General features: G+C 67.7%; 55 protein-coding genes (2 of these 55 only partly in view). 24 read left to right on the forward strand and 31 right to left on the reverse strand.

Features of this window, described 5'->3' with window-relative positions:
* From WJ12_RS00220 to WJ12_RS00270, 11 genes are all read right to left on the reverse strand, one after another.
* Nucleotides 1-784: the 5' portion of an ABC transporter ATP-binding protein gene (locus WJ12_RS00220; RefSeq protein ID WP_059559513.1), read on the reverse strand. The gene continues 14 nt to the left of window position 1, outside the view; 784 of the gene's 798 nt are visible here — the first part of the coding sequence; it begins with the start codon at nt 782-784; its stop codon lies beyond the left edge, outside the window.
* Nucleotides 785-895: 111 nt separating this feature from the next.
* Nucleotides 896-1900, reverse strand: a complete 1005-nt coding sequence (locus WJ12_RS00225; protein WP_034188260.1) for an ABC transporter substrate-binding protein — start codon at nt 1898-1900, stop codon at nt 896-898.
* 142 nt (nt 1901-2042) lie between these two features.
* On the reverse strand, nt 2043-2825 hold the full coding sequence (gene fliR / locus WJ12_RS00230) for a flagellar biosynthetic protein FliR (protein WP_034188217.1): 783 nt from the start codon (nt 2823-2825) through the stop codon (nt 2043-2045).
* Between the two features lie 23 nt (nt 2826-2848).
* Nucleotides 2849-3121 carry a flagellar biosynthesis protein FliQ gene (gene fliQ / locus WJ12_RS00235; protein WP_034188216.1) on the reverse strand — a complete coding sequence of 91 codons (273 nt, stop codon included), beginning with the start codon at nt 3119-3121 and terminating at the stop codon, nt 2849-2851.
* 19 nt (nt 3122-3140) lie between these two features.
* Entirely contained in the window at nt 3141-3902 is a 762-nt protein-coding gene (fliP, locus tag WJ12_RS00240) for a flagellar type III secretion system pore protein FliP (protein ID WP_034188215.1), read from the reverse strand.
* A 36-nt stretch (nt 3903-3938) separates the two neighbouring features.
* Nucleotides 3939-4511 (reverse strand): flagellar biosynthetic protein FliO, encoded by a 573-nt coding sequence (fliO, locus tag WJ12_RS00245; protein WP_034188214.1) that lies wholly within the window; start codon nt 4509-4511, stop codon nt 3939-3941.
* Nucleotides 4508-4999 (reverse strand): flagellar motor switch protein FliN, encoded by a 492-nt coding sequence (gene fliN / locus WJ12_RS00250; protein ID WP_034188213.1) that lies wholly within the window; start codon nt 4997-4999, stop codon nt 4508-4510. The genes fliO and fliN overlap by 4 nt, the downstream gene beginning before the upstream one ends.
* Entirely contained in the window at nt 4992-5990 is a 999-nt protein-coding gene (gene fliM, locus WJ12_RS00255) for a flagellar motor switch protein FliM (RefSeq protein ID WP_034188212.1), read from the reverse strand. Before fliM ends, fliN begins: the two co-directional genes overlap by 8 nt.
* Before the next feature lie 22 nt (nt 5991-6012).
* Nucleotides 6013-6549 carry a flagellar basal body-associated protein FliL gene (gene fliL, locus WJ12_RS00260; RefSeq protein WP_059559510.1) on the reverse strand — a complete coding sequence of 179 codons (537 nt, stop codon included), beginning with the start codon at nt 6547-6549 and terminating at the stop codon, nt 6013-6015.
* 151 nt (nt 6550-6700) lie between these two features.
* Nucleotides 6701-7423, reverse strand: coding sequence for an LrgB family protein (locus WJ12_RS00265; protein WP_034188210.1), 723 nt, complete (start codon nt 7421-7423; stop codon nt 6701-6703).
* Between the two features lie 13 nt (nt 7424-7436).
* On the reverse strand, nt 7437-7913 hold the full coding sequence (locus WJ12_RS00270) for a CidA/LrgA family protein (RefSeq protein WP_034188259.1): 477 nt from the start codon (nt 7911-7913) through the stop codon (nt 7437-7439).
* A 141-nt stretch (nt 7914-8054) separates the two neighbouring features.
* Between WJ12_RS00270 and WJ12_RS00275 the strand changes: the two genes are divergently transcribed.
* On the forward strand, nt 8055-8981 hold the full coding sequence (locus WJ12_RS00275) for a LysR family transcriptional regulator (protein ID WP_034188209.1): 927 nt from the start codon (nt 8055-8057) through the stop codon (nt 8979-8981).
* 144 nt (nt 8982-9125) lie between these two features.
* Here the strand turns inward: WJ12_RS00275 and WJ12_RS00280 are convergent, their stop codons facing one another.
* Together WJ12_RS00280 and WJ12_RS00285 are read right to left on the reverse strand one after the other, a co-directional pair.
* Nucleotides 9126-10688: a DHA2 family efflux MFS transporter permease subunit gene (locus WJ12_RS00280; RefSeq protein ID WP_034188208.1), complete on the reverse strand. Its 1563-nt coding sequence runs from the start codon at nt 10686-10688 to the stop codon at nt 9126-9128.
* A 177-nt stretch (nt 10689-10865) separates the two neighbouring features.
* The gene (locus WJ12_RS00285; RefSeq protein WP_034188207.1) at nt 10866-11351 is read right to left on the reverse strand and encodes a MarR family winged helix-turn-helix transcriptional regulator; all 486 of its coding nucleotides are present in this window, start codon (nt 11349-11351) and stop codon (nt 10866-10868) included.
* 174 nt (nt 11352-11525) lie between these two features.
* Between WJ12_RS00285 and WJ12_RS00290 the strand changes: the two genes are divergently transcribed.
* Nucleotides 11526-11810: a multidrug ABC transporter ATPase gene (locus WJ12_RS00290; protein WP_080287836.1), complete on the forward strand. Its 285-nt coding sequence runs from the start codon at nt 11526-11528 to the stop codon at nt 11808-11810.
* Between the two features lie 269 nt (nt 11811-12079).
* Nucleotides 12080-13621 carry an efflux transporter outer membrane subunit gene (locus WJ12_RS00295; protein ID WP_049030953.1) on the forward strand — a complete coding sequence of 514 codons (1542 nt, stop codon included), beginning with the start codon at nt 12080-12082 and terminating at the stop codon, nt 13619-13621.
* Nucleotides 13622-13642: 21 nt separating this feature from the next.
* Here WJ12_RS00295 and WJ12_RS00300 read toward each other — a convergent pair whose 3' ends face one another.
* The 8 genes from WJ12_RS00300 to gspG are packed head-to-tail and all read right to left on the reverse strand — an operon-like array spanning nt 13643 to nt 19629.
* Nucleotides 13643-14431, reverse strand: a complete 789-nt coding sequence (locus WJ12_RS00300) for a type II secretion system protein N (RefSeq protein WP_034188204.1) — start codon at nt 14429-14431, stop codon at nt 13643-13645.
* Between the two features lie 35 nt (nt 14432-14466).
* Nucleotides 14467-14973: a type II secretion system protein GspM gene (gene gspM / locus WJ12_RS00305; RefSeq protein ID WP_034188258.1), complete on the reverse strand. Its 507-nt coding sequence runs from the start codon at nt 14971-14973 to the stop codon at nt 14467-14469.
* Nucleotides 14970-16328, reverse strand: a complete 1359-nt coding sequence (gspL, locus tag WJ12_RS00310) for a type II secretion system protein GspL (RefSeq protein ID WP_059559507.1) — start codon at nt 16326-16328, stop codon at nt 14970-14972. Before gspL ends, gspM begins: the two co-directional genes overlap by 4 nt.
* A 26-nt stretch (nt 16329-16354) precedes the next feature.
* Complete coding sequence (gspK, locus tag WJ12_RS00315) at nt 16355-17494, reverse strand: type II secretion system minor pseudopilin GspK (protein WP_034188257.1); 1140 nt, start codon at nt 17492-17494, stop codon at nt 16355-16357.
* 2 nt (nt 17495-17496) lie between these two features.
* Nucleotides 17497-18156, reverse strand: a complete 660-nt coding sequence (locus tag WJ12_RS00320) for a PulJ/GspJ family protein (RefSeq protein WP_034188202.1) — start codon at nt 18154-18156, stop codon at nt 17497-17499.
* A 7-nt stretch (nt 18157-18163) separates the two neighbouring features.
* A complete protein-coding gene (gene gspI, locus WJ12_RS00325) occupies nt 18164-18571 on the reverse strand; it encodes a type II secretion system minor pseudopilin GspI (protein WP_049029107.1) in 408 nt (135 codons plus the stop codon).
* The gene (locus WJ12_RS00330) at nt 18568-19137 is read right to left on the reverse strand and encodes a GspH/FimT family pseudopilin (protein WP_059559500.1); all 570 of its coding nucleotides are present in this window, start codon (nt 19135-19137) and stop codon (nt 18568-18570) included. The genes gspI and WJ12_RS00330 overlap by 4 nt, the downstream gene beginning before the upstream one ends.
* 39 nt (nt 19138-19176) lie before the next feature.
* Nucleotides 19177-19629 carry a type II secretion system major pseudopilin GspG gene (gene gspG / locus WJ12_RS00335; protein ID WP_034188200.1) on the reverse strand — a complete coding sequence of 151 codons (453 nt, stop codon included), beginning with the start codon at nt 19627-19629 and terminating at the stop codon, nt 19177-19179.
* Between the two features lie 174 nt (nt 19630-19803).
* On the opposite strand from gspG, the gene WJ12_RS00340 reads away from it, so the two are divergent.
* Complete coding sequence (locus WJ12_RS00340) at nt 19804-20214, forward strand: type II secretion system protein N (RefSeq protein WP_034188199.1); 411 nt, start codon at nt 19804-19806, stop codon at nt 20212-20214.
* 31 nt (nt 20215-20245) lie between these two features.
* On the opposite strand, the gene gspF is transcribed toward WJ12_RS00340, so the two are convergent.
* The 3 genes from gspF to gspD are packed head-to-tail and all read right to left on the reverse strand — an operon-like array spanning nt 20246 to nt 25303.
* A complete protein-coding gene (gene gspF / locus WJ12_RS00345; RefSeq protein ID WP_034188198.1) occupies nt 20246-21463 on the reverse strand; it encodes a type II secretion system inner membrane protein GspF in 1218 nt (405 codons plus the stop codon).
* A 4-nt stretch (nt 21464-21467) separates the two neighbouring features.
* Complete coding sequence (gene gspE, locus WJ12_RS00350; RefSeq protein WP_034188197.1) at nt 21468-22967, reverse strand: type II secretion system ATPase GspE; 1500 nt, start codon at nt 22965-22967, stop codon at nt 21468-21470.
* A complete protein-coding gene (gspD, locus tag WJ12_RS00355; RefSeq protein WP_034188196.1) occupies nt 22964-25303 on the reverse strand; it encodes a type II secretion system secretin GspD in 2340 nt (779 codons plus the stop codon). Before gspD ends, gspE begins: the two co-directional genes overlap by 4 nt.
* Nucleotides 25304-25669: 366 nt before the next feature.
* Between gspD and WJ12_RS00360 the strand changes: the two genes are divergently transcribed.
* Together WJ12_RS00360 and WJ12_RS00365 are read left to right on the forward strand one after the other, a co-directional pair.
* The gene (locus tag WJ12_RS00360; RefSeq protein WP_034188195.1) at nt 25670-26122 is read left to right on the forward strand and encodes a lytic transglycosylase domain-containing protein; all 453 of its coding nucleotides are present in this window, start codon (nt 25670-25672) and stop codon (nt 26120-26122) included.
* 159 nt (nt 26123-26281) lie between these two features.
* Nucleotides 26282-27595: a GTP-binding protein gene (locus WJ12_RS00365; RefSeq protein WP_034188255.1), complete on the forward strand. Its 1314-nt coding sequence runs from the start codon at nt 26282-26284 to the stop codon at nt 27593-27595.
* Nucleotides 27596-27724: 129 nt separating this feature from the next.
* On the opposite strand, the gene WJ12_RS00370 is transcribed toward WJ12_RS00365, so the two are convergent.
* Nucleotides 27725-28003: an HU family DNA-binding protein gene (locus tag WJ12_RS00370; protein ID WP_006401505.1), complete on the reverse strand. Its 279-nt coding sequence runs from the start codon at nt 28001-28003 to the stop codon at nt 27725-27727.
* A gap of 388 nt (nt 28004-28391) precedes the next feature.
* Between WJ12_RS00370 and mnmC the strand changes: the two genes are divergently transcribed.
* The 7 genes from mnmC (at nt 28392) to WJ12_RS00405 (ending at nt 37254) form a co-directional block, all read left to right on the forward strand.
* Nucleotides 28392-30317, forward strand: a complete 1926-nt coding sequence (gene mnmC / locus WJ12_RS00375; RefSeq protein ID WP_059559497.1) for a bifunctional tRNA (5-methylaminomethyl-2-thiouridine)(34)-methyltransferase MnmC2/FAD-dependent 5-carboxymethylaminomethyl-2-thiouridine(34) oxidoreductase MnmC1 — start codon at nt 28392-28394, stop codon at nt 30315-30317.
* 671 nt (nt 30318-30988) lie between these two features.
* Nucleotides 30989-32203, forward strand: a complete 1215-nt coding sequence (locus WJ12_RS00380) for a cation:proton antiporter (protein ID WP_059559494.1) — start codon at nt 30989-30991, stop codon at nt 32201-32203.
* A 14-nt stretch (nt 32204-32217) separates the two neighbouring features.
* A complete protein-coding gene (locus WJ12_RS00385) occupies nt 32218-33333 on the forward strand; it encodes a YbdK family carboxylate-amine ligase (protein WP_034188192.1) in 1116 nt (371 codons plus the stop codon).
* Nucleotides 33334-33840: 507 nt separating this feature from the next.
* A complete protein-coding gene (locus tag WJ12_RS00390) occupies nt 33841-34479 on the forward strand; it encodes a MarR family winged helix-turn-helix transcriptional regulator (RefSeq protein WP_034188191.1) in 639 nt (212 codons plus the stop codon).
* A gap of 28 nt (nt 34480-34507) precedes the next feature.
* The gene (locus WJ12_RS00395) at nt 34508-35218 is read left to right on the forward strand and encodes a glutamine amidotransferase (protein ID WP_059559551.1); all 711 of its coding nucleotides are present in this window, start codon (nt 34508-34510) and stop codon (nt 35216-35218) included.
* A 213-nt stretch (nt 35219-35431) separates the two neighbouring features.
* Nucleotides 35432-36544 (forward strand): NADH:flavin oxidoreductase/NADH oxidase, encoded by a 1113-nt coding sequence (locus WJ12_RS00400; protein ID WP_034188190.1) that lies wholly within the window; start codon nt 35432-35434, stop codon nt 36542-36544.
* A 179-nt stretch (nt 36545-36723) separates the two neighbouring features.
* Nucleotides 36724-37254, forward strand: a complete 531-nt coding sequence (locus tag WJ12_RS00405; RefSeq protein ID WP_034188189.1) for an SET domain-containing protein — start codon at nt 36724-36726, stop codon at nt 37252-37254.
* 74 nt (nt 37255-37328) lie between these two features.
* Here WJ12_RS00405 and WJ12_RS00410 read toward each other — a convergent pair whose 3' ends face one another.
* Both WJ12_RS00410 and WJ12_RS00415 read right to left on the reverse strand, forming a co-directional pair.
* Entirely contained in the window at nt 37329-38813 is a 1485-nt protein-coding gene (locus WJ12_RS00410) for a sensor histidine kinase (protein ID WP_034188188.1), read from the reverse strand.
* Nucleotides 38814-38933: 120 nt separating this feature from the next.
* Nucleotides 38934-39626: a response regulator gene (locus tag WJ12_RS00415; protein ID WP_006401494.1), complete on the reverse strand. Its 693-nt coding sequence runs from the start codon at nt 39624-39626 to the stop codon at nt 38934-38936.
* Nucleotides 39627-39749: 123 nt separating this feature from the next.
* Between WJ12_RS00415 and WJ12_RS00420 the strand changes: the two genes are divergently transcribed.
* Nucleotides 39750-39980 (forward strand): DUF3717 domain-containing protein, encoded by a 231-nt coding sequence (locus WJ12_RS00420; protein ID WP_006401493.1) that lies wholly within the window; start codon nt 39750-39752, stop codon nt 39978-39980.
* 92 nt (nt 39981-40072) lie between these two features.
* On the opposite strand, the gene WJ12_RS00425 is transcribed toward WJ12_RS00420, so the two are convergent.
* The gene (locus WJ12_RS00425; RefSeq protein ID WP_034188253.1) at nt 40073-40381 is read right to left on the reverse strand and encodes a 4a-hydroxytetrahydrobiopterin dehydratase; all 309 of its coding nucleotides are present in this window, start codon (nt 40379-40381) and stop codon (nt 40073-40075) included.
* A 122-nt stretch (nt 40382-40503) separates the two neighbouring features.
* On the reverse strand, nt 40504-41430 hold the full coding sequence (gene phhA / locus WJ12_RS00430) for a phenylalanine 4-monooxygenase (RefSeq protein ID WP_082744737.1): 927 nt from the start codon (nt 41428-41430) through the stop codon (nt 40504-40506).
* A gap of 106 nt (nt 41431-41536) precedes the next feature.
* On the opposite strand from phhA, the gene WJ12_RS00435 reads away from it, so the two are divergent.
* A complete protein-coding gene (locus WJ12_RS00435; protein ID WP_034188251.1) occupies nt 41537-42022 on the forward strand; it encodes an Lrp/AsnC family transcriptional regulator in 486 nt (161 codons plus the stop codon).
* 80 nt (nt 42023-42102) lie between these two features.
* Here the strand turns inward: WJ12_RS00435 and WJ12_RS00440 are convergent, their stop codons facing one another.
* Both WJ12_RS00440 and WJ12_RS00445 read right to left on the reverse strand, forming a co-directional pair.
* The gene (locus tag WJ12_RS00440; protein ID WP_034188187.1) at nt 42103-42636 is read right to left on the reverse strand and encodes a class IV adenylate cyclase; all 534 of its coding nucleotides are present in this window, start codon (nt 42634-42636) and stop codon (nt 42103-42105) included.
* Between the two features lie 131 nt (nt 42637-42767).
* Nucleotides 42768-43667: a LysR family transcriptional regulator gene (locus tag WJ12_RS00445; protein ID WP_059559492.1), complete on the reverse strand. Its 900-nt coding sequence runs from the start codon at nt 43665-43667 to the stop codon at nt 42768-42770.
* Between the two features lie 186 nt (nt 43668-43853).
* Here WJ12_RS00445 and WJ12_RS00450 point away from each other — a divergent pair, with 186 nt between their 5' ends.
* The 9 genes from WJ12_RS00450 to WJ12_RS00490 form a co-directional block, all read left to right on the forward strand.
* Nucleotides 43854-45539, forward strand: a complete 1686-nt coding sequence (locus WJ12_RS00450) for a GMC family oxidoreductase (protein ID WP_059559489.1) — start codon at nt 43854-43856, stop codon at nt 45537-45539.
* Between the two features lie 438 nt (nt 45540-45977).
* Nucleotides 45978-46757, forward strand: a complete 780-nt coding sequence (locus WJ12_RS00455) for an ABC transporter ATP-binding protein (RefSeq protein WP_006477266.1) — start codon at nt 45978-45980, stop codon at nt 46755-46757.
* Nucleotides 46754-47509 carry an ABC transporter ATP-binding protein gene (locus WJ12_RS00460; RefSeq protein WP_049034865.1) on the forward strand — a complete coding sequence of 252 codons (756 nt, stop codon included), beginning with the start codon at nt 46754-46756 and terminating at the stop codon, nt 47507-47509. The genes WJ12_RS00455 and WJ12_RS00460 overlap by 4 nt, the downstream gene beginning before the upstream one ends.
* Nucleotides 47510-47586: 77 nt before the next feature.
* The gene (locus tag WJ12_RS00465; RefSeq protein ID WP_034188183.1) at nt 47587-48786 is read left to right on the forward strand and encodes an ABC transporter substrate-binding protein; all 1200 of its coding nucleotides are present in this window, start codon (nt 47587-47589) and stop codon (nt 48784-48786) included.
* 128 nt (nt 48787-48914) lie between these two features.
* Nucleotides 48915-49799, forward strand: a complete 885-nt coding sequence (locus WJ12_RS00470) for a branched-chain amino acid ABC transporter permease (RefSeq protein WP_034188182.1) — start codon at nt 48915-48917, stop codon at nt 49797-49799.
* Complete coding sequence (locus WJ12_RS00475) at nt 49799-50776, forward strand: branched-chain amino acid ABC transporter permease (RefSeq protein ID WP_059559546.1); 978 nt, start codon at nt 49799-49801, stop codon at nt 50774-50776. Before WJ12_RS00470 ends, WJ12_RS00475 begins: the two co-directional genes overlap by 1 nt.
* A 1074-nt stretch (nt 50777-51850) precedes the next feature.
* Nucleotides 51851-53008 (forward strand): ABC transporter substrate-binding protein, encoded by a 1158-nt coding sequence (locus WJ12_RS00480; protein WP_049034863.1) that lies wholly within the window; start codon nt 51851-51853, stop codon nt 53006-53008.
* Nucleotides 53009-53209: 201 nt separating this feature from the next.
* Entirely contained in the window at nt 53210-54265 is a 1056-nt protein-coding gene (locus WJ12_RS00485; protein ID WP_034188179.1) for a branched-chain amino acid ABC transporter permease, read from the forward strand.
* Between the two features lie 4 nt (nt 54266-54269).
* Nucleotides 54270-55651 carry the 5' portion of a branched-chain amino acid ABC transporter ATP-binding protein/permease gene (locus tag WJ12_RS00490; RefSeq protein WP_049032698.1) on the forward strand. It continues 403 nt past the right edge of the window, so 1382 of the gene's 1785 nt are visible here — the first part of the coding sequence; the start codon lies at nt 54270-54272; the stop codon falls past the right edge of the window.

Consider the following 55651-nt stretch of genomic DNA (forward strand, 5'->3'; position numbering starts at 1 on the left):
CTTCTTCGCGCAGGTCGTGCCAGATGTCCTTGGAAATTTCGATGAAGCGCGTGTCGTAGCGGATCTCCGACGTGACGCGCGGGCGCGGCAGGTCGATCTCGTACACGCGCTTGAGCGTCGCGGGGCGCGCGGTCAGCACGAACACGCGGTCGGCGAGCGCGATCGCCTCTTCGAGATCGTGCGTGACGAACACGACCGAGCCCTTGTTCGCGGACCAGAGCTGCAGCAGCTCGTCCTGCATCAGCGTGCGCGTCTGCATGTCGAGCGCGGAGAACGGCTCGTCCATCAGCAGGATTTCCGGCTGGTTGATGAAGGTCTGCGCGAGCGCGACGCGCTTCCTCATCCCGCCGGACAACTGGTGCGGGTAGTGCTTCGTGAACTTGTCGAGGCCGACCTTGCGGATCCATTCCTCGGCCTGCGCATACGCGACGTCCTTCGAGCGGCCGCGAAACAGCGGGCCCGCCGCGACGTTGTCGATCACGTTGCGCCACGGGAACACCGCGTCGGCCTGGAACACGAAGCCGATGCGCGGGTCGATCCCGTCGACCGGACGGCCCATCACGCGCACTTCGCCCGTCACGGGCTTGAGCAGCCCGGTGATCAGGTTCAGCGTCGTGGACTTGCCGCAGCCGGTCGGCCCGACGATCGCGATGAACTCGCCGCGCGCGACGCTCATGCTGAAGTCGCGCAGCGCGACGGTGGCCTTGCCTTCCGGCGAAATGAAGCGGCACGACACGTTGCGAAACTCGATCGCCGGTGTGCTCGGGGAGACTGCCTGGTTCATCGCATTCGTCCTGCGGGTGAAGAGGGCGTCGCAGCGTGGCGACGCCGGGCCGGCCAGCCGACCGGAACGGGGAGCGCACGGCGGCGGGATCGCCGCCGCCGGCGCCGCGCGTTACTTCGCGTTCACGAAATCGTTCGTGAAGGTGCGCGCGAGGTCGATGTGCTTGCCCTTCACCGACGGGTTGAACGCGGACAGCACCTTCAGCACGGTCGCCGGGCCGTCGGCCGGCATCCTGCCGTCGGCCGTATACATCGGCAGCGACGCCTTCAGCGCGGACACGTACAGCGCCTTGTCCTTCTGGTAGTCGGCCGGCATCTTCGCGGCGATGTCCTCGGCGCTGTGCGTGTGGATGAACTGCATCGTCTTCGCGAACGCGTGCGCGAGCTTGGTCGCTTCCGCCTTGTGCGCATCGGCCCACGCGGACTGCACGTACAGGCTCGCGGCCGGATAGGTGCCGCCGAGCGCGGCGCGCGTGCCTTCCAGCGTGCGCAGGTCGACCAGCACCTTCGCGTCGCCCATCTTCTCGAGCGCGGACACCGTCGGCTCGGTCGTCATGCCGGCATCGATGCGGCCCTGCTTGATCGCGGCGATGAAGCTCGCGTCGGCGCCGACCGGCAGCATCGTGTACTGCGTCGACGGCACGCCGTGCTGCAGTGCAAGGTATTGCGTGAGGAAGCTCGTCGACGAGCCGAGGCCCGTCACGCCGAGCGTCTTGCCCTTCGCGTCGGCCATCGACTTGAACGTCGGCGCGGCCTTGGTCGACACCATCTCGACTTCGCCCGGCACCTGGCCGAACACGGCGATCGCCTTCACGTCCTTGCCCTTGCTCTGCAGGTCGATCGTGTGGTCGTAGAAGCCGACGACGCCCTGTACGGCGCCCGCCAGCAGCTCGTTCTCGGCGTCGACGCCGGCCGGCTGCGACAGCAGCTCGACATCGAGCCCTTCGGCCTTGAAGTAGCCGAGCTCCTGCGTGAGCCGCGCGGGCAGGTAGATCAGCTTCGCGATCCCGCCGACCATGATCGTGATCTTGCCGCCGTCGTCGGCGAAAGCGGGGTGAGCGGCAAGCGCGCAGCTCAGGCTGGCTGCCACGGCGAGGGTGCGCAGGATGGGTCGCATCGGGTCGTCTCCGTTCGTTGTATTCGTCTGGCGCGATGCGTGCTGCATCGTCACGACGAGTATAGGGACGCGAAACCTTCCGCTACCTTTCGCGGGCCGGCGATTCCTTTAGGGGTTTTCCAGCAACGGGGGCCGGATGCGGCTAGCGCCAGCCGGTCAGCGTCCGCCCCATCGCATCGAGCCCCATGTCGAACAGGTGCGACACGAACGGCACGAGGTTCGGGATCATCAGTTGCACGAGCAACAGCCCGACGAGCATCGTGACGGGGAAGCCGACCTGGAATACGCCGATCTGCGGCGCCGCGCGGTTCAGGATGCCGAGCGCGAGGTTCGCGATCAGCAGCGCGGTGACGACCGGCAGCGCGAGCAGCAGCCCCATCTCGAACACGGTCGCGCCGAACGCGGCGAGCGTGCGCCAGCCGGGCGCGTGCAGCAGGTCGGCCGACACCGGCAGCGACTGGAACGATGCGGCGAGCGCCGCGAACACCTGCAGGTGGCCGTCCACCGCGAGGAACGCGAGCATCGCGATCGCGTTCAGGAAGCGGCCCAGCACCGGTGTCGCCCCGTTCGAATGCGGATCGAAGAAAGTCGCGAAACCGAGCCCCATCGACAGCCCGATGAAGTCGCCGGCCGCCTCGACGGCCGCGAACACGAGCTGCATCGTGAAGCCCATCGCGATGCCGATCAGGAACTGCGTGACGACGATCCAGATGCCCTGCGCGGAGAACACGGTGACGTCCGGCATCGCGCCGAGCGTCGGCGCGACGACCAGCGCCATGAACGCGGCAATGCCGATCTTCACGCGCACGGGCACCGACGCGTGGCCGACGACGGGCGCCGTCGCGACGAGCGCGAGCATCCGCACGAACGGCCACAGGAAGGCGGTGAGCCAGCCGTTGAGCTGCGCGTAGGTAACCGAGAACATGGCCGCCGGGCGGTGCGCGCGGCTCAGCCGGCGCCGAGCGTCGCGACGTGCAGCAGCGTCTGGCGCAGGTAGTCGAGCATCGTCGTCAGCATCCACGGGCCGGCGATCACGAGCGTCGCGGCGACCGCGAGCAGCTTCGGGATGAACGACAGCGTCGATTCGTTGATCTGCGTCGCGGCCTGGAACAGGCTCACGACGAGGCCGACCACGAGCGCGACCAGCAGCAGCGGGGCCGCGAGCAGCAGGCCGATCATCATCGCCTGGTGCGCGAGGGTCATCACTTGTTCGGGCGTCATCGCGCGAATCCTCCGCCGCTTAGGTGAAGCTCTGCGCGAGCGAGCCGATCAGCAACTGCCAGCCGTCGACCAGCACGAACAGCATCAGCTTGAACGGCAGCGACACGGTGGACGGCGACACCATCATCATCCCCATCGACATCAGCACGCTCGCGACGACCATGTCGATGATCAGGAACGGGATGAAGACCGTGAAGCCGATCTGGAAGCCGGTCTTCAGTTCGCTCGTGACGAACGCGGGCACCAGCAGCGACAGCGGCACGTCCTCGGGGCCCTGCATCGGCGCGGCCTTCGAGATCTTCGCGAACAGCGCGAGGTCGGTCTCGCGGGTCTGCTTCAGCATGAAGGTCTTGAACGGCGCGACGCCGCGCTGCACGGCCTGCTCCATCGGCATCGAGCCGTCGGAGAACGGCTTGTAGCCGTCGTTGTACGCACGGTCGAGCACCGGCGACATCACGAAGAAGGTGAGGAACATCGCGAGGCCGACGAGCACCTGGTTCGGCGGCGTCGTCGCGGTGCCGAGCGCCTGGCGCAGCAGCGACAGCACGATGATGATGCGCGTGAAGCTCGTCATCATCAGCAGCATCGCCGGCAGGAACGACAGCATCGTGAGCAGCAGCATCGTCTGCACGCTCAGCGAATAGGTGGTGCCGCCGTGCGGGCCCGGGCTCGCGTTGAACGCGGGCAGGCCGTTCGCCTGCGCGCAGGCGAGCGCCGGGGCGAGGCAGAGGATCAGCACGGGCGCGACGCGCGCCGCGCGACGCAGGAATGCGTGTTTCATCGGAATGCGGAGACGGAAAGAGGGCGCGGCGCCATGTCAGCGGTCCTTGCCGCGACCGAGGCGCTTCACGGCTTCGCCCGCGAGCGCGTCGCGGAACCGCGAGCCGAACGTGCCGGGCAGGCCGCCGTCGGACGGGTTGCCGCCGGCGGGCGCGTCGGCCGAAGCCGGCGCCGTTGCAGTGGCCGAAGCCGAGCCGGCCGGCAGCGAATGCAGCAGGCGCACGTTGCCCGGCGCGACGCCGAGCACGAGCCAGGTGTCGCCGATCTCGACGATCGTCGCGTTTTCCTTCGCGCCGACCGCGACGCTCGACACGACTTTCAGTGGGCCGCCGCGCCGCGCGGGCTGGAAGCCGAAGCGGCGCGCGAGCCATGCGCATGCGAACACGAGGCCGATCACGACCGCGAGCCCGACGAGCGTCTGCAGCACCGCGCCGATGCCGAGCGACGGCGCGGCCGAGCCGACCATCACGCTCGATGCGATCGAGCCGGCATGGTTCACCGCGTTCATGTCGGCGGCCCCGGCCGGCGTGCACGCGAGCGATGCGGCGACGGCAGGCGCCGCCGCTGCAATCGCGTTGCGCACGCGGCGGCCGGGCTTCACGACGGTCATCGATTCAGCTTCCGGATGCGTTCGGCCGGCGTGATGATGTCGGTCAGGCGGATGCCGAACTTGTCGTTGACGACCACGACCTCGCCCTGCGCGATCAGGCAGCCGTTCACGAGCACGTCCATCGGCTCGCCGGCGAGGCCGTCGAGCTCGACGACGGAACCCTGCGCGAGCTGCAGCAGGTTGCGGATCGCGATCTTCGTGCGGCCGAGCTCCACGGTCATCTTGACCGGGATGTCGAGGATCATCTCGATGTCGTTGTGCGTCGAGCTCGCGGCGGCCTTCGACAGCGGCTGGAACACGCCGGCGCCCGTCGCGCCCGCCTGCACCGGCTGCTGGTTCTGCTCGGCGAGTGCGGCCGCCCAGTCGTCCAGGCCGGGATCTTCCTCCGCCGCGGCCGGGGCCGCCTGCGCGTCGCCGGCCGAAGCCGCGAGGGCCGCGTCGGCCATCGCCTGGATGTCGTCGTCGGGCGTCTGGTTCAGCTCACTCATATCCACCTTCCTTCATCGTATCGCCCGCGCTGATCATCTTCTGCACGCGCAATGCGTATTGACCATTGAAAATTCCGTAGCCGCATTCCATCACCGGCACGCCGTCGACCTTCGCGGTGATCGTGTCCTCGATCTCCAGCGGCAGCACGTCGCCCGCGCGCAGGTTCAGGATCTTCTCGAAGGTCGACGAGATCTCGGCGAGATTCGCGGTCAGCTCGACCTCGGCGGCCTGCACCTGCTGCGACAGCACGCGCACCCAGCGGCGGTCGACTTCGAGCGCCTCGCCCTGGATCGGCGACGCGAGCACGTCGCGGATCGGCTCGACCATCGAATACGGCATGCAGATGTGCAGCGTGCCGCCCGTCGGCCCGAACTCGATCGAGAACTGCGTGACGATCACGATCTCGTTCGGCGTCGCGACGTTCGCGAACTGCGTGTGCATTTCCGAGCGCACGAATTCGAACTGCAGCGGCCGCACGCTCTTCCATGCGGTCGTGTAGTGCTCGAACACGAGGTTCAGCAGCTTGCCGATGATCCGCTGCTCGGTGGCCGTGAAGTCGCGGCCCTCGACGCGCGTGTGAAAGCGTCCGTCGCCGCCGAACAGGTTGTCGACGACGAAGAACACGAGGTTCGGGTCGAACACGAACAGCGACGTGCCGCGCAGCGGCTTCACGTGCACCAGGTTCAGGTTCGTCGGGATCGGCAGGTTGCGGGTGAACTCGCTGTACTTCTGCACCTTCACCTGGCTGACGGAGATTTCCGCCGTGCGCCGCATGAAGTTGAAGATGCCGATCCGCAGCAGGCGCGCGAAGCGGTCGTTGATGATCTCGAGGCCGGGCATCCGGCCGCGGACGATCCGCTCCTGCGTCGCGATGTTGTAGGGGCGGACGCCCGATGTGTCGCGCTGCTCGTCGACCGAATCGGCTTCGCCCGTGACGCCCTTGAGGAGGGCATCGACCTCCTCCTGGGACATGAACTCCTGGTGACCCATACGCGCTCCTTTGGCGGCCGCGTTACTGGACGACGAATTCGGTGAACAGCACGTCGTCGACCTTCGCGCGCTGGTTGCCCGGCTGCGTCGGCTGCTCGATCAGGTCCCGCAGTTCCTTCGCGAGCGAGCGTTTGCCGTCCGGCGTCGCGAGTTCCTCGGGATGCTTGTTCGACAGCGCGAGCAGGATCCGGCTGCGGATCTCCGGCATCCGCGCGGTCAGTTGCTCCTGCGCCTTCGGATCGGTGAGCTTCAGCGACAGGCCGACGCGCAGGTAGTGCTGCATGCCGTCGTCGGACTGCAGGTTCACGGTCAGCGGGTCGAGCGGGAAGAACACCGGCGCGGACAGCGGCGGCGGTTCGGCCGGCGCGCTCGCATGGCCGACGCCTGCCTTGCTCAGGAACACGTACATGCCGCCGGCGGCGGCGGCGGCCGCGCCCAGCGCGATGACGGCGATGAGCGCGATGCGCTTGAACTTGCCGGACGAAGCCGGCTTGTCGGCGGTCGGGTTTGCAGTCGTGGAGGCCATGTGAATGCGTGCGTGATGTCTCGTAGCATGCATTGTTCGGCATCCGGGCCGAGCCCGATGGGCGGAAAAGAGGGGGGATTTGCGGCTATCTCAGCCGATTGTCGGCCGGATGCTGGGCAGCGGGGCCGGCGGAGCGCGGCGGGAAGGCGCGCCGGGCGGGCGTCGGCTGGCCGGCGCGGGGGTGTCAGATCGGCAGCAGCGTGAGCAGCGGCGCGATCAGCACCATCGCGACGCCCGCGATCATCATCGTCAGGCTCGACACGACGCCTTCCTCACTGCCGATCTCGCGCGCCTTCGCGGTGCCCACGCCGTGGGCGGCCGCGCCGAACAGCGCGCCGCGCGCGAGCCGGGTGCGCATCGGCACGAGTGCGAGCACGAGCTCGCCGAGCAGCATCCCGCAGAGGCCGGTCGCGATCACGAAGAGGGCCGTGAGGTCCTTCGGCGCGTGGATCTTGTCCGACACGGCGAGCGCGAACGGCGTCGACACCGAGCGCGTCATCAGCGAGCGCTGCAGCTCGGGCGACAGGTGCAGCAGCTTCGCGAGCAGCAGCGACCCGCATACGCCCGCGGTGATCCCGACCGCGACGCCGACCGACAGCGACAGCCAGTGGCGGCGGATCAGGTCGCGATATTCATAGATCGGCACCGCGAACGCGATCGTCGCCGGGCCGAGCAGCCACATCAGCCAGCGCGTATCGCGGAAGTAGACCGAATACGGGATGCCGGTCAGCAGCACCAGCAGCACCAGCACGCCCGGCACGAACACGAGCGGCGAGAACAGCAGCGTCTTCTTGTACGCATAGAGCCGCTTCGACACGAAGTACAGCACGACCGTCAGCACGAAGCAGCCGAGGGAGATCGCGGTGTTCACGCGGTCGGCGGGCAGGTTCGATAGCGCGGCGAGCATGGTCGGCTCCGGCTCAGTGCGCGGACACGGCGCTCAGGCGCGCGCGGCGGCGTTCGGCGAACACGCGCTGCGCGGCGAACCGGCGTTCGAGCTTTGCGGCGAGATCGACCGCGACGGCCACCGCCACCATCACGAACGCGGTGCCGGCGAGCATCACCAGCGCGATGCGCCAGCCGTCCTCGCGGAACAGCCCGCCGTACTGCACGGCCGCGACGGCGGCCGGCACGAAGAACAGCAGCATGTCGGACAGCAGCCAGTTCGCGCCGTCCTTCACCCACGCGGGCGCGACGCGGCCCGAGAACAGCAGCACGAGGAGCACCGCGAGGCCGATCACGCCGGACGGAATCGGCAGGCCGACCTTGCGCACGGCCCAGTCGACGGCCATCCACAGCGCGCCGAGCGCGGCGGCCTGCAGCGCGATCCGGCCCGTATGCGCAAGGCTGCCGGAAGCGGCAGGGCGGGCGGCGGCAGCGGCGGTCGGCTTGGTCATGGCGGGCTCCATACGGAATAGTGCGTCGATGGTGTGAGTATAGGGTTTCCCCTAACCATAAATAAAATGACTTGTCTCTATCCTTATCATTCCAATTCGGAATTCAGTTTGGACTTTCCGCACCAATTTGGGGAGATATCGATGGAATTGCGCGCGCTGCGGTACTTCGTCGAGGTGGTTCGCCAGCAGAGCTTCACGGCGGCGGCCGACAAGCTGTTCGTCACGCAGCCGACCATCAGCAAGATGGTGAAGGCGCTCGAGGACGAGATCGGTTCGCCGCTGCTGCTGCGCGACGGCCGCCAGATGGTGCTGACCGATGCGGGGCGGATCGTGTTCCAGCGCGGCCAGGACGTGCTCGCCGCGCAGGCGCAGCTGCAGTCGGAGCTGAACGATCTCGGCACGCTCGGCCGCGGCGAGCTGACGATCGGCATCCCGCCGCTCGGCGGCTCGCTGTTCACGCCGATCATCGCCGCATACAAGCAGCGCTATCCGAACATCGAGCTGAAGCTGTTCGAGCAGGGCGCACGGATGATCGAGGCCGCGCTGACGTCGGGCGAGCTGGAGCTCGGCGGGTTGCTGGAGCCGGTCGATCCCGGCACGTTCGAGCGGCTGCCGATGGTGCGCGCGCCGCTGTGGCTCGTCGCGCCGCGCGAGTCGCGCTGGGAGGACCACGCGGCCGTGCCGCTCGCCGACCTGGCGCGCGAGTCGTTCGTGTTCTATGCGGAGAGCCTCGCGCTGCACGACGCGGTGCTCGATGCGTGCCGGCAGGCGGGCTTCACGCCGTCGATCGTGAGCCGCAGCGGCCACTGGGATTTCATGGCCGCGCTCGTGCATGCGGGCGTCGGCATCGCGCTGCTGCCCGAGCCGTATTGCCGGCGGCTCGACGTGGGCCAGTTCACGTGCCGGCCGATCGTCGAGCCGGAAATCACGTGGGCGATCGCGCTCGGCTGGCTGAAGAAGGGCTACCTGTCGCACGCGGCGCGTGCGTGGCTCGACGTCGCGCGGGCGACGCTGCCGATCGCGCCCGGCGACGATCTGGCGTTCGGCGGGCTGCGGGCGCGGGAGTGACGGCCGGCCCTGCGTGCGGCGCGATCAGACGTGTCGAATCGGGCCCGGATACCGGGCCACCGTGGGGTCGTGCGTGAGTCGCGTGATGCCTTCCGACGTCACCTGGGCAACCAGCAGCCGGTCGAACGGGTCGCGATGCCGCCGTCAGTGCCCCATCGCCGGTCCCGCGCCCTTCCTCGGTTTCGTGATCCACACGAGCGCCGCCAGCGCGATGAACATCACCGCCGACAGGTGAAAGAAGTCGTTGGTGGCCATCATGAAGCCCTGCTGCGTGACGAGCTGGTTGAGCTGCGCGTTGGCCGTCTGCCCGACGATGCCGAGCTGCGCGAGCGCGCCCTGGTAGTCGGTCGTGTTCTGCGCGTAGATGCTCACCGATTCCGACAGCCGCGCATGATGGTAGATCGCGTCGTTCTCCCAGAACGTCGAGCTGGCCGCGGTGCCGATCGCGCCGGACAGCGTGCGCAGGAAGTTCGACAGCCCCGACGCGCTCGCGAGCCGCTCGTCGGAGATGCTCGACAGCGTGATCGTCGTCATCGGCACGAAGAAGCACGCGACGCCGATCCCCTGCACGAGCCGCGGCAGGATCACGTGGTTGAACGGCACGTCGAGCGTGAACGTCGCGTTCCACAGCGACACGCCCGCGAACACGATGAACGCGAAGCTCGCGACCATCCGCAGGTCGAGCCGGTGCATGTTGCGGCCGATCAGCGGCGACAGCACGAGCGCGAGCAGCCCGACGGGCGCGGTCGCGAGGCCGGCCTTGCCGGCCGTGTAGCCCATCACGGTCTGCAGCCACAGCGGGAAGATCACGACCGAGCCGAAGAACGCCATGAAGCCGAACGAGATGATCAGCGCGCCGAGCGCGAAGTTGCGGTCCTTGAAGAGCGACAGGTCGACCACCGGCTCCTTCTCGGTCGCCTCCCACACGAGCATGAACGCGAGCGACACGACGGCGATCAGCGCGAGCGCGACGATGAACGACGAGTTGAACCAGTCGCGGTCCTTGCCGAGGTCGAGCATCATCTGCAGGCACGACACGCCGATCACGAGCAGCGCGAGGCCGATCGCGTCGATCCGCTGCTTCGACGTCTTCGTCTCGCGGCCGCGCAGCAGGAAATACGCGCAGGCCGCGGAGAAGACGCCGATCGGCAGGTTGATGTAGAAGATCCACGGCCACGTGTAGTTGTCGCTGATCCAGCCGCCCAGCAACGGGCCGAAGATCGGCGCGACGATCACCGTCATCGCCCATAGCCCGAGCGCGAGCCCGCGCTTCGCGGGCGGGTAGCTGCGCATCAGGATCGTCTGCGACAGCGGCACCATCGGCCCCGACACGAGGCCCTGCAGCAGCCGGAACGCGATCAGCGTCTCGAAGTTGGTCGCGAAGCCGCACAGCGCCGACGCGATCGTGAACGCGAGCACCGACAGCGTGAACAGCCGCACCTCGCCGACCCGCCGCGCGAGCCAGCCGGTGAGCGGCACCGCGATCGCGGACGCGACCGAATACGACGAGATCACCCACGTGCCTTCGCTGGTCGCGACACCGAGGCTGCCCGAGATGGTCGGCACCGCGACGTTCGCGATCGACGTGTCGAGCACTTCCATGAAGGTGCCGAGCGCGAGCCCGATGGTGAGCAGCGCGAGCGTCCCGCCGGACAGCGGCGCGGGTTCGGCGGCGGGGGAGGCGGCGGATGCCGTGGTGGCGGACATCGGAATCTCCTAGAGGCGGCGCGCACGACGCGCCGGCACAACGCACGGGCGTGCGACGCAGCGCAACCCGGCCGGGTGGAACGAAAAAGGGGAAAAGCGCAGCGCGTGTCCTGTCATCTTCTGCCCAGACAGAGAAATAAGCGAATGCTTAACCTAGACATGGGGCCTCCGCGCGCCTCAGGCGTCTTCGTCGGGTTTCGGGCAGCCGGTCGAGCCGGGCCCGTTGGCGATGAAGCGCTGCAGCAGGCCGGTGAGCGTCGCGAGTTCGTCGGCCGAGAAGCCGTCGAGCTGCGCGTTGAGCACGGTCGCGACCAGCGACGGCAGCGCGCGGGCCGCGTCGGCGCCGCGCTCGGTCAGCGTCAGCTCGATCATCCGGCGATCCTGCTCGCTGCGCGAGCGGGCGATCAGCCCCTTGCGTTCGAGCCGGTCCAGCATGCGCGTCATCGAGCCGCTGTCGTACGACATCTTGCGCGACAGCTCGAACGGCGTGCGCGCATAACCGCGCGACAGCAGCAGGATCACGCCGATCTGCTGCGCGGTGAGGTCGAGCGGCTCGAGCGCGCGATCCATCCGCTCGACGAGCGCCTGCTTCGCCTTCGACAGGTAATAGCCGAGGCTCGTTTCCAGCGCGATGTTCTCGGGATCGTAGAGGCCGCCGGTCATACGATTGCGCGCGCAGCAATAGTGCGTTTCAGGTTAAAACGCGCCCAGTATCTTGAAAAATGATTGCTTAGTCAATATTATTTGAGGCAACCAGTTACGACGTGCATGTTGCACTGCCGGAGACTATGTTCTGACCGATGCGCCCGCGCTGCCGGGCACCCGAGGATGTTCGCGATGCTGTTCCTGAAAAATGCCGCCGGCGCGCTGCGCCGCAACCTGACCGATACCGCTCATCATGTGTTTTCCGGGCCGCACCGCGGCTGGAAGATCGCGCTGTACGTGACGATGCTGGTCGTGCCGGGCGGCTCGCTCGCGGCGCTCGGGTTCGCCTGGTTCGATCATCGCCGGCAGCGCAACGCGAAGGGCGGCGCCCGCCGCACGAGCCAGCCGGCCGCCACGGAGCCGTCGACATGGCGCGCCGCCGCCGAGCCCATCCCGGTGCCGGCGCGCTGCCACTGACGTCGCCCCGCCCCCGTTTTCCCGTCTGATTCGGCCGGGCGCCCGCCGCGCCACGCGTGGCCGGCGCCGCACGCCCGTCTTCCCGCAAGCGATCCGTAATGGCCGGTAAACCGGCCGGCCGCGCCGGTAACACAATCCGGCCCGCGCGCACCGTACCCTTAGGGCTGCGCGGCTTCCCCGCCGTCAGTTACCATTTGTCCGCCAGCGGCATGACGACCGCATCGCGCGACGCCGCTCGCCGGCCGTCACGCCCAGACAGGAAAACCACCATGCCGTACGCCTCCCTCCCGCGCGCCCTTCGCCCGCTGAGCGCCGCCGTCGCCGTCGCGACGGCCGTGCTGCTCGCCGGCTGCGCCGTCGGGCCCGACTACCACCGGCCCGACACGTCGATTCCCGCAGCCTTCAAGGAAGCGCCGGCCGGCTGGAAGGTCGCGCAACCGGCCGACCGCACCGACCGCGGCCCGTGGTGGACGGTCTACAACGATCCGCAGCTCGACGCGCTGATCGGCAAGCTCAACGCCTCGAACCAGACCATCGCGCAATCGGCGGCCGCCTACCGGCAGGCACGCGCGCTCGTCACCGAAGCCCGCGCCGCGTATTTCCCGACGGTCGGGCTGACCGCGTCGGGCTCGCGCGCCCGCACGCCGCGCACGTCGGTGTCGTCGGGCTCGTCGAGTTTCGGCAGCGGGTCGTCCGGGTCGATCAACAACAGCTACAGCGTCGGCCTCGATGCGAGCTGGGAGCCCGACCTGTGGGGCAAGGTGAGCCGCACCGTCAGCGCGCAGCGCGCCGGCGAAGCGGCGGCGGCGGCCGATCTCGCGAACGCGCGGCTGTCGCAGCAGGCGCTGCTCGCGCAGACCTATTTCCAGCTGCGCACGTCCGACGCGCTGCAAAAGCTGCTCGACGACACCGTGAAGTCGTACGAACAGTCGCTGAAGCTCACGCAGAACCAGTACGCGCAGGGCGTCGCCGCGCGCGCGGACGTGATCCAGGCGCAGACGCAGCTGCAGAGCGCGCAGGCCGCACAGATCGACAATGGCGTCGCACGCGCGCAGTACGAGCACGCGATCGCGACGCTGATCGGCGAACCGGCGTCGACCTTCTCGCTGCCGCCGAACCCGCTCGCGGCCGAACCGCCGATCACGCCGGTCGACGTGCCGTCCACGATCCTCGAACGCCGGCCCGACATCGCGGCGGCCGAACGCCGCGCGGCGGCCGCGAACGAGCAGATCGGCGTCGCGATCGCGGCGTTCTTCCCCACCCTCACGCTGTCGGCCACCGGCGGCTTCCAGAGCTCGGTGTGGTCGCAGCTGTTCACGCTGCCGGCGCGTTTCTGGACGGTCGGCCCGCAGCTCGCGGCCACGCTGTTCGATGCCGGGCTGCGCGCCGCGCAGACCGATGCCGCGCGCGCGACCTACGACCAGGATGTCGCCGCGTATCGCCTCGCGGTGCTCACCGCCTTCCAGGACGTCGAGGACAACCTCGCGTCGCAGCGCATCCTCGCGCAGGAAATCGACGTGCAGCGGCAGGCCGTCGACAGCGCCGAACACTCGCTCGCGATCGTCACGAACCAGTACAAGGCCGGCACGGTCGCGTACCTGAACGTGCTGACCGCGCAGACCACCGCGTTCACCGCGCAGCAGAAGCTCGCGACGATCGCCGGCCAGCGGATGGTGTCGTCGGTCGGGCTCGTGAAGGCGCTCGGCGGCGGTTGGGACGTGTCGGACCTCGCGCGCGAGAACGGCGGCATGGCGGCGCCGGCCCCCCTGCCGGCATCCGGCGCGGCCGCGACGCCGCTCGCGCAGAAGTAAGGGCAGCGGGCGACGCGCGGGTCAGCGCTGCGCGTCGCCGAAGATCAGCGACACCGCGTTGTTGCCGATCGGGTGGCCGAGCAGGTTCAGCAGCCCGGCGAGGTTCGCCTGCTGCTCGGGCGCCGCATGCGCGGTGCCGCGGAACGATCCCTGGCCGGGGCCGAAGCTGCCGTGGCCGTCGAGAAACAGCGGGCCCTGCGTCGTCGACAGGTCGAGATCGGCGCCCGCGCCCTTCGCCTGCAGCACCGCGCGGTACGAACCGAGCGGCTTCACGCGCGACACGCGCGAACTCATCGAGTCGATCGTCACCGTCAGCTGGCCGAACGCGTTGCTGCCGAACAGGCGCCAGTCGCTCCAGCCGATCCGCACGTCGCCCTGCAGGTCGAGCGTGTTGAACGGCGTGCCGAGCCCCGCGAGCAGCGATGCGGGCACGGCCATCGTGCCCGCCGACAGCACCGCGCCGCGCCATGTCGCATCGAGCGTCACGGCATCGGGCATCGCCTCGGTCTGCCGCATGCGCATCTGCACGCGCCCCGTCAGCAGCGGCCAGAAGCGCGTGGTCCATTCGACCCGGCCCGGCAGCAGCGTCGCCGCGCTCTGGTCGGCGCCCGGCGCGAGCATCAGCGTGCCCGAGCCGTGCCACAGCGACCCGTCCGGGTCGACGAGATTCACGTGTCCGCCGGTCGCGCGCGCGAACTGCGGCGCGATCCATGCCGCCGGCGCGAGCGCGACGAGCGTCACCGCCGTCGCCAACCCGCCCGCCAGTGCCCACGGCAATACGGCGGCGAGCCGTCTGATCCCCGGCCTCATCGGCCGACCGCCGCTTGCGTCATCCACTGCGTCATTTATTTCTGTACGGAAGGTTGCATCACGGCCGTCAGGTCGACCTGGCCGTCGTCCTTCAGCGCGGTCGCGTGCGCCTCGCCGACCTGCACCTTGAACTGCCGGCGCGCATCGTCGAGCCACTGCGTCCACGCCGGGAACGACACGTTCTTCATCTGCACCTGCACGCCGTTGCCGACGATCTGCACCTGCGCCCCCTGCAGCCCGTGATCGGACAACGACGCGGTCAGCGCGTCCTTCAGCGCGAGGCCGGTCGGCGCGACGCCCTGCGCGGCGGCCGCCAGCGACTTCGCCTCGTTCGCCTGCGCGGTCATCTGCGCGAGTTCGTGACGCATCGCCGGCAGCTCCCGCTGGATTCGTGCTCGGCCTTCCTGCGCGGGCGACCACAGCACCGAATACGCGATCGCAACGGCCAGCACGGCGCCGCCCCAGCCGAGCAGCATCTTCTCGCGCGGCGAGCGCTCACCCCAGAACTGGGCCAGCGTCTGGTTCAGTTGTTCGGTTTTCATGAGCGGCTCCGGATCGTCCATTTGCCCGTGTTGCTGTCGACTTCGCCGGACAGTCCGTTGCGCGCGAGGCGCTGCGTGAAATCGGGATCGACCTTGACCTCAGGCTTGAAGCCGACGTCGAGCCGCCGGTCGTGATAGTCGAGCGACGCGATGCCGTTCAGCGGCAGCGCGCCCATCGAACGCGACAGCCCGCTCGCCAGCGCGAGGAAATCGTTCGGCGACAGCTCGCCGGCCGCCAGGCGAAGCTGGTCGAGCTGGCGCTGCATCTGCGCGGGCGGATCGAGCACCGTCGTCGTCTTCGGGAACGCGGACAGCAGCGTTTCGGTGATCTGCGCGGACAGCGCATCGCGCTCGCGCGACAGCTTCCACCAGTGCAGGTTCATGCCGATCACCGCGACGCCGAGCGTCACCGCGAGGAGCGCGAGCGGCACGCGCAGCCGCTTCACCGTCGCGCGGTCGAAGCGCCACGGCTGCGACTCGAATTCGAACTGGCACAGATCGAACTTCTCGGTGAGCGCGCGGCGCGCGAACGTGTCGAACGGCAGCGGGGCGGCGCCCGGCAGCAGCGCCGCGTCGGACCGGCCGACCGACGCGAGCCGCGGTTCCGCACCCGGTTCGCCGAGTTCGTACAGCTCGACGTCGCCGCCGCGGGCGAGCGCGGCCAGCGTGCCGGCCGCGCGCGCCGCGGGCGCCGCGAAGCCTTCGCCGAGTGCGCCGCGCGCCACCGCGAGTTCCAGGCGCGGCGCACCGGCCGCGGCCGGCTGCGCGCCGGCTTCGACGAGCACCGGTTCGACCGACGTCGCGAGTCCGAGCACCGCGGCAACCGTCGCCGGACGGGCGACCGGCTCGAGCGCCTCCGCGGCGAGCGCGGCGGCATCGGCCGGCGCGACCGGTGCCGGTTCGGCCGACGCGCGCGGCGCCGGCAGGCAGCGCGTCGCGGGCACCGCGCTCAGGTGCCGGTGGCCGGCCGCCGTGAACGCTTCGCAGATCGTGCGGAACCACGCGCGATCGACGACGGCCAGCACGCGGCGCCCGTCGGGCAGCGCGACCGGATCGAGCGCGATGTGGCAGCCGAGCGGATCCTGGATCAGCTGATCCTCGACGATGTTGGGCAGCGCCTGGCGCAGCTTCGGCCCCTTCAGCGGCGGCACGGCCGTGGCCAGCAGCAGCACGTCGCGCGCGGCGACGATCAGCACCGTCGCGTTCGCGCGCGGCAGCAGCGCGAGCGCGGCACGTCCGGCGCGCTGCACCTGGCCGGCCTTGTCGACGAGCGTGAACGGCAGTTCGGGCCACTGCCATTCCTGCAACGGCACGGCAGGCTCGCGCGGCGGCAAAGAAACAATCAACGTGCTCACAAGAGCTCCTCTCCCGATTGGCGTCGTTATAGCTGGTCGCGGATACGCACGACCCGCGTCGAGTGCGTGGTCGGATCACGATACACGAGCGAGGTGCGGTCGACCTCCGCCCGGTCGTGCTGGATCCGGCCATGCACGATGAAATAACTCGAATTGACGTCGACGAGGCTCGAGTCGATCGTCACGTTCGGCGCGCCGGCGCCGCGCAGCGCAAGCTGCACGTCGCCGACGTTCCGGAAAAACACGGTCTCGCGGCGCGACACGAGCGCCTGCGCGGACGACACGCTCATCCCCGGCACCAGCGACGCGATCACTTCGGCCGGCGCGGTGTTCATGTTCACCGGTGTCGTGGTCGGCAGCACGGTGACGAACGGGCGCAGCCGCGCGACCATCTCGGGCGTCACGCCGTCGACGTCGAGCAGACTGTCGACGCTCGTCATCATCAGCGGCGCCGGCCCGCGGTCGCCGCCGGCCATACCGGGATCGTCGGTGAAGCCGCCGCCGCCCTGGTCGGTCGTGACCGGCGCGGTCACGGCGTTCGCCGCGGTACCGCCGCCACCGGGCAGGTTCGGCATCTGGAAACGCGTCGCCGAATGCAGCAGGCCCGCGCGCACCTGCAGCGCGATGCGCTTCGCGAATGCGCCGTCGTAGCCGAGCGTCGTCAGGAGGCGCTGGAAGGCCTGGAGCTGCGTGACGTTCAGTTGCAGCACGCCGGGCGCCGGCGACGACACGAGGTTGCGCAAGTTGAACTTCGCCTGCGCGTCCTCGATCGAGCCGGAGATATAGGTGTCTTCGCCGCCGCTGTCGTTGGGCGCGCCGATCCTGCCGAGGAAATCCGACAGCTTCGTCTTCGCGATCGGCACGCCCCAGATCCCGCCGAGATAGGTGATGCCGGGCGCCGTGTCGCCTTCGGAGCGCAGGATCATCCGCGTCCAGTCGAGCGCGCCGCGCGCGACCCACTGCGCTTGCGCGATCACCCGCTGGTTCTCGATGCGGCGGATCTGCACCTGCTGGCGCCACAGCATCCCCGAGACGAGGATCGCGGACAGCGCGACGACGAGCAGCGCCGTGATGATCGCCGCGCCGCGCTCGCGGCGGGCACGCGTGCGACCGGCGGCGGGGTTGCCGCGGTTGCGGAAGGGCGGACGGGAGCGGCGCGCGCGCATCGTCATTCCCCGACGAGGAAGATGCGCGTGACGGGCACGCGCAGCGACGTCGCGCCGATGCTGACCTGCAGCCCCGTCACCGCGCGCGTCGGCGGCGCGTTGCCGATCTGCGGCACCTTGAGCGCGTCGTTGTTCTGCGCGAGCGCGTCGTCGGCCGTCTGCAGGTTGGTGGTCCAGCCCACGCGCGGCACGTACAGTTTCGCGTCGATCGCGCCGACGCCGCCCATCAGCGCGACCCAGCTCCAGCCTTCGACGCTGCTGTCCTTCAGCATCGTGCGCAGCCGGTTCGCGTCGTCGATCGGCGGCGACACATAGCGCACGACGCGCCCGCCGGCGATCCGGTAGCGGACCACCTGCAGCCGCGGCGCGGCGCCCGGCACCTCGAGTTCGCGCACGATCTGCAGCGTGTTGCCGGCGACGCCGATCGCCGGCTGGCCGGCTTCGTCGTCGGTCGCGGCGAGCCGCGCGTCGATGCGCATCTGGTCGAACATCTGCGCGAACACGCGCTCGTCTTCCATCGCGGCCGCGACCTTGTCGCGGCCGCGCATGATCTGGTCGAGCCCGCGCCACGCGAGGATCGCGACCACCGCGAGGATCGCGATCGCGATCATCAGCTCGATCAGCGTGAAGCCGCGGACGCGGCGGGCGGACGGGCGGCGCATCGGCGCGTCAGAGCGGACGGCTGGTTTCATTCGCGACCACCGTCACCATCTGCGCGAGCACGCCGGATTGGCCGGGCATGCTCACCGAAATCCGGACGCGCCGGAACACCGGGTTCGGCGTCGTGCTCACACGCTGCGTGCAGACGAGCTGCACGTTGCCTTGCGAGCAGTCGAAGCTCTGCTCGCCGACCTCCGGCCATGCGTGCGTGAGCCGCAACTGCGCGAGCGCGTTGTCGGCGCTCCAGCCGGCCAGCAGCCGGCGATGCAGGTCGGACGCGTTGGTCGCCATCGTGCCGACCGCACGGATCGACGCGGCGAGCGCGACCGCGATGATCGCGAGGGCGACGAGCACCTCGATCATCGTGAAACCGCGCGATGAAGAAACGGAACAGGGCAGGCGACGACGCATCGTCATTGCACCTCGTAGCGGCCGTTGCCGGTGCCGACGATCGTCGCGCTGCCGGCGGCCGAATGCAGCGTCACGCGCACCGGCGTGTCGATGCTCTCGGTGCCGAACACGACGCGGCTCGCCTGCGTGTCGGAGCCCGGATAGTCGATCTCGGCGCCGGTGACGCCGCCGTCCCAGTCGCGCGGGCGCAGCAGGTCGTCGCGCAGCGTGCGCCAGCCGTCGGGCGAACTCACGTCGAAACGGAAACCGTGCTCGGTCGGCTGCCACGCGATCGGCCGCGCGCGCACCTGCGCTTCGTCGCCGGCCGTCTCGAACAGCAGCGCGACGCGCTGCGCTTCTTCACGCAGGTCGGTGCGCGGATTGCGCGTCAGCGACAGCGACGCGAGCGACACCAGCAGCCCCGCGATCACCAGCACGACCAGCATTTCGAGCAGCGTGAAGCCGCGCGTGCGACGACGCGGCGCGCGGTGGTTCACCGGCCCGCCGCCAGCACGCGCCAGTACGGCCGACACCGCGCCGCGACGCGCACGGCGATCGCGACCGCAGCGGGAGGTCGTGCGAATGGCGGGCATGAAGAACGGGAGTGAAACGCCGGGCCGATCAGTGCCGGCTTATTGCCACGAACCGATGTCGGTATCGTTGCCTTCGCCGCCTTCCTTGCCGTCGGCGCCGTAGCTGAACACGTCGATCTCGCCGTGCACGCCCGGGTTCAGGTACTTGTAGCCGTTGCCCCACGGGTCGTTCGGCAGGCGCTCCAGGTAGCCGCCGTCCTTCCAGTTGTTCGGGATCGGATCGGTGGTCGGCTTCTGGATCAGCGAATTCAGGCCCTGCTCCTGGGTCGGATAACGGCCGTTGTCGAGCCGGTACAGCTTGAGCGCCTGCATGATCGTGCCGATGTCCTGCTTCGCGGCGATGCGGCGGGCCTCGTCCGGGCGGCTCATGATCTTCGGCACGATCAGCGCCGCCAGGATCCCGAGGATCGCGACCACCACCATGATCTCGATCAGCGTGAAACCGCGCTGACGACGCACGGCCGCGTTGCGGCGAGTGATCCACGTTTGCATGACTGACTACCTCTTCCAAAAAATGTCGTCGATTGAGTGACGCACCCCGCGCACCGGACGATTGCCTGACAGCAAGCTTCCGGTCCCGCGGGCGCGGAGCACGCATTGTAAGGCGCGCATCGTCGAGGGCTTTCACCCAACGCAAATTTCATATACATCCGTACAATAGCGCGCATGAACGCGCTCTCGATCCGGATCCTTTCCCTCGCCCTCTTCGCGGGTTTGTGCGCGACGGCCACCTACTGGGTCGTCACGCTGTCGGCCCGCGAAGCACCGTTGCCCGCCGCCGCCGCGCGGCTGCCGATCCGCACCGAGGACGCCGCGGCGCTCTTCGGCGGCCAGCTCGACAAGAATCCCGTCCAGGACATCCACCTGTTCGGCATTCTCGCGCTCGACCATGGCGGTGCCGCGATCGTCGGCGTCGGCGGCGAACCGCCGCGCGCCGTGTCGCTCGGCGCGGACGTCACGCCCGGCGCGAAGCTCGCCGAAGTCCGCCCGCGCTCGATCATCGTCGACCGCAACGGCGCCCGCGCCGAAATCCAGCTCCCGGCGAACACGCCGTCCCCCGCGATCTACATGCGCTGAACGGCGACGGCCTGACCGTCAGGCCGCCACGTCACTGCACCATGTTGTTCAGCTCGATGATCGGCAGCATCACCGCCAGCACGATCACGAGCACGATGCCGCCCATCGCCAGGATCAGGAGCGGCTCCAGCAGGCTCGTCAGGAACATCGTGCGGCGTTCGAGCTCGCGCGCCTCGCCTTCGGCCGCGCGATCCAGCATCGTCGTCACGTCGCCCGTCGCTTCGCCGGAGCGGATCAGGTGCACGAGCACCGGCGGAAACGTCTTCACGTTGTTCAGCGCCCGCGACAGCGCGGAGCCCTCGCGCACGCGCACGATCGCATCGTCGATGTTCGCGCGCATCGCGCGGTTCGACAGCGTCTCGCCGGCCGCCTGCAGCGCGCGCAGGATCGGCACGCCGGCCGCGGTGAGAATGCCGAGCGTGCTCGCGAAGCGCACCGTGTTGTAGCCGCGCACGAGCTTGCCCGCGAGCGGTGCGGTCAGCACCCAGCGGTCGAACGCGAGCCTCGGCCCGTCGCGCGACAGCGTCGCCTTCACGAACCACACGACCAGCACGACAGCGATCAGGATTGCCCACCACCAGTGCCGCACGAAATCCGACAGCGCCATCATCACGACCGTGAGGATCGGCAGTTGCTGTTTCGTGCTCGCGAACACGTTGACGACCTGCGGGACGACGTAACTCAGCAGGAACGTGACGATGCCGAACGCGATCAGCGTGACGATCCCCGGATAGGTGAAGGCCAGCAGGATCTTCTGCTTCAGCGCGTTGCTCTGCTCGATGTAGTCGGCCAGACGCGACAGCACGATGCCGAGCTTGCCGGTGTGTTCGCCGGCCGCGACGAGCGCGCGATAGATTTCCGGAAAATCGCGCGGGTGCTGGCCCAGCGCATTGGCGAGCGAATGGCCGCCGAGCACCTCGGCGCGGATCGCGGCCATCAGTTCGCGGATGTAGTCGCGCTCGGCCTGCTCGGTCAACACGCCGAGCGCCTCGTCGAGCGGCAGCCCGGCGATCAGCAGGCTCGCGAGCTGGCGCGTGAGGATCGCCTGTTCGCGCTGCGACAGCTTGCGGCCGAACGCGAGCCGCTGCGAACGCGCCCCGCGCGTCGCGCTGGCGGCCGGCTCGACGACGAGCGGGGTGAGCCCCTGCGTGCGCAGCTGGCCGCGCGCGGCACGTGCGCTGTCGGCGTCGATGACGCCTTTCTGCGCACGTCCCGCCGCATCGATTGCTTCGAAACGGAATGCCGGCATCGCGCTATGCGCCTCCCGTCACGCGCAGCACTTCCTCGAGCGACGTCGCCCCCGACGCGAGCCAGCGCTCGGCGTCGTCGCGCAGCGTGCGCATTCCTTCCGCGCGGCCGGCGGCGAGAATCTCGGCATCGGCCGCGTTGCGGTGGATCAGCGAGCGGATCGATTCGTCGACCAGCAGCAGTTCGTATACGCCGCGCCGGCCCGCGTAACCCGAATGCCCGCACTTGTCGCAGCCGACCGGATGCCACACGGTGCGGCCGTCCTCGTGCCGCTCTTCCTTGCAGACGGGACAGAGCTGGCGCACGAGACGCTGCGCGAGCACGCCGAGCAGCGACGACGCGAGCAGGTAGGGCTCGACGCCCATGTCGGTCAGGCGCGTGACGGCGGACGCCGCATCGTTCGTGTGCAGCGTCGCGAGCACCAGGTGGCCCGTCAGCGATGCCTGCACCGCGATCTGCGCGGTTTCGAGGTCGCGGATTTCGCCGATCATGATCACGTCCGGGTCCTGGCGCAGGATCGAGCGCAGCGCACGGGCAAAGGTCATCCCGATCCGCTCGTTCACCTGCGTCTGGCCAATGCCGCCGAGGTCGTATTCGATCGGGTCCTCGACGGTCATGATGTTGGTCGTCGCGGTTTCGAGCCGCGACATCGACGCATACAGCGTGGTCGTCTTGCCCGAGCCGGTCGGCCCCGTGACGAGCACGATGCCGTGCGGGCGGGCGATCAGCTTGTCGAACTGCACGAGCGTGTCGCGGCCCATCCCGAGTGCCTCGAGGTTCAGGCGCTGCGCATCCTTTTCCAGCAGACGCAGCACCGCGCGCTCGCCGTGCCCGGTCGGCAGCGTCGACACGCGCACGTCGACCGGCCGGCCGCCGACGCGCAGCGTGATGCGGCCGTCCTGCGGCAGGCGTTTCTCCGCGATGTCGAGCTGCGCCATGATCTTGATCCGCGAGATCAGCGCGCCGTGCAGCGCCTTCTTCGGGCGGACGACGTCGCGCAGCGTGCCGTCGACGCGAAAGCGCACGACCGACGCATTCTCGAACGGCTCGATGTGGATGTCCGACGCCTGTTCGCGCGCCGCTTGCGTGAGCAGCGCGTTGATCATCCGGATGATCGGCGCGTCGTCTTCCGACTCGAGCAGATCCTCGACTTCGGGGATGTCCTGCATCAGCCGCGACAGGTCGACTTCGCCTTCGACCTCGCCGACCACCTGCGCGGCGCTGCCGTCCTGGCGCGCGTACGCCTGGTTGATCGCCTGCGCGAGCTCGTCGGCCGGCACGTGGTGCACGGCAATCGAGCCGAAGTTGCGCGCGATCTCCGCGAGCGCGGCATCGCTCGTGCGTTCGCTGATCCACACCTCGAGCGTGTCGTCGAGCTGGTGCGCGATCAGCACCTGGCCGCTCTTCGCGAAGCCGTACGGCAACAGCCGCGCGGCGAGCGGCGACGGCGGCTGGCGTTCGCCCGGCGCGCCGTCGTGGGCGGAAGACGCGAGCACGTCGCTCACTGCGAGGCTCCCGGCGTGGCGGTCAGCGGCTGTTGCGGCACCGCCTGCTGCGGCACGCTCTGCGGCTGCGCGGGCGTCGCCTCGGGCAACGGCTGGGCCGGCACCGGCACCACCTGGCGCTGTACCTGCTGGCGACGCATCTTGTCGAGATCGAACAGGTTGCCCGCGGCCGTGCCGCCCTGGCTCGGGCCGATCGGCATCGGCGGGACGACCGGATCGTCCTTGTCGCGGATCACGTTGTTGTCCGACTTGTACGCGCCCGTCACGCCCTGGATGTAGTCGTAACGATTGGCCGTGACTTCCTGCGCGGTGCTGCGATCGGAAATGATGACCGGGCGCAGGAACACCATCAGGTTGGTTTTCGCGCGCACCTTCGATTCGGAACGGAACAGCTGGCCGATCCACGGGATGTCGCCGAGCAGCGGCACCTTGCTGTTCGACACCTGGTAGTTGTCCTGCATCAAGCCGCCGAGCACGATGATCTCGCCGTTGTCGGCCAGGATCGTCGACTGGATCGAGCGTTTCGTGAAGGTCGGGCCGGTCTGCGCGCTGGTCGTGCCGGCGACGACCGCCGAATCCTCGGTATAGAGCTGCAGCTTCAGGATCCCGCCGTCGGTGATCTGCGGCTTCACGTGCAGCGTCAGGCCGACGTCGCGGCGGTCGTACGTATTGAACGCATTGCTCGTCGTGCCGCTCGTCAGGTTCGAATACGAACCCGTCGCGATCGGCACGTTCTGGCCGACGACGATCTTCGCTTCCTCGTTGTCGAGCGTGATCAGGTTCGGCGTCGACAGCACGTTCGCGTCGCTCACGCCCGCGAAATACTGCAGCAGCGCGCCGAGCCCCTGCACGCCGAACATGTTGTGCAGCCAGCCGATGTTGAGCCCTTGGGACAACTGCCCGAGATTGGAGGCCAGGCCGCCGCCGGTGATCCCGCCGGCGGCGTTGGTCAAACCGCCGGCCGTCAGGTTGACGATGCTGTTGCCCAGGCCCAGCCCGGGGTTCAGGTTCGTGCCGCCGAGAAACTGGCCGCTCGCCACCTGCCACTGGATGCCGAGGTTGCCCTGCGTCGTCGAGTTCAGCTCGACGATCAGCGCTTCGATGTAGACCTGCGCACGCCGCGCGTCGAGCTGGTCGATCACCGAGCGCAGGTTGCGGTAAACCGGATCGGACGCGGTGATGATCAGCGAGTTGGTCGCCGCGTCGGCCTGGATCATCCCGCCCGGCTGGTTGTCGTCGCCCTTGTCCTTGTCGCCGCCGAGCAGGCCGCCCGTGCCGAGACCGCCGCCGCCGGACGAGCCGCCGTACGACGAGGACGAAGACGAACCGCCGAGGCCGCCCGACGGCAGCGGCGGGGTACCGGACGTGCCGGTCGAGAAGTTGCCGCTCGACGACGAGCCGCCGTTCTGGTTGAAGCTGTTCGCGTCGTTGGACGAAGCGGACGAGCCGCTGTCGTTGCCGCCCTTGCCGAGCATCCCGCGCAGCGTCTTCGCGAGCTTCACCGCATCGGCGTTGCGCAGCGGCACGACGTGCATGTTGCCGGGCACCGCGCTCGGCGCGTCGAGCTGCTGCACGAGCCGCTTCGCGGCCGCGAGGCGCGATGCGTTCGACGCACGCAGCAGCAATGCATTGGTACGCGGGTCGGCCGTGACCGACACCTTCAGCGTGGCGTCGCTGTTGCCGATCGCGCCCGGATCGAGCATTTTCTGCAGCTGCGCGGCGAGGTCGATCGCGTTCGCGTTGCGCAGCGGCACGACCTGCACCTGCGCGCCCGCGGCGCTGTCGATGCCGGAGATGATCTGCGCGATGCGGCGCACGTTGTCCGCATAGTCGGTCACGACGATCGTGTTGTTCGCCGGGTAGGCCGTCACCGTGTTGTTCGGCGAGATCAGCGGGCGCAGCACGGGCAGCAGGTTGTTCGCCGATTCGTTGTGCAGCTCGAACACCTGCGTGATCACCTGGTCGCCGCGGGCCTGCGGCACATTGCCGACATAGGTCGGCACGCCCTGCAGCTTCGCGTCGGCTTCCGGCACGACCTTCAGCACGCCGTGATCCTGCACGAGCGCGAAGCCCTGCATGCGCAGCGCCGACTGCAGCGTCTTCAGTGCCTGGTCTTCCGGTACCGGCCGTTCGGCCACGAGGTTGAGCTGCCCCTTCACGCGGGGGTCGACGATGATGGTCTTGCCGGTCGCGGCGCCGATCGCTTTCGCGACCTGGTCGATATCCGCATTCACGAAATTGAGCGTGACCTGAGCGTAGGCGGCCTGCGAGACGATGATGCCGGCGACGAGGAGGGTCGTGGCAATGCGCCGCATAACGAAGCGATTTCTTGTCATGGATGAATGGGTCGATGCCGGCTCAGGCCACTTCCGGCGGTAGTGCTGGGATCCAAGTCCGAAAGAGGCGACATTAGCAGTTTTTCATGTCCGAAATATCACATTGATCCGAGGACTGTCTCACATACGACAGGGATCCGGCGAATCGTATGCAATATGTAAGGATGGGGCGGCCCGCCGCATGTCGGCCATCGCCCCCGATTCGCGACGAACCGACATGAAAATGCGGTATAACCGGGCTGCCGTATTCCTGCATGTCGCAATCTGACGGTCTGCCGGTATGATACGGTCGGCGCGTTTCTCGTCGCACTAATAACAGGCACGGGTTTTCCCGACCTTCGCGCAATTCCTTTTCGTTTTCGCACGATGAACAGACGACGGTTCGCTTCGATCGCGTTGATCGCCGCTGGCGCGTGGTTCGCCAGCGCAAACGCTCGTGCGGATTGTTTCGACGAAGCGGCCAGATACCAGCAGGTCAATCCGCTGATCCTGCGCGCGATCGCGTGGCAGGAATCGCGCAACCGCCCCGGCGCGCTGAACAAGAATACGAACGGCTCGGTCGACTACGGCCTGATGCAGATCAATTCGATTCACCTGCCCGCGCTGTCGCGCTACGGCATCGGCCGCGACACGCTGATGGAACCGTGCAAGAACGTCTACATCGCCGCGTGGCATCTGAAGCAGAAGATGAACCGTTACGGCAACACGTGGCAGGCCGTCGGCGCCTATCATTCGGAAACCCCGTCGCTGCGCGACAAGTATGCGCGGCAGATCGCCGGCATCCTGTCGCAGTGGAAGCTGCTGCCGCCCGTGCAATGACGTGGCGCCGCGTCGCGGCCCGACCCGGTGCCGGCCGGCCGGCGCCCGTTTGATGCACAATGCGGATCTCGCGCCGCAACTTCGCCCGTCCGCGGGCCGATCGCGCCCCGGAAGGGCGCCGCGGCCGCTTTTTCATCTTTTCCGTTGGTGCATATCATCATGAATCCGGCAATGAACCAGCCGTTGCCCGTCACCGTGCTGTCCGGCTTCCTCGGCGCCGGCAAGACCACGTTGCTCAATCACGTCCTCGCGAACCGCGCGGGCCTGAAGGTCGCGGTGATCGTCAACGATCTCGCGGCGGTCAACATCGATGCGTCGCTCGTGCGCGATGCGCAGGCGCTGTCGCACGTCGAGGAACGCCTCGTCGAAATGTCGAACGGCTGCATCTGCTGCACGCTGCGCGACGACCTGCTCGTCGAAATCCGCAACCTTGCATCCGAAGGCCGCTTCGACGCGATCATGATCGAATCGACCGGTATCGCGGAGCCGATGCCGATCGCCGAAACGTTCACGTTCGTCGACGACGACGGAGCGTCGCTGTCGTCGATCGCGCGGCTCGACACGCTCGTCACCGTGGTCGACGCCTACAACTTCCTGCGCGACTACGGCTCCGACGACGCGCTCGCGACGCGCGGCATCGCCGCGTCGGAAGACGACGACCGCACGCTCGTCGAGCTGCTGATCGAGCAGATCGAATTCTGCGACGTGCTGGTGATCAACAAGGCGGACCTCGTCGGCGCCGACGATCTCGCCCGCCTGCAGCACATTCTCGCGCGGCTCAATCCGCGCGCGCACCAGGTCGTGTCGACGTTCGGCAACGTGCCGCTCGACGAAGTGCTGAACACGGGCCGCTTCGATTTCGACGAAGCGGCGAACGCACCCGGCTGGCTCGCATCGCTCGATCACGATCACACGCAGTGCGACGACCCCGACTGCCATGACGCACATCATGCGCACGTGCACGGCGAAGCCGACGAATTCGGCATCGGTAATTTTGTTTACCGCGCGCGCCGGCCGTTTCACCCGGCCCGCCTCTGGGCGCTGCTGCATCAGGAGTGGCCGGGCGTGCTGCGCAGCAAGGGCTTCTTCTGGCTCGCGACGCGCAACGACATCGCCGGTTCGCTGTCGCAGGCTGGCGGCGTCTGCCGGCATGGGCCGGCCGGGCTGTGGTGGGCCGCGCAGGATCGCGCGGAATGGCCGGACGATGACGAATTGCTCGGCGAAATCCGCGCCGAATGGCTGGGCGATCTCGACGATCGCGCGGTCGGCGATCGCCGGCAGGAACTGGTACTGATCGGCATCGCGCTCGACGCCGATGCGTGGCGCGCGAAACTCGACGCGTGCCTGCTGACCGATGCGGAGTTCGCGGTCGGCGCGGCGGGTTGGGCCGCGTTCGACGATCCGTTCCCGGCATGGGACGTCGATTCGCACGACGATGACGATCACGGCAACACGCAGATCGTGCACGACTGACCACGTCGTAACGGCTTGTAAAAGTAACCGTTAACTTTTGCAAGAGCGGCTCGGACTGTGGCGAAAATGCCGCGCGCGCCCAACAAAAAACCCGCCGAAAGGCGGGTTTTTCTTGGAACAGGCGCTGGTTTAACGCTTGTTGACGGCGTCCTTGAACGCCTTGCCAGCCGTGAACTTGACCGTCTTGGCTGCCGGGATCTTGATGGTTTCGCCCGTCTTCGGGTTGCGGCCCGTACGTGCTGCGCGCTTGCCCGAACCGAAGCTGCCGAAGCCGATCAGCTGAACCGCATCACCCTTCGACACGGCCTTCTTGATGACTTCGAGCAGCGTGTCCAGCGTTTCGCCGGTTTGAGCCTTGCTGGCGCCCGTTTGGGCGGCGACGGCGTCGATCAGTTCCTGTTTGTTCATTAAGGTTCCTTTATCAGGTTAGGTTGACACGAACAGCGCGAACGCGCCGATTATACGTGCGCGAACCGTGCCGTCGAGAGTCAGACTCCGACGGCACAGCGCCGAATCCTGGCCCGCGCGACGCGCCCTCCGGCTTGCCGGCGGCCACCCCGCGGTACGGCGTTGCTATGATAGCGCAGCGCAAACCCAATAACGACAAGGGTTTCAAAGATTTTCATCGGTATTTCGCCGAATGAATCGTCGATTGCCCGTTTTTTGACCTGCGCCAACCGGACAGGATACGCAGCGCGGTCCGCCCGTGCGCCGCCCCGTTGCCCTTTTCCAACGGCCGGTCGGACGGCTCCGCGCAATCCCTTGCCAGGCTTGGCTGCCACGTTTTTTGTTTCGCATGCCCGACCGACTTGTACCCGCCACGCTCGCGCCTCGCGACGACGGCACGCTCGTCTCGCCCGAGTTCGGCGAGCTCCATCGCAGTGCGTCAGGCGCGCTCGCGCATCACGCGTTCATCGCGGAAAACGGGCTGCCGGCTCGCTGGCGACAGCGTCGCACCTTCACGATCGTCGCGACGGAATTCGGCACGGGCGCCGGCTTCCTCGCGACCTGGGCCGCGTGGCGCGACGATCCGTCGCGCTGCGAGCGGCTCCATTTCGTCGCGGTCGAACCGCATCCGTTTTCGCGCGAAGACCTGCGTCGCGCGGTTTCCAATATCGTTGCGAACACAACCATATCCGCGGATGCCGATGCATTGATCGACGCATGGCCGATGCTCGTGCCCGGCCTGCACCGGCTCGAATTCGACGAAGGGCGCGTGGTGCTCACGCTCGCCTTCGGCGATACGGCCGACATGCTGAAGAAGCTGGTCGTGCGGGCCGACGCGTTCTACCTCGACGGCGCCGCGTCATCGACCGACGTGATCCGCGCGCTCGCGAAGATGGCCGGCGACGCCGCGACGTTTGCAACGCGTGCACGTTCCGACGAGATGAAGCACGCACTCGGCGAAACAGGTTTCATTTTTCGCGAAGTCGACGATCGGCTCGTCGGCGAATATGCGCCGCGCTGGCGCGCGCGCCGGCACGAACCGCCGCGCGCGCTGGCGGTTGCCACGCGTCGCGCGCTGGTGATCGGCGCGGGCCTGGCCGGTTGCGCGGTCGTCGAACGCCTGGCCGCGCGCGGCTGGGACGTCACGCTGATCGAGCGGCACGAACGGATCGCGAGCGAAGCATCGGGCAATCCGGCCGGCGTATTCCATCCGCTGATGACGCGCGACGACAACGTCGCGAGCCGCCTCACGCGCAGCGGCTTCCTGCACGCGATCGCACGCTGGCGCGCACTCGAACGCGCGGGTCATGCGTTCGCGCGCAGCACGCACGGCATGATTCATCTCGCCGAATCGGCCGGCGACTTCGCGCGGATGCGCGACGCATTCGACGCGTTCGGCGCGCCGTCCGACTATGTGACGCTGCTCGATGCCGACGCCGCGCGTGCGCATCTGAACCTGCCGGTCGCACATGGCGGCCTGCTGTTTCCGCACGGCGGCGCCGTCTGGCCGGCCGCGCTGTGCGCGGCGCAGTACGCGGCGGCCGGCGAGCGCGTACGCCTGCTTGCCTCCACCGGCGTCGCGCGGCTCGAGCGGCACGGCGATGCATGGCACGCGCTCGACGATACGGGTGCGACGCTCGCCGAAGCGCCCGTCGTCGTGCTCGCGAACGCGGGCGACGCCGCGCGTCTTGCCGGGCTGCAGCATGTCGCGCTGCAGCCGGTACGCGGCCAGCTCACGCTGCTGCCGCCGGGCACCACGGCGCCGCTGCCGTGCCCGACGATCGGCGACGGATATGCGGTGCCGCTCGACGACGGCACGCTGCTGATCGGCGCCACGTTCGAGCCCGACGACGTCGATCCGGCGATGCGCGCGGCCGGTCACGTTGAAAACCTCGATCGTGTGCGGCACCTGCTGCCCGGCCTGATCGGCGAGCTGCCGGATCCCGCCACGCTGCGCGGCCGCGTCGCATTCCGCTGGGTCGTCGGGGACCGCCTGCCGCTCTTCGGCCCGCTGGCCGACGAAACGCGAGCGCTCGCGAACGCCCGCGCGCTGGGCGGTGCGCAGGCACGCGATTTGCCGCGTACGCCCGGCCTCTACGGCGCATTCGGCTTCGGCTCGCGCGGCCTCGTGTGGGCCGCGCTCGGCGCCGAACTGATCGCATCGCAACTCGAAGGCGAACCCTGGCCGCTCGAGCGCGAACTCGCCGACGCCGTCGACCCCGCACGCTTCCTGATCCGCGCACTGCGCGCACGCCGCGTCGGCTCCGCCGGCTGACCGGCACGCGAATCGCGCACAGTCTCCCGATTTTTTCGCGCAAGGTTATCCACGCCACGCTGTGGATAACCGCGCGGAATCCGCACGCACTTCGTGTGTAATCACAGTGGACGTAAACTGGGCAACTCCGCACAGCTGTGCAACGGCCCGAAAGTTGCTCAACTCAAACGACTGTGCACGAACAGCCTGTGCAACCGGTTATGGTTTCGCCAACGCCTTGATCCGTCAGCGTAAACCGAAGTTATCCACAGAACTGTGCGTCCTTTGTTAACTTCTACTACGTATATATACAAGCAAACCTTTGAAACCAAAGACCTGTGGTGCCGCACAGCGCCGCGAGTCGATTCAATCGGTTCCGGAACGAAAAAGCTGTGGCACAATCGGTTTCCTTCGCGTTCGTCCGGCCAGGCGCCGGACATGCTTCAATGGAACGGTCCGCACGATTTCGAATCTGAATCTTCGAGACTGCGCAGTCCGTTCACACATCAGGCCGACAATCCAGATCGGCAACCTGAACGACGTTCCGCCCTGTGGCGGAACAGGCGGATCCCATGTCCCGCCGTCGTCGACCACAACAATCACATTCGGGGCGATACCCAGCCGGCGCGCATCCATTTCTGACGCTTGACCCCGCGTCGCTGGCGGTTGCTTCCAAAGGAGAAGTCACCACGATGAAGTCGGCGTTCTCATTCCTGCCCAACTGGCCGCTCGCGCCGGATGCCGTGTTCTGGGCCGGGCTCGCGTTGTTCGCGGCCGGCCTGTGCGGCGAGCTGTGCTACCGCGCGTGGCGTCTGCCGCGCATCACCGGTTATGCGGTGATCGGTCTCATTGCCGGTTCGTTCGGATTCGGCGTGATCGATACCAGCACCGACGAAACGTCGCGGCTGCTGATGGATGTCGCGCTCGGCCTGCTGCTGTTCGAACTCGGCAGCCGCCTCGACCTGCGCTGGATCCGGCGCAATCCGTGGCTCGTCGCGTCGAGCCTCGCCGAAGCCACGCTGACGTTCGTGCTCGTGCTGTTCGTGATGCTCGCGCTCGGCGTGTCGGGGATGGTCGCGCTCGTGCTGTCGGCGATCGCGATCGCGACGTCGCCGTCGATGGTGATCCAGCTCAAGACCGAACTGCGCGCGGAAGGGCAGGTGTCGCAACGACTCATCACGCTCACCGCGCTCAACAGCGTGTACGCGATCGTGCTGACCAAGCTCGTGACGAGCTGGCTTCACCAGGAAGCGTACGGCAACGTGTTCGCGACGATCCTGCAACCCGTGTACCTGATCGCCGGCTCGTTCATCGTCGCGTATCTCGTCGCGCGTTCGTGCAACTACCTGTTCCGCCACATGACCGCGACGATGCGCGACGAGCATTCGTTCGTCGCGCTGTTCGGGCTCGTGATGCTCGCGATCGCGGTCGCACAGGCGTTGAAGCTGTCGACGCTGCTCACACTGCTGCTCGCCGGCATCATCGTGAAGAACCTCGAGGCGCGGCCGCAGCTGTGGCCCGAGCATTTCGGCACGGCCGGCTGGCTGCTGACGGTGGTCCTGTTCGTGCTGACGCTCACGTCGTTCACGTGGGGCGACATCGCGCTCGGCGGGCTGCTCGCGATCGTGCTGATCGTCACGCGGCTCGTCGCGAAGCTGGCCGGCGTCGTTGCGTTCGCGAAGCCGAGCGGCCTCGGGATGAAGCAGGGCATTGCGCTCGGCATCGCGCTGACGCCGATGTCCGCGCTGTCGTACCTGCTCGTCGACGACACGTACCAGCTCTACCCGAATTTCGACCCGCACCTGCGCGCGATCGTGATGTGCTCGATCGTGATCCTGCAGCTCGTGATCCCGTTCGTCGTCTACCGCTGCCTGTCGGCGGTCGGCGAACGCAGCGACAGCAACTGATTCCGGAACCTGCCATGGCACTCGAAACCTTCGTCAATTCCGAACCGTTCACGTTCGGCGTCGAACTGGAGATCCAGGTCGTCAACACGCACAACTACGACCTGACCAAGGCGGCATCCGACCTGATGCGCCTGATCCAGGGCGAGACCTTTCCGGGCAACATCACGCCGGAAATCACCGAGAGCATGATCGAGCTGTCGACCGGCATCTGCCATTCGCACGAGCAGGCCGTCAGCGAGCTGCATGCGATCCGCGACGTGCTCGTGAAGGCGGCCGACCAGCTCAACGTCGGGCTGGCCGGCGGCGGCACGCATGCGTTCCAGCAATGGAGCGACCGGCAGATCTACGACGCGCCGCGCTTCCAGTACATCTCCGAGCTGTACGGCTATCTGGCGAAGCAGTTCACGGTGTTCGGCCAGCACGTGCACATCGGCTGTCCCGATGCGGACAGCGCGCTGTTCCTGCTGCACTCGATGTCGCGCTTCATTCCGCACTTCATCGCACTGTCCGCGTCGTCGCCGTTCGTGCAGAACGTCGACACGGGCTTCCATTCGGCACGCCTGAATTCGGTGTTCGCGTTCCCGCTGTCGGGCCGCGCGCCGTTCGTGCTGACCTGGGACAGCTTCGAGGAGTACTTCACGAAGATGGTGAACACGGGCGTCGTCAACTCGATGAAGGATTTCTACTGGGACATCCGCCCGAAGCCCGGCTTCGGCACGATCGAGGTGCGCGTGATGGACACGCCGCTGTCGGTCGACCGCGCCGCGGCGATCGCCTGCTACATCCAGACGCTCGCGCGCTACCTGCTGACCGACCGGCCGCTGAAGCTGTCGGAGGACGACTACCTCGTCTACACGTTCAACCGTTTCGAAGCGTGCCGCTTCGGGCTCGAGGGCACGTGCGTGAATCCTCAGACGGGTGAACGCCGCACGATCGCGGAAGACATCCTCGACACGCTCGACCGGATCGCGCCGCATGCGGCCGCGCTCGGCTCGCGCGCGGCGCTCGACGAGATCGGCGCGCTCGCGAAAGCCCGCGTGAACGACGCATCGTGGTTGAGAACCGTTTTCAAACAGGAAAAATCGCTGAACGAGACGGTCCGGCAGCAGTGCTTACGTTGGCGTGAGTGAAAAAATGTTTTGCAGATTGCAGGCTCGACCGCGTCGCGATTCGCTGAATGACGGTTGGCGCCATGTCCGGCCGAAATCGGTGCCGGTCGTCCTGAAAATCTGTGGATAACCTAATATTCCGCTGCAAAGTCAATGATCTGTGCGCGGGATAACCCGGTGGATCAATGCCATTCGACCGATGGCCGATCCGAACAGGAAAATGCTGGCGCGCCCCGTTGCGCGGGCGCGCGGCATTGCGGGCACAACGAAAAATTTCAGTTATCCAGTGATTTTCCACAGAATGCAGGGGATAACTTAGCTGTGCGATTTTCCGCTCTCGCTTAGAATGTCGGCTTTGCGGACACCGGAACGGCGTGTGTCATTCCGGTCGCCGCGAACGCGACCGCCGCGTGTGCCTCGTGACGGCCGTGATGACGCACTCGAGAGAGCGCGTTTGTTTTGAGATAGACATTCGATCTCCACACTACGGCCGCTCGGCAATCCGGGCGGCGGCAAAGCGAAAAGACTATGAGCGAAGGCGTTTACGGGAACCAGGCTTCGGGACGTGTGACCCACAGCCTGCTGCGGTTGAGCACGGCCATGCGGAGCCAGGCATGGGATTGGGCGGAAGGCGCTGGCCTCACGCCGACGCAGGGCGAGATTCTCGTGCTGCTGCTGCAGCGCAAGGGCCCGATGCGGCTCGGCGAGATCGCGCGCGAGACGCAGCTCACCGCGGCGACCACGAGCGATGCGGTCAGCACGCTCGAGACGAAGGGGCTCGTCGAGAAGCGCCGTGCGCTGGACGACGGCCGTGCACTGGCCGTGCGCCTGTCGGCGCGTGGCCGTACGGCCGCGAAGAAGGCGCTGCAATGGCCTGAATTCCTGACGAAAGCGGTCGGCAAGCTCGGCGCGGACGAGCAGGGCACGCTGTACCGCGCGCTGCTGAAGACGCTGCGCGAGCTGCAGGTGGCCGGTGCGACGCCGCCGCAGCGCATGTGCCTGACGTGCGCGCATTTCCAGCCGGGCAAGCTGTCGAAGAAGACCGTGCATCACTGCGCGGCGCTCGACATCTCGATGTCGGACAGCGATCTGCGTCTCGACTGCTCGGTGCAGGAAGAAGCCGACGCGGCGACGCAGAAGAAGACCTGGAAGATTTTCGCAGGCTGACGTCCGTCGATCGACCGGGAGGCCGATGATGAACGCTGAAGTCGTGGCGATCCGCCATGTGCATTTCGAGGATCTCGGGAGCTTCGAGCAGGTGCTCGGCGAACGGGGGAGGCGGGTGCGTTATGTCGACGTCGGATCGTCGCGGGTCGAGGTGCTCAACGTGCTGGAGCCGTCGCTGTTGGTCGTGCTCGGCGGGCCGATCAGCGTGTACGACGATGCGCAGTATCCGTCGATCGCGCCGCTCCTGGCGCTCGTCCGGCAGCGCATCGACGCGGGGCTGCCGATCCTCGGCATCTGCCTCGGCGCGCAGTTCATCGCGCGGGCGCTCGGCGCACGTGTCTATCCGGCCGCGCAGCACGAACTCGGCTGGGCGCCGCTGGCGCTCACCGATGCCGGCCGCGCGTCGCCGCTGCGTCACCTCGATGGCGCGGCGACGTCGATGCTCCATTGGCACGGCGATACGTTCGACCTGCCGGGCGGGGCAATCCATCTCGCGTCGACACCGGCGTGCCGCCACCAGGCATTCGCGTGGGGGCAGCACGTGCTGGCGCTGCAATGCCACCCGGAAATCCGCACCGACCGCTTCGAACCCTGGCTGATCGCGAACGCCGGTGAAATCGCGGCGACGCCCGGCATCGACGCGCGCCGGTTGCGTGCCGATACGGTGCAGCACGGCCCCGTGCTCGAAACGGCCGCGCGGCGCATGTTCGCGGAGTGGCTCGACAGCGTCGGGCTATAGCGCCGCGGGCGGCTCCGCCCGCCGCGAAGGTCTGGCCCGGCCCGCATCCGTCGCAGGCCGGCGCACTGCCGTACGCCCCGCATTTTCCGCATCGCCGGCACGCTGCTGCCGGCCGTACCTGACCATCCGCTTACTGCCGGTTGCGCCGTCTGCACGCTTCCAGCCTGCGTGCTACGCTCGTCCGCTCTTTCCCTTTCCTGGCGAGCGGCTTCCATGACTGCGCTGTTTTCTCCGTTCACGCTGCGCGGCGTGACCCTTCCGAACCGGATCGTGATCTCCCCGATGTGCCAGTACTCGGCCGAACGCGGCGAAGCGACCGACTGGCACATGATTCACCTCGGCCATCTCGCGCTGTCGGGCGCCGGGCTGCTCTGCATCGAGGCGACCGCGGTCGAACCCGACGGGCGCATCACGCACGCCGACCTCGGCCTCTGGGACGACGTGACCGAAGCCGCGCTGAAACCGGTACTGGCCGCGATCCGCAAGCATTCGCCGGTGCGCATCGCGATGCAGTTGTCGCATGCGGGACGCAAGGCGTCGAGCGCGGTGCCGTGGGAGGGCGGGCAACTGGTATCGGTCGCCGACGGCGGCTGGTTGCCGCACGGCCCGTCGGCCGTGCCGCACAAGGACGGCGAGACGCCGCCGCTCGCGCTCGATGCCGCGGGCCTGAACCGCATCCGCGAGGCCTTCGCCGCGTCGGCGAAGCGTGCGGCGCGGCTCGGCATCGATGCGATCGAAGTGCATGCGGCGCATGGCTACCTGCTGCACCAGTTTCTGTCGCCGCTCGCGAACCGGCGTACCGACGAATACGGCGGCTCGCTCGAAAACCGGATGCGTTTTCCGCTCGAGATCTTCGAGATCGTGCGTGCCGCGTTTCCGGAGGACCGGCCGGTCGGCGTACGCGTGTCCGCGACCGACTGGGTCGAAGGCGGCTGGGAGCTCGACGATACGATCGCGTTCGCCCACGCGCTGAAACAGCGCGGCTGCGACTGGATCGACGTGTCGTCCGGCGGCGTGTCGCCGCTGCAGAAGATCCCGCTGTCGCCCGGTTACCAGGTGCCGTTCGCGCAGGCGGTGAAGCGCGCGGTCGGCATGCCGACGATAGCGGTGGGCCTGATCAACGAGCCCGAGCATGCGAACCGGTTGATCGAGGCCGGCGATGCCGACCTCGTCGCGATGGCGCGCGCGATGCTGTACGACCCGCGCTGGCCGTGGCACGCGGCGGCCGAGCTCGGCGCGCAGGTGACGGCGCCGCCGCAATACTGGCGTTCGCAGCCGCGCGAGCACAAGGCGTTGTTCGGCGACATCGCATTCGGCCAGCGTTGAGCGTTCCGCATGCAATATTGCGTGCGATGTTGAACGAAGCAATCGTGAACGTGTAGGATGCGGGTGATCCGCCGCATGCCCCGACGCGGCACCACCCGGTGCCGCGTTTTCGTTTGGCGCGACGCCGGGCCGCGATCGCGGCCGCTTCCATTCAAGTCGTCTTCACAAGGATTCGTTCGATGAGTTCACGCAGGATCGCGGTGCGCCGCTCGGGAGTACACGGCAAGGGCGTGTTCGCCGTGGCGCCGATCAAGGCCGGCGAGCGCGTAGTGGAATACAAGGGCGAGCGAATCTCGTGGAAGGAAGCGCTGCGCCGCCACCCGCACGACCCGAGCGAGCCGAACCATACGTTCTACTTCGCACTCGACGAAGGCGGCGTGATCGACGGCAAGATCGACGGCAACAGCGCGCGCTGGATCAACCATTCGTGCGCGCCGAACTGCGAGGCCGAGGAAGTCAAAGGGCGCGTGTTCATTCACGCGCTGCGCGACATCGGGCCGGAAGAGGAGCTGTTCTACGACTACGGCCTCGTGATCGATGCGAAGCTGACGAAGAAGCTCAAGCGCGAATACGCGTGCCACTGCGGCGCGGTGTCATGTCGCGGCACGCTGCTCGCGACGTCGGACGAAGGCGGGAAGAAGAAAAAGAAGAAGGACAGGAAGGACGGCAAGTCCGAGTCGAAGCCGAAGGACAAGAAGAGCAAGAAGTAAGACAGGCGGCGGCGCACCTAGCGCCGCCGCTGTCGTTCGGGCCCCGGGGCGGCGGGTCGCTCGCCGCGAATCGCTCAGTGCGTCGACGCCGCCGCCGGCGTTTCGCTGGCCGGCTTCTCCGGATGCGCGGCGAGCGGCACCCTCACCACGAAGCGCGAACCGCCGTCGGGCGCATCCTCGTACGACACGGTGCCGCCATGCATCGCGATGATGTCGTGCACGATCGCGAGCCCAAGCCCGGCACCCGTCTCGACGCCGTTGCCGCTTTGCGCGTCGCCGCGGAAGAAGCGCTTGAACAGGTCGGCCTGCTGGTTCGCGGGCACGCCGGGGCCGTTGTCTTCCACGACGATCTCGGCGGCCGGCTGGCCGTCCTCGAGCGCGCTGCGCGCGACGTTCACCGTGATCCGCGCACCGTCCGGCCGGGCAAGCGGCACGTATTTCAGCGCATTGTCGAGCAGGTTCGCGATCACCTCGCGCAGCAGCACGGGGTTGCCGCGCACGGTCAGCTTCTCGTCGTCGTCCGCGCCGTCGGCGCGCTGGAAACCGAGATCGACGTGCGACGCGAGGGCACGCGGCACCCATTCGGCACCCGTCTCGAACGCCATCGCCGCGAGGTCGACATCGACGAAGCGTGCGGCCTGCTCACCCGGTTCCGCGCGGGCAAGCGACAGCAACTGGTTGGACAGCCGCACCGCACGGTCGGCGGCCGCACGCAGTTCGCGCACCGCCGCATAGGTCTGATGCGGATCGCGCGCGACGGCGGCCTGTTCCGCATGCAGTTTCACGGCCGTGAGCGGCGTGCGCAACTGGTGCGCGGCGTCGGCGATGAACTTGCGCTGCGCGTCCAGCGCGGTCTTCAGGCGGCCAAGCAGCGCGTTCATCGCGCTCGTCAGCGGCCGGATCTCCAGCGGCACCTCGGTTTCGTCGACCGGTTCCAGCGACGTGTGGGTCTGCCGGTTCAGCGAATCGGCGAGATGCGTGAGCGGGCCCAACTGCTGGTTCACGACGCGCCACACGATGCCCCAGCCCGCGAGCAGCAGCAGCAACAGGGGCATCATGATCGCGACGAGGAATTCGGCCGCGATCCGGTAGCGGTGCCGCACCGGCTGCGCGACTTCGACGACCATCGGCTTGCCGCCCTCAACGTTGTCGACACGCACCTGCGCGACGCGCACCGCGCGGTTGTCGTACTCCGCCTCGAACACGTACGCGTGATGCATGCGGCGCACGTTGATGCCCTGCAGCGGCAGTTTCGGATCGCCGGCGAGTTCCTGCTCGCCGTCGCTGATCCGGTAGATCAGCGCTTCGGCGGGATCGGAGAACATCGCCTGCGCGAGCGGCGGCACCGTGAACGGCGCGTCGGGGCCGGCGATCTGGATCTGTTTGGAGATGGCGGTGGCGAGATCGGCGAGCGAGCGGTCGATCACGTGCTGCGTGTACTGCCACGCGAGCCAGTAGGCGATCAGGCCGCTCATCAGCGCGAGCATCGACAGCGGGGCGGCGAGGCGCCGGAGCAGCGAACGGCGCAGGCTGGTGGTCACAGCCGGATCAGGAGACATTTCGACGGGCAAATGGATAAGCGCCGCTCACGGGGAGCGGCGCGGTCGTACGCCGGGCGGCGCAACGGAGCGGGCGGCGCACACGCCGGCGACACCTGGCCGGCCGGCATGCGGCGCCGCTCAGACGCTCGCCGTCTGGCGGATTTCCTGCAGCAGGTAGCCGAAGCCGCGCACCGTGACGATTTCGACACGGCACTGCTCGAGTTTCTTGCGCACCCGGTGCACGTAGACTTCGATCGCGGTGTCGCCGAGATCGCCGCCGAAGTGCGTGAGGTGATCTTGCAGCTGGGCCTTGCTGACGACGCGGCCGTGACGCAGCAGCAGCATCTCGAGCACCGCGAATTCGCGCGGCGACAGCTCGAGCGGCTTGTCGTCGTTGAAGATGCGGCGGTCGACGCCCGACAGGCGGACGCCGCCGAGCGACACTTCCGGCCGCGGCATGTCGCTGTGCGGGCCGCTGCGGCGCATCACCGCGCGGATGCGCGCCTCGAGCTCGGCCGGCTCGAACGGCTTGAGCATGTAATCGTCGGCACCGGAGTTCAGGCCCTGGATCCGGTCGTTCAGCTCGTCGCGTGCGGTCAGCACGATCACGGGCGTGTGGCGGTTGGTCTGGCGGAAACGCGTGAGCAGCGTCATCCCGTCGATGCCCGGCAGGCCGAGGTCGAGGATCACGAGTTCGTGGCGGTTCTGTGCCAGCGCCTGTTCGGCAAAGATGCCGTCATGCACCATGTCGACGGTGAAGCCAGCCTGCTCGAGGCTGCTCTGGATGCCGCGTGCGATGGGGCGGTCGTCTTCGATCAGAAGGAGTCGCATGAAGTTCGCTCAAGTACAATGGGTTGGCGGTTCAGGCACGCGGACAGCACGACGCCGTTTCCACAGGGGCGCCGCCTTACCTGACAATCAAGCATGGCGGCCAGCGAACGATTAAATCCAATCATGTCCGATATTTCGATCCACGACCTAGAAGCCGCGATCAATTTCTGGCGCGCCCGCTCGCCGTCGAGCGGCGACGAACTCAAACTCTGCGAAGAGGCCAGCGCGCTCTCCAAGCCGTATGCGCTGCTGATTGTACAGCGCGAAAGCGCGTTGCAACTGGAAGGTTTGGACCCCAAGGCACGGAAAGCGTATGAGACTTACGTGCGCCTTAAGGATGGCTTGGAAAGCTGAAGGCTTTCGCTGAGTACATCCTAGAAAACGTTCATCGAAATGAAAAGTTGACGCGCCGCGCACCAAAAGACGCGCGGCGGTAGAGGAAAGCGTCAGGCGGACGGTTGCGCGTGCGCGCCGGCGCGGTCGATGAACAGCGCGAGTTCGATGTCGCGTTCGGTCAGGCCGTCGGCGTCGTGGGTCGACAGCGTGACGTCGACGCGGTTGTACACGTTGAACCATTCCGGATGGTGGTTCATTTCCTGCGCCTTGATCGCGACGCGCGTCATGAAGCCGAACGCTTCGTTGAAATCGGCGAAGCGCAGGCTGCGCTGGATGGCGTCGCGGCCCGGCACGGCCGTCCAGAGCGGCAGGCCTGCGAGCCGGGTCTTGCGTTCTTCTGATGTGAGCTTGTGGATCATCTTGCACCTCTCGTTCGGTAACGGCGCCCGCGCGCGGCTGCGCCGCGCGGCACGGCCGGCGCCGTTCATTGTTTCATAGTTGCGGGAAGGGTGACGGGCACCGGCCTCGGCGCCCGGGCGTGTCACGCGTCGGCGTCGTCGGGCCAGCCTTCGCCCGTGCCGAGGTGCAGCACGCGATCGCTATCGAGCACCGCGCCGGCCGCGAATTCGGGCAGCGCCGCGAGCCGGTCGGCCAGCGCACGGCCGTCGACGCCGGCGAGCGCGAACAGCTGCGCGAAATCGTCGATCACGAAGTAGGTCTTCTGGAACGTGTCGATCCGGTACTTCGTGCGCATCACGCGCTCGAGGTCGAAACCGAGCCGGTTCGGCGCCGCGCTTTCGAGGCTGTACAGGCTTTCGCCCTTGCTCGACACGATCCCGGCGCCGTAGATCGACAGCCCGTTCGGGCCGCGCGGATCGCGGATCAGCCCGAATTCCACCGTATACCAGTAGAGCCGTGCGAGCCGCGCCAGCGCGGCCTCGTCGTCGGCGACCGCGAGCGCGGTGCGGCCGTACGCCTGCATGTAGTCGGCGAACACCGGGTCGATCAGCAGCGGCACGTGGCCGAACAGGTCGTGGAAGCAGTCGGGTTCCTGCAGGTAGTCGAGCTGGTCGGGCCGGCGCATCCACCAGGTGACCGGGAAACGGCGGTTCGCGAGATGCTCGAAGAACACGCGGTCGGGCACGAGGCCCGGCACCGCGACGATCTCCCAGCCGGTCGCGGGCTTCAGCTGGCGGTTCACGTCGGCGAACGACGGCACGCGGTCGGCCGGCAGGTCGATCTTGCCGAGCCCGGCGACGAACGCGTCGCACGCGCGCCCGCGCAGCAGCGCCGACTGGCGCGCATAGAGCTGCTTCCACACCGCGTGGTCGACCTGGCCGTAGCGCCGCAGCGGCTGGTCGATGGTGAAATCGGCGCGGGTTTCGAGGCCCGCGTCGAACTGCTCCTGCAGTTTCGCGGTGACGACGGTGGACATGATCAGGCTCTGCACGCTGGGGTGGGTAACCATGCAAGTGTAGAGCGGGCCGCGCGCGGAAAGGGCGCATCGTTGGCGCTGATTTGATGATTGATGCGATAATCGTGCATCAAATCATGAATCAATGCGGAGAATGCTCATGCTGGAACTCGATCACTTCGATCTCGCGCTGCTGGACGTGCTGCAGCGCTTCGGTCGCGCGACGCATCAGCAGCTCGGCGAGGAGGTGCCGCTGTCGCCGTCGCAGATCGGCCGGCGGCTGCAGCGGCTCGAGGCGGCCGGCGTGATCGAAGGCTATCGCGTGATGCTTCGCCCGGAAAGGCTCGGGCTCGGCGTCACCGCGTTCACGAGCCTGAAGCTCAAGCACCACGGCGATTCGATCATCGAGCAGTTCCAGCAGCAGATCGACGTGCTGCCCGAAGTGCTCGAATGCCACGCGGTGGTGGGCGATGCCGACTACCTGCTGCGGATCGTCGCGCCCGACCTGAACGCGCTGTCGCAGTTCGTGATGAAGAAGCTGATGCGCGTGCCGGGCGTCGACAGCGTGCGCTCGAACATCGTGCTGACGACCTTCAAGCGCAACGGCGCGCTGCCGCTCGCGCACCTGGCGCCCGGCGCCGCATGACGCAATGACGCAATGACGCAATGATGGGGCGGCGGCAGGGCTGAAGGCGGGCCGCGCTGCGCGGCCGCCGAAGGGCCGGATCAGGCCGTTTCGTGCTGCGTATCGGCGTTCAGCAGGTCGACGTACGCGACCGCGACGAGATCGTCCTGCGCCACGCCGAGCTTCGCGAACACGTCGTGCGCTTCGGCTTCGCCGCCGGCCTCGTCGTCGTCCGGGCCAAGCACGACTTCCAGTTCGATGAAATCGCCGAGGCCGTCGACGCGGTCGAGATGGATGCGCGTGCGACCCGCAAGGTACACGTGCCGTTCCTTCGTCACGATCCCGCGGGTGGTCAGCGCGGTCGCGAGCAGCGCGTGCATCGCGTCGGGGTTCGTCACCGGGCTGCGCGTGTAGTACGACGCCTTCGGGCCGTCGCGGTCGTCGCGCTGGTAGAAGATCAGTTCGGCCGGCGTGCCGTCCTCGAAACGGCGCAGCTTGAGCCGGCCGCGCGGCACGTCGTAGAAGAAATCCTGCTGGCGGTAGAACAGCGGCGCTTCGGTCGCGAGCTTGGCAGCCTGTTCGCGCAGCCGGTCGAATTCGCGGGCGCGGGCTTTGATCTCGATGTTGCGGGCCATGCGGGTCTCCTTCAATCGGGGTCTCGCGGTGTGCGAACGCACAATCTAGCAAAAACGCGAAGACGATGGCGTGACCGCCGGTGTGGCGGGATGACGCGTGCGGGCCGTCACGCCACCTTCATCAGCACGGCTCATATCGCCCACTGGGCCTCGATCAGCCGCAGCGCGGCCGCGATCGCCGGTTCGTCACGCCGCTCGGCGAGCGTCACGAACGTCAGCTCGGTCGGCACCGTCACGCCTTCGACGATCGTCAGCGCGTGGGCGTGCGCTTCGGCCAGTGCGGTCGAGTCGCGCGCGAGCGTCAGTCCGATCCCCGATTTGACGAGGTCGAGCATCGACTGCTCCTGGTCGACCTCGGCGACCTTCACCGGCTGCGCGCCGGCGTTGGCGAAGCGCCGCGACAGCAGCCGGTGGTGCGCGGACGCCGGCGGCGTCCAGATCCACGGCAGCGCGGCGAGCGCGCGCCAGTCGTGCGCGCGCTGCACGCGTTCCTTCCAGCCGGCTGGCGCGAGCACGCGGTACTGGAAATGCGTGAGCGTGACGGTGTGGAACAGTGCGCCGTCGAGCGAATCGTCCTCGCCCGGCCGGCCGATGTAGTAGCCGACATCGAGCGCCCGCGTGCGCACCTGTTCGATCACCCAGCCCGACATCCCGTGCCGCAGCGCCGTCTCGATCTGCGGATGGGTCTCGACCAGCGCGCGCAGGAAGCCGCCGAGCCGCAGGAAACCCGGATCGAGGATCGTGCCGATCCGCAGCCGGCCGCGCACTTCGTGCCGCAGCGCGGCAGCGGCGCGCTGCACGTCGGCGGCCGCGGCGAGCGCGCGTTCCGCATGCGGCAGCAGTGTCTGGCCGTCGCGCGTGAGCGCGAGCCCGCGCGACGTGCGCGTGAACAGCGTGACGCCGAGCGTCTCCTGCAGATGCTTGATCTGCAGGCTGACGGCCGGCTGTGTCACGTGCAGCTGCGCGGCGGCGCGCGTCAGGTTGCCTTCGCGCGCGACCGTCGCGAACGCGCGGAGCAGGGTGAGATCCATCGTCGTGATATGAGCGTGGCTTATAACGCGGTTCAGCATAACTCATTGGATCGGCTGCCGACCGCGGGAGTACGCTTGCTCGGGTCATGGTGTGCGCGGCCGCCTGCATGGCCCGCGACGCACTATGCTGAAAATGCGCGCGGCATCGCGCCGCGCGGCGCACAACAAGGAAGAAGGGGACACGCCGTGAGTACTCCACGTACGCTCGAAGGCGAATTCGATTACGTGATCGTCGGCGCTGGCACCGCGGGCTGCGTGCTCGCGAACCGCCTGACCGAGGATCCCGACATCCGCGTCCTGCTGCTGGAAGCCGGCGGCAAGGACGACTATCACTGGATCCATATTCCGGTCGGCTATCTGTACTGCATCGGCAACCCGCGCACCGACTGGCTGTACAAGACGCAACCCGAGGCGGCGCTCAACGGGCGCGCGCTGTCGTATCCGCGCGGCCGCGTGCTCGGCGGCTGCTCGTCGATCAACGGGATGATCTACATGCGCGGCCAGCGCGAGGATTACGACAGCTGGGCCGAGGCCACCGGCGACGCCGGCTGGTCGTGGGACAGCGTGCTGCCGATCTTCAAGCGCAGCGAGGATCACCATGCGGGCGCGAGCGACGCGCACGGCGCGGGCGGCTACTGGCGCGTCGAGAAGCAGCGTCTGCGCTGGGAGATCCTCGAATCGTTCGCGCAGGCCGCACAGCAGTCCGGCATCCCCGCGACCGACGATTTCAACCGCGGCGACAATACCGGGGTCGGCTATTTCGAGGTGAACCAGAAGCGCGGCGTGCGCTGGAATACGTCGAAGGCGTTCCTGCGGCCCGCGATGGCGCGGCCGAACCTGACCGTGATCACCGGCGCGCAGGCGCAGCGCGTGATCTTCGACGGGCGGCGCGCCGTCGGCGTCGAGTATCGCGGCGGCGGCACCGACTACGTCGCGCGGGCCCTCGCGGAAGTGCTGCTGACGTCCGGCGCGGTGAATTCGCCGCAGCTGCTCGAGCTGTCGGGAATCGGCGACGGCCGGCGATTGCAGGCGCTCGGCATCGACGTCGTGCAGGATCTGCCGGGCGTCGGCGAAAACCTGCAGGATCATCTGCAGTTGCGGATGGCGTTTCGCGTCGAAGGCGTGCGCACGCTCAACACGCTGTCCGCGCACTGGTGGGGCAAGCTGATGATCGGCGCCGAATATGCGTTGCTGCAGCGCGGGCCGATGTCGATGGCGCCGTCGCAGCTCGGCGCATTCGCGAAATCGGATCCGGACGATCCCGCGCTCACGCGCCCCGATCTCGAATACCACGTGCAGCCGTTGTCGCTCGAACGCTTCGGCGAACCGCTGCACAGCTTCAACGCATTCACGGCGTCGGTGTGTCATCTGCGGCCGACCTCGCGTGGCAGCGTGCACGTCACGAGCGCCGATCCGGGCATCGCGCCGGCGATCGCGCCGAACTATCTGTCGACCGATCACGATCGCCATGTCGCCGCGAACGCGCTGCGCCTGACGCGCCGGATCGCGTCCGCGCCGGCGCTCGCGCGCTATCGTCCCGCGGAAATCCTGCCGGGCACGCAATACCGGAGCGAAGCCGAGCTGATCGAGGCGGCCGGCGCCGTCGGCACGACGATCTTCCATCCGGTCGGCACCTGCCGGATGGGACGGGCCGACGACGAACGCGCGGTGGTCGACAGCCGGTTGCGCGTACGCGGCATCGCCGGGCTGCGGATCGTCGACGCGTCGGTGATGCCGTTCATCACGTCGGGCAACACCAATTCGCCGACGCTGATGATCGCCGAGCGCGCGAGCGACATGATCCGCGCCGATCGCCGCGCGGCGCGCGAGGCGACGCCGGTGCGAACCGACGCTGCGGCGTCGGTTGCGTGACAGCCCGCTGACGCGCGCGTCAGCGGGCCGTCATGCACGCGGCCGCTGATTCGCTATGCGAAACAAGCCGTCGCCGCGGCCGCGCGAGCGGCACGATCCATGCTCGATGCAGGCCGCGCAGTCGCGCGGCTTGTTTCATCGCGCGTGCCGGGTGTGGCGGAAGGTCAACGCGCGATGATGCACGTGTCAAAAAAGCATGGCGAAAAATCGCGTTCGGCCGCGTGCGACAGGGCGGTCAGCCCTATAAGTGCAAATCCCGATGATTGCACTGCACCAACGGCGCGACAATGTTGCGCAATGTGCATACGCGTCGGCGCGGGAGACCAACCCTCGAGGCGTACCACGGCGCCCGGGGGCAGCCCGCTGATCCGCTGACCTGTTCGCGGCCGCTTGCGCCAGGCATCCCGGTGCTTCGCCTGACTTCGTACGGAAGGGAACATGATTCTCGGCGACACGATTCTGGAAACACGCGGACTGACGAAGGAATTCAGGGGCTTCACCGCCGTGAACGGCGTCAACCTGCGTGTGCGCCGCGGTGCGATCCACGCATTGATCGGGCCCAACGGCGCGGGCAAGACCACCTGCTTCAACCTTCTCACCAAGTTCCTGACACCGACGGCCGGCCAGATCGTCTTCAACGGCATCGACATCACCGACGAGCGGCCCGCGCAGGTCGCGCGGCGCGGCATCATCCGTTCGTTCCAGATCTCGGCCGTGTTCCCGCACCTGACCGCGCTGCAGAACGTGCGCATCGGCCTGCAGCGCGCGCTCGGCACCGAATTCCATTTCTGGCGCAGCGAACGCACGCTGAAGCGGCTCGACGACCGCGCGATGGATCTCCTCACGCAGGTCGGCCTCACCGATTTCGCGCACGTGCCGACCGTCGAGCTCGCGTACGGCCGCAAGCGCGCGCTCGAGATCGCGACGACGCTCGCGATGGAGCCCGAACTGATGCTGCTCGACGAGCCCACGCAGGGGATGGGCCACGAGGACGTCGATCGCGTGACCGCGCTGATCAAGAAGGTCGCGAGCGGCCGCACGATCCTGATGGTGGAGCACAACATGAACGTGATCGCGGGCATCTCCGACACGATCACCGTCCTGCAACGCGGTGAGGTGCTGGCCGAAGGTTCGTATGCGGAGGTCTCGAAGAATCCGCTCGTCATCGAAGCCTACATGGGCAGCGCCGACGCGGCGCTCGCGGGGGCGCACGCATGAAGCACAGCGAACGGGAGGAACGCGAATTGAGCGGCGTCGAGAGCGGTACGCCCGCGCTGGAGATCACGGGCCTGGAGGCCTGGTACGGGGAATCCCACATATTGCACGGTGTCGACCTGACCGTGCATCGCGGCGAGGTCGTCACGCTGCTCGGCCGCAACGGCGCGGGCCGCACGACGACGCTGCGCGCGATCATGGGTCTCACGGGCCGCCGCAGCGGGTCGATCAAGGTCGCGGGCCACGAGACGATCGGTCTCGCGACGCACCGCATCGCGCATTTCGGCATCGGCTACTGCCCGGAGGAGCGCGGGATCTTCTCGAGCCTGTCGTGCGAGGAGAACCTGATGCTGCCGCCGCTGATCGGGCCGCGCGAGCACGCGATGTCGCTCGACGAGATCTACGCGATGTTCCCGAACCTCGCGTCGCGCCGGCAGAGCCAGGGCACGCGGCTGTCCGGCGGCGAGCAGCAGATGCTCGCGGTCGCGCGGATCCTGCGCACCGGCGCGAACCTGCTGCTGCTCGACGAGATTTCCGAAGGCCTCGCACCGGTGATCGTGCAGGCGCTCGCGCGGATGATCGTCGCGCTGAAGGCGCGCGGCTACACGATCGTGATGGTCGAACAGAATTTCCGCTTTGCCGCGCCGCTCGCCGACCGCTTCTACGTGATGGAGCACGGCACCATCGTCGAGCATTTCCAGGCGGCCGAACTGGAAAGCAAGATGCCGACCCTGCACGACCTGCTTGGGGTGTGACGCCGCCCCGTTGCCCTTGCCGCTAGCCGTGGCGGCCCTCGAACAACCACAACGCATCAGAACAACAGGAGACGTCAATGAAAATGAAGACCCTCGCACAGGCCTGTCTCGCACTCGCGGCCGCCGCGTTCACCGCCGGCGCCGCACACGCGGCGGATACCGTGAAGATCGGCTTCATCACCGACATGTCGGGGCTTTACGCGGATATCGACGGGCAGGGCGGCCTCGAGGCGATCCGCATGGCGGTCGCCGATTTCGGCGGCAAGGTGCTCGGCAAGCCGATCGAGGTCGTCTACGCCGATCACCAGAACAAGGCCGACATTGCCGCATCGAAGGCGCGCGAATGGATGGACCGCGGCGGGCTCGACCTGCTGGTCGGCGGCACGAACTCGGCCACCGCGCTGTCGATGAACCAGGTCGCGGCCGAGAAGAAGAAGGTCTACATCAACATCGGCGCGGGCGCCGACACGCTGACCAACGAGCAGTGCACGCCGTACACGGTCCACTATGCATACGACACGATGGCGCTCGCGAAAGGCACCGGTTCGGCGGTGGTGAAGCAGGGCGGCAAGTCGTGGTTCTTCCTGACGGCCGACTACGCGTTCGGCAAGGCGCTCGAGAAGAACACGTCGGACGTCGTGAAGGCGAACGGCGGGCAGGTGCTCGGCGCGGTGCGCCACCCGCTGTCGGCATCGGATTTCTCGTCGTTCCTGCTGCAGGCGCAGGCGTCGAAGGCGCAGATTCTCGGCCTCGCGAACGCCGGCGGCGACACGATCAACTCGATCAAGGCCGCGAAGGAATTCGGCATCATGAAGACGATGAAGCTCGCCGCGCTGCTGATGTTCATCGACGACGTGCACAGCCTCGGCCTCGAGACGACGCAGGGCCTCGTGCTGACCGACAGCTGGTACTGGAACCGCGACGCGGCGTCGCGCCAGTGGGCACAGCGCTACTTCGGCAAGATGAAGAAGATGCCGTCGAGCCTGCAGGCGGCCGACTACTCGTCGGTGACGACCTACCTGAAGGCCGTGCAGGCCGCCGGGACGACCGACTCCGACAAGGTGATGGCCGAGCTGAAGAAGATCAAGATCAACGACTTCTACGCGAAGGGTTACATCCGCACGGACGGTAGCATGATCCACGACATGTACCTGATGGAAGTGAAGAAGCCGTCGGAATCGAAGGAGCCGTGGGATTACTACAAGGTGCTCGCGACGATTCCGGGCGAACAGGCGTTCGGGACCAAGCAGGAGACGCGCTGCGCGTTGTGGAAGTAAGCAGGGCGTAGCGGCGCGCACGGGCGCGCCGCTCGGTGGCGGCTGCCGCGATGTGCCCGCTGCGCCGCCCGCGTGCGTGGCGCCTGAAGGTTGCGCACGCAACGAAACTCATTCTGACGGCTAAGTCGATGGAAATCTTTGGCATTCCGTTGCCGGCGATGCTGAGCCAGTTGCTGCTCGGGCTCGTCAACGGCTCGTTCTACGCGATCCTGAGCCTCGGGCTCGCGGTGATCTTCGGGCTGCTCAACGTGATCAACTTCGCGCACGGCGCGCTGTTCATGCTGGGCGCGATGCTCGCGTGGATGGGCCTGTCGTACTTCGGGCTGCCGTACTGGGCGATGCTCGTGCTGGCGCCGCTGGTGGTCGGCGCGTTCGGGATCGCGATCGAACGCTCGATGCTGCGCTGGCTGTACAAGCTCGATCACCTGTACGGGCTGCTGCTCACGTTCGGCCTCACGCTGGTCGTCGAAGGCGTGTTCCGGTCGATCTACGGATCGTCGGGCCAGCCGTACGACGTGCCGTCGCAGCTGTCGGGCGCGACCAACCTCGGCTTCATGTTCCTGCCGAACTATCGCGCGTGGGTCGTCGTCGCGTCGCTCGCGGTGTGTCTCGCGACGTGGTTCGTGATCGAGAAGACGCGTCTGGGTGCCTACCTGCGCGCGGGCACCGAGAACCCGAAGCTCGTCGAGGCGTTCGGCGTGAACGTGCCGATGATGATCACGCTCACCTACGGCTTCGGCGTCGCGCTCGCCGCGTTCGCCGGCGTGCTGGCCGCGCCGGTGATCCAGGTGTCGCCGCTGATGGGCCAGCCGATGATCATCACCGTGTTCGCGGTGGTCGTGATCGGCGGGATGGGCTCGATCCTCGGCTCGATCGTCACGGGCCTGCTGCTCGGCGTGATCGAAGGCTTCACGCGCGTGTTCTATCCGGAAGCGTCGGCCACCGTCGTGTTCGTGATCATGGCGATCGTGCTGCTGTTCCGCCCGGCGGGCCTCTTCGGCAAGGAAAAATGATGCAGAGAAAAGTGCTCTACGGCGTGCTGCTCGCCGGACTGCTCGCCGCGCCGTTCATCGGCGCGTATCCGGTGTTCGTGATGAAGGTGCTGACGTTCGCGCTGTTCGCGGCCGCGTTCAACCTGCTGATCGGCTATACGGGGCTGCTGTCGTTCGGCCATGCGATGTTCCTCGCGACGGCCGGCTACGCGACCGGCTATTCGATGCAGACGCTCGGCTTCACGCCGGAGCTCGGCGTGCTGGTCGGCACCGTCGCCGCGACGCTGCTCGGGCTCGTCGTCGGGCTGTTCGCGATCCGCCGGCAGGGCATCTACTTCGCGATGATCACGCTCGCGTTCGCGCAGATGGTCTACTTCATCTACCTGCAGGCGCCGTTCACGCACGGCGAGGACGGCCTGCAGGGCGTGCCGCGCGGCCGCCTGTTCGGGCTGCTCGACCTGTCGAACGACGTCGCGCTGTACTACGTCGTGCTGGCGGTGGTCGTCGCCGCATGCGCGTTCATCGTGCGGGTCGTCCATTCGCCGTTCGGCCAGGTGCTCGTCGCCATCAAGGAAAACGAAGCGCGCGCCATCTCGCTCGGCTACGACACCGACCGCTTCAAGCTGCTCGCGTTCATCCTGTCGGCCGGGCTCGCGGGGCTGGCCGGCTCGCTGAAGGTGCTCGTGCTCGGCTTCGAGACGCTGTCCGACGCGCACTGGACGATGTCGGGCCTGGTCGTGCTGATGACGCTCGTCGGCGGGATGGGCACGCTGTTCGGGCCGCTTCTCGGCGCCGCGCTGATCGTCGCGCTGGAAGACCGGCTCGGCGACATCGGAGAATGGCTCGCGTCGGCCACGGGCGTCGCGTGGTTCCATTCGCTCGGCGAATCGGCGACGATCGTCACCGGGCTGATCTTCATCGCATGCGTGCTGGCATTCCGGCGCGGCATCGTCGGCGAGATGGTTGCGCGGATCAAGCCGCTCCGGGCATCGCCCTGAGCGCAGGCCGTACGCATCGCCGCCCGCTGATGCGCAGCACCATCCCGCATGCGCCGAAAAGGGTATTGCGGCCGGCTCGGGCCGGCGCCGCGCGACAGGCTGGTGCCCCATTTTCGTGCGGCAATGCACCATAGGGGTAAATGCTAAGTTGTCGTGGTGCTTAAGCCTCTTTAAGATTCACTCTAGTTCTGATGCACCGCGAAACGAATTTGCAGGTGGAGAACGAGGAGACAATCGAGGCACAAAGTGCCCGGACCCCAAAGCGCTGTTGGACGGAATCCAACAGCGCTTTTTCATTTGCGTGCACGGATTTCCCCCGATGGTGCATCGGCCTGCGCGATAGTCGTGCCCCGCGCCTGCATGCGCATCGCATCGCTTCCGCGCTTCGCCGCGTTCTCCATTTTTCCCGTTCCCGTCATTCGTTTGCAGACAGCGCGCCGTCGCGCACATGCTGTCCGGGCTTACCCGGTTGGCGTGCGCGAATCGCGTCCGTTACACTCAGCTTTCGCCGACCGAGCGGTCGGGAAAACGGTCGGCAGTTCTCCTACAAGCAGAATGCAGAAGAGGGAGTACGGTTGGATGAGCAGCGCGGGACGATGGTTCGGGGCAGGAAAGGCGGCTGGCGCCGCCCGTTCGTCGCGGGGTGTGGCAACGGTCAGCGCGGCCTTCCCGGGCCGTTCTGCGGCCTGTACGCGCGCTGCGACGCCATCGCGGGTCGTTGCGTTCGCATCCGTATCCGCATTCTCATGAGCCGCCGTTTTTTCGACGTTTCACCGCGCGCATACCTGGCCGTATCCGGCCGGAGCGGCGTGCGTTCCCGCCATCGTTGCGCATGCATCGATCGTTCGCACGATCCCGTATTTCTTCGCCACCTTCATCCTGACGACACTGCTGCTGCGCATCGTGGCGGGCGAACGGCCGTGTCAGGCGGCAGGCGGCGGGTGTGCGGGGTTTCACGGGAAAACGAGCGTAGGCGCGGCCAGGCGAGATAGTTAAATTATTAACTTGTTTTGGGGACCGGGAGCCGCCCGAGCGACCCGTGGCTTTTTCGAGCAGCGTTTGGAGACAACGTAAATGAAGATGAATCGATGGATGGAGGCCGTGCTTGCCGCGGGCCTCGTGTGCGCGGCGGCAACGGCGTCGGCGCAGGTGAAGATCGGCGTGACGCTGTCGGCCACCGGGCCGGCCGCGTCGCTCGGGATCCCGGAAAAGAACACGATCGCGCTGCTGCCCAAGGAAATCGCGGGCAAGAGCGTGCAGTACATCGTGCTGGATGACGCCTCCGACACGAGCCGTGCGGTGCAGAACGTGCGCAAGCTGATCGACGAGGACCACGTCGACGCGATCATCGGCTCGTCCGTCACGCCGAACTCGCTCGCGATGCTCGACCCGGTATCGCAGGGCAAGACGCCGACGATCTCGCTCGCCGCGAGCGCGCAGATCATCTCGCCGATGGACGCGAAGCGCGCGTGGATGTTCAAGGTGCCGCAGAATGACCAGCTGATGGCCGATGCGATCGCCGGCTACATGGCGAAGCACGGCGTGAAGACGGTCGGCTTCGTCGGCTTCGCCGATGCGTACGGCGACAGCTGGTACAACACGTTCAACGCGGCGGCCGCGAGGAACGGCCTGAAGGTCGTATCGAACGAGCGCTACAACCGCACCGACGCGTCGGTGATGGGGCAGGTGCTGAAGCTGCTGGGCTCGAACCCGGATGCGGTGCTGATCGCGGGCTCCGGCACGCCGGCGGCGCTGCCGGCCAAGACGCTGAAGGAGCGTGGCTACAAGGGCAAGGTGTACCAGACGCACGGCGTCGCGAACAACGACTTCCTGCGCGTGTGCGGCAAGGATTGCGAAGGCGAGATCCTGCCGGCCGGCCCGGTGCTCGTGACCGACCAGCTGCCTGATTCGAACCCGGTGAAGAAGCCGGCGCTCGGTTACAAGGCCGCGTACGAGAAGGCCTACGGCGCGGGCTCGCTGTCGACGTTCGGCGGCCATGCGTGGGATGCGGGGCTGTTGCTGCAGCGTGCGATTCCGGAGGCGCTGAAGAAGGGCCAGCCGGGCACCGAGGCGTTCCGCGAGGCGCTGCGTGCGTCGCTCGAAAGCGTGAAGGACCTTCCCGTGTCGCACGGCGTGATCAACATGACGGCAACCGATCACAACGGCTTCGACACGCGTGCGCGCGTGATGGTGCAGATCGTCGACGGCAAGTGGAAGCTGCAGGCCGAGTAAGCATCACGTGAAACCGGCATGCGAGGCGCGAACGGCGCCGCGCATGCCGTCGGCAGGGCGCCGGGCCTGACGGGCCGCGCCCCGGGCTGCCTGGAACGTCCGGGGGCCGACACATGGCGGGTGACGCGCCTGCCGTGTCGCCCATGCCCCGCGGCGTTTCCGCCTTTCGTTTCTCCGCAGCATTCTCGATACACGAAACGTATGGATCTCTCGATTGCGGCGATCCTCGCGCAAGACGGCATCACGACGGGCGCCATTTATGCATTGCTGTCCCTGGCGCTCGTGCTGGTGTTTTCCGTCACGCGGGTGATCTTCATTCCCCAGGGCGAATTCGTCGCCTACGGTGCGCTGACGCTTGCCGCGTTGCAGGCGCAGAAATTTCCCGCCACCTGCTGGCTGCTGTTCGTGATGGGCATCGCGTGCTTCCTGCTCGAAGTCGGCGGCCTGATCCGGCATCGCGAGCGCCGCCATCAGCTCGGCCGCACGCTCGCGACGCTCGGCAGCCGCTACATCCTGCTGCCGCTCGCGGTGTTCGCGATCACGCGCAGCTTTGCCGCGCAGCCGATGCCGATGCTCGCGCAGATCGCGCTGACGCTTGCGATCGTCGTGCCGATGGGGCCGTTCGTCTACCGGCTCGTGTACCAGCCGATCGCCGAAGGCACGACGCTGCTGCTGTTGATCGTGTCGGTCGCCGTCCACTTCGCGATGGTCGGCCTCGGGCTCGTGATGTTCGGCGCGGAAGGCTCGCGTACCAACGGATTCTCGGACGCGTCGCTGGCGATCGGCAGCATGACGATCTCGGTGCAGAGCATCCTGGTCGTCGCCACGGCGCTCGTGCTGATCGGTGCGCTCTACGTGTACTTCGGCCGCACGATCGCCGGCAAGGCGCTGCGTGCGACGTCGGTGAACCGGCTCGGCGCTCGGCTCGTCGGCATCGGCACGACGGAAGCGGGGCGGCTCGCGTTCACGTTTGCGGCGGGGCTCGGCGTGCTGTCCGGGATCCTCGTCGGCCCGCTGACGACGATCTACTACGACTCGGGCTTCCTGATCGGTCTGAAGGGCTTCGTCGGCGCGATCATCGGCGGGCTCGTCAGCTATCCGCTCGCGGCCGCCGGCTCGCTGCTGGTTGGCGTGCTCGAATCGTATTCGTCGTTCTGGGCGAGCGCGTACAAGGAGGTGATCGTGTTCACGCTGATCATTCCGGTGCTGCTGTGGCGGAGCTTCGTGACGCCGCATGCGGAAGAGGAAGAGGAGTGACGCGATGAAGACGATGGTACGCAACAAGACCTTCTGGGTGTTTCTCGTGGTGTTGTTCGCGCTGCCGGTGCTGCCCGGCGCGCTGCACGTGCCCGAGTACTGGATCACGCTGCTGAACTACATCGGCCTCTATGCGATCGTCGCGATCGGGCTCGTGCTGCTGACGGGCGTTGGCGGGATGACGAGCTTCGGGCAGGCCGCGTTCGTCGGCATCGGCGCGTATGCGACCGCGTTCCTGACGACGCGCTACGGCGTATCGCCGTGGCTCGCGCTGATCGTCGGCGTCGTGCTGACGGCGCTCGTCGCGCTCGTGCTGGGTGCGGTCACGATGCGGCTGTCCGGGCACTTCCTGCCGCTCGGCACGATCGCGTGGGGCCTCGCGCTGTTCTACCTGTTCGGCAACCTCGAGCTGCTCGGCAAGTACGACGGGATCAACGGCATTCCGGCGCTGAACCTGTTCGGCCTCGCGCTCGAAAGCGGCCGCAGCCTGTACTTCCTGATCTGGGCCGTCGTGCTGGCCGCGATCGTGTCGGTGCAGAACCTGCTGAACAGCCGCCCGGGCCGCGCGATCCGCGCACTGCGCGGCGGCGGCGTGATGGCCGAGGCGATGGGCGTGAACACGGCATGGATGCGCGTGGTGATCTTCGTCTACGCAGCCGTGCTGGCGGCCGTGTCGGGCTTCCTGTACGCGCATCTGCAGCGTGCGGTGAACCCGACCCCGTTCGGGCTGAATCACGGGATCGAGTTCCTGTTCATGGCCGTGGTCGGCGGCGTGTCGCACGTGTGGGGCGCGGTGCTCGGTGCAGCGATCCTTACGGTGCTGCAGGACTACCTGCAGACGCTGCTGCCGAAGCTGCTCGGCTCGGAAGGCAACTTCGAGATCATCGTGTTCGGCGTGCTGATGGTGCTGCTGCTGCAGTACGCCCGCCAGGGCGTGTGGCCGTTCGTTGCCCGGCTGTTCCCGCGCGGGCCGAGCGCGCACGTGCCCGAGCAGGCCGATCCGCTGCCGCAGCGTGCGAAGCCGGCGGCCGGTGAGCCGCTGCTCGTCGTCGACAATGCACGCAAGCAGTTCGGCGGGCTCGTGGCCGTCAACGACGTCAGCTTCGACGTGAAAGCGGGGCAGATCATCGGCCTGATCGGTCCGAACGGCGCCGGCAAGTCGACCACGTTCAACCTCGTGACGGGCGTGCTGAAGCCGACGGGCGGCACGATCACGTTCCGTGGCGAGCGCATCGACGGGCTCACGTCGCGCCAGATCGTCCGCCGCGGCATCGGCCGTACCTTCCAGCACGTGAAGCTGCTGCCCGCGATGACGGTGCTCGAGAACGTCGCAATCGGTGCGCATCTGCGCGGCCATACGGGCGTCTGGCGCAGCATCGCGCGGCT

The sequence above is a fragment of the Burkholderia seminalis genome (assembly GCF_001718535.1).
In the GTDB taxonomy this organism is placed as follows: domain Bacteria; phylum Pseudomonadota; class Gammaproteobacteria; order Burkholderiales; family Burkholderiaceae; genus Burkholderia; species Burkholderia seminalis.

Excerpts from the sequence above, each read along its gene's own strand:
- WJ12_RS00225 (WP_034188260.1), bottom strand. The coding sequence starts at position 1,900 with ATGCGACCCATCCTGCGCACCCTCGCCGTGGCAGCCAGCCTGAGCTGC.
- fliR (WP_034188217.1), bottom strand. The coding sequence starts at position 2,825 with ATGTTCTCGGTTACCTACGCGCAGCTCAACGGCTGGCTCACCGCCTTC.
- fliQ (WP_034188216.1), bottom strand. The coding sequence starts at position 3,121 with ATGACGCCCGAACAAGTGATGACCCTCGCGCACCAGGCGATGATGATC.
- fliP (WP_034188215.1), bottom strand. The coding sequence starts at position 3,902 with ATGAAACACGCATTCCTGCGTCGCGCGGCGCGCGTCGCGCCCGTGCTG.
- fliO (WP_034188214.1), bottom strand. The coding sequence starts at position 4,511 with ATGACCGTCGTGAAGCCCGGCCGCCGCGTGCGCAACGCGATTGCAGCG.
- fliN (WP_034188213.1), bottom strand. The coding sequence starts at position 4,999 with ATGAGTGAGCTGAACCAGACGCCCGACGACGACATCCAGGCGATGGCC.
- fliM (WP_034188212.1), bottom strand. The coding sequence starts at position 5,990 with ATGGGTCACCAGGAGTTCATGTCCCAGGAGGAGGTCGATGCCCTCCTC.
- fliL (WP_059559510.1), bottom strand. The coding sequence starts at position 6,549 with ATGCATGCTACGAGACATCACGCACGCATTCACATGGCCTCCACGACT.
- WJ12_RS00265 (WP_034188210.1), bottom strand. The coding sequence starts at position 7,423 with ATGCTCGCCGCGCTATCGAACCTGCCCGCCGACCGCGTGAACACCGCG.
- WJ12_RS00270 (WP_034188259.1), bottom strand. The coding sequence starts at position 7,913 with ATGACCAAGCCGACCGCCGCTGCCGCCGCCCGCCCTGCCGCTTCCGGC.
- WJ12_RS00275 (WP_034188209.1), top strand. The coding sequence starts at position 8,055 with ATGGAATTGCGCGCGCTGCGGTACTTCGTCGAGGTGGTTCGCCAGCAG.
- WJ12_RS00280 (WP_034188208.1), bottom strand. The coding sequence starts at position 10,688 with ATGTCCGCCACCACGGCATCCGCCGCCTCCCCCGCCGCCGAACCCGCG.
- WJ12_RS00285 (WP_034188207.1), bottom strand. The coding sequence starts at position 11,351 with ATGACCGGCGGCCTCTACGATCCCGAGAACATCGCGCTGGAAACGAGC.
- WJ12_RS00290 (WP_080287836.1), top strand. The coding sequence starts at position 11,526 with ATGCTGTTCCTGAAAAATGCCGCCGGCGCGCTGCGCCGCAACCTGACC.
- WJ12_RS00295 (WP_049030953.1), top strand. The coding sequence starts at position 12,080 with ATGCCGTACGCCTCCCTCCCGCGCGCCCTTCGCCCGCTGAGCGCCGCC.
- WJ12_RS00300 (WP_034188204.1), bottom strand. The coding sequence starts at position 14,431 with ATGAGGCCGGGGATCAGACGGCTCGCCGCCGTATTGCCGTGGGCACTG.
- gspM (WP_034188258.1), bottom strand. The coding sequence starts at position 14,973 with ATGAAAACCGAACAACTGAACCAGACGCTGGCCCAGTTCTGGGGTGAG.
- gspK (WP_034188257.1), bottom strand. The coding sequence starts at position 17,494 with ATGCGCGCGCGCCGCTCCCGTCCGCCCTTCCGCAACCGCGGCAACCCC.
- WJ12_RS00320 (WP_034188202.1), bottom strand. The coding sequence starts at position 18,156 with ATGCGCCGCCCGTCCGCCCGCCGCGTCCGCGGCTTCACGCTGATCGAG.
- gspI (WP_049029107.1), bottom strand. The coding sequence starts at position 18,571 with ATGACGATGCGTCGTCGCCTGCCCTGTTCCGTTTCTTCATCGCGCGGT.
- WJ12_RS00330 (WP_059559500.1), bottom strand. The coding sequence starts at position 19,137 with ATGCCCGCCATTCGCACGACCTCCCGCTGCGGTCGCGATCGCCGTGCG.
- gspG (WP_034188200.1), bottom strand. The coding sequence starts at position 19,629 with ATGCAAACGTGGATCACTCGCCGCAACGCGGCCGTGCGTCGTCAGCGC.
- WJ12_RS00340 (WP_034188199.1), top strand. The coding sequence starts at position 19,804 with ATGAACGCGCTCTCGATCCGGATCCTTTCCCTCGCCCTCTTCGCGGGT.
- gspF (WP_034188198.1), bottom strand. The coding sequence starts at position 21,463 with ATGCCGGCATTCCGTTTCGAAGCAATCGATGCGGCGGGACGTGCGCAG.
- gspD (WP_034188196.1), bottom strand. The coding sequence starts at position 25,303 with ATGACAAGAAATCGCTTCGTTATGCGGCGCATTGCCACGACCCTCCTC.
- WJ12_RS00360 (WP_034188195.1), top strand. The coding sequence starts at position 25,670 with ATGAACAGACGACGGTTCGCTTCGATCGCGTTGATCGCCGCTGGCGCG.
- WJ12_RS00365 (WP_034188255.1), top strand. The coding sequence starts at position 26,282 with ATGAATCCGGCAATGAACCAGCCGTTGCCCGTCACCGTGCTGTCCGGC.
- WJ12_RS00370 (WP_006401505.1), bottom strand. The coding sequence starts at position 28,003 with ATGAACAAACAGGAACTGATCGACGCCGTCGCCGCCCAAACGGGCGCC.
- mnmC (WP_059559497.1), top strand. The coding sequence starts at position 28,392 with ATGCCCGACCGACTTGTACCCGCCACGCTCGCGCCTCGCGACGACGGC.
- WJ12_RS00380 (WP_059559494.1), top strand. The coding sequence starts at position 30,989 with ATGAAGTCGGCGTTCTCATTCCTGCCCAACTGGCCGCTCGCGCCGGAT.
- WJ12_RS00385 (WP_034188192.1), top strand. The coding sequence starts at position 32,218 with ATGGCACTCGAAACCTTCGTCAATTCCGAACCGTTCACGTTCGGCGTC.
- WJ12_RS00390 (WP_034188191.1), top strand. The coding sequence starts at position 33,841 with ATGAGCGAAGGCGTTTACGGGAACCAGGCTTCGGGACGTGTGACCCAC.
- WJ12_RS00395 (WP_059559551.1), top strand. The coding sequence starts at position 34,508 with ATGAACGCTGAAGTCGTGGCGATCCGCCATGTGCATTTCGAGGATCTC.
- WJ12_RS00400 (WP_034188190.1), top strand. The coding sequence starts at position 35,432 with ATGACTGCGCTGTTTTCTCCGTTCACGCTGCGCGGCGTGACCCTTCCG.
- WJ12_RS00405 (WP_034188189.1), top strand. The coding sequence starts at position 36,724 with ATGAGTTCACGCAGGATCGCGGTGCGCCGCTCGGGAGTACACGGCAAG.
- WJ12_RS00410 (WP_034188188.1), bottom strand. The coding sequence starts at position 38,813 with ATGTCTCCTGATCCGGCTGTGACCACCAGCCTGCGCCGTTCGCTGCTC.
- WJ12_RS00415 (WP_006401494.1), bottom strand. The coding sequence starts at position 39,626 with ATGCGACTCCTTCTGATCGAAGACGACCGCCCCATCGCACGCGGCATC.
- WJ12_RS00420 (WP_006401493.1), top strand. The coding sequence starts at position 39,750 with ATGTCCGATATTTCGATCCACGACCTAGAAGCCGCGATCAATTTCTGG.
- WJ12_RS00425 (WP_034188253.1), bottom strand. The coding sequence starts at position 40,381 with ATGATCCACAAGCTCACATCAGAAGAACGCAAGACCCGGCTCGCAGGC.
- phhA (WP_082744737.1), bottom strand. The coding sequence starts at position 41,430 with ATGGTTACCCACCCCAGCGTGCAGAGCCTGATCATGTCCACCGTCGTC.
- WJ12_RS00435 (WP_034188251.1), top strand. The coding sequence starts at position 41,537 with ATGCTGGAACTCGATCACTTCGATCTCGCGCTGCTGGACGTGCTGCAG.
- WJ12_RS00440 (WP_034188187.1), bottom strand. The coding sequence starts at position 42,636 with ATGGCCCGCAACATCGAGATCAAAGCCCGCGCCCGCGAATTCGACCGG.
- WJ12_RS00445 (WP_059559492.1), bottom strand. The coding sequence starts at position 43,667 with ATGGATCTCACCCTGCTCCGCGCGTTCGCGACGGTCGCGCGCGAAGGC.
- WJ12_RS00455 (WP_006477266.1), top strand. The coding sequence starts at position 45,978 with ATGATTCTCGGCGACACGATTCTGGAAACACGCGGACTGACGAAGGAA.
- WJ12_RS00460 (WP_049034865.1), top strand. The coding sequence starts at position 46,754 with ATGAAGCACAGCGAACGGGAGGAACGCGAATTGAGCGGCGTCGAGAGC.
- WJ12_RS00465 (WP_034188183.1), top strand. The coding sequence starts at position 47,587 with ATGAAAATGAAGACCCTCGCACAGGCCTGTCTCGCACTCGCGGCCGCC.
- WJ12_RS00470 (WP_034188182.1), top strand. The coding sequence starts at position 48,915 with ATGGAAATCTTTGGCATTCCGTTGCCGGCGATGCTGAGCCAGTTGCTG.
- WJ12_RS00475 (WP_059559546.1), top strand. The coding sequence starts at position 49,799 with ATGCAGAGAAAAGTGCTCTACGGCGTGCTGCTCGCCGGACTGCTCGCC.
- WJ12_RS00480 (WP_049034863.1), top strand. The coding sequence starts at position 51,851 with ATGAAGATGAATCGATGGATGGAGGCCGTGCTTGCCGCGGGCCTCGTG.
- WJ12_RS00485 (WP_034188179.1), top strand. The coding sequence starts at position 53,210 with ATGGATCTCTCGATTGCGGCGATCCTCGCGCAAGACGGCATCACGACG.